Origin of the sequence: Bacillus sp. SW14 (assembly GCF_047608225.1) — a bacterium.
Classification (GTDB): Bacteria; Bacillota; Bacilli; order Bacillales; family Bacillaceae; genus Bacillus; species Bacillus subtilis_G.
This window is the reverse complement of the sequence record NZ_JBLKRW010000001.1, coordinates 4,019,622-4,077,099: the sequence shown is the minus strand read 5'-3', so window position 1 is coordinate 4,077,099 and position 57,478 is coordinate 4,019,622. Positions and strand designations below refer to the sequence as shown.

At 45.2% G+C, this 57,478-nt stretch carries 55 protein-coding genes and 7 pseudogenes (2 of these 62 only partly in view); 45 read left to right on the top strand and 17 right to left on the bottom strand.

The window, feature by feature from the left end; all coding sequences use genetic code 11:
- Positions 1-568 carry the 3' portion of an ABC transporter permease gene (locus tag ACMX2I_RS20575; protein WP_414958192.1) on the top strand. It extends 119 nt beyond the left edge of the window, so the window shows 568 of its 687 coding nt (coding positions 120-687); the start codon falls outside the window, past its left edge; its stop codon occupies positions 566-568.
- Here the strand turns inward: ACMX2I_RS20575 and ACMX2I_RS20570 are convergent.
- Both ACMX2I_RS20570 and ACMX2I_RS20565 read right to left on the bottom strand, forming a co-directional pair.
- Positions 529-664 (bottom strand): annotated as a pseudogene (locus ACMX2I_RS20570) (hypothetical protein). The gene ACMX2I_RS20575 and the pseudogene ACMX2I_RS20570 overlap by 40 nt on opposite strands.
- Positions 624-1,010 carry a YndM family protein gene (locus ACMX2I_RS20565; protein WP_003223823.1) on the bottom strand — a complete coding sequence of 129 codons (387 nt, stop codon included), beginning with the start codon at positions 1,008-1,010 and terminating at the stop codon, positions 624-626. Before ACMX2I_RS20565 ends, ACMX2I_RS20570 begins: the two are co-directional and overlap by 41 nt.
- 110 nt (positions 1,011-1,120) lie before the next feature.
- On the opposite strand from ACMX2I_RS20565, the gene ACMX2I_RS20560 reads away from it, so the two are divergent.
- From ACMX2I_RS20560 to tatC, 7 genes and pseudogenes are all read left to right on the top strand, one after another.
- Entirely contained in the window at positions 1,121-2,356 is a 1,236-nt protein-coding gene (locus tag ACMX2I_RS20560; protein ID WP_414958191.1) for a serpin family protein, read from the top strand.
- 82 nt (positions 2,357-2,438) lie between these two features.
- Positions 2,439-2,867 carry a cell wall hydrolase gene (locus ACMX2I_RS20555; RefSeq protein WP_414958190.1) on the top strand — a complete coding sequence of 143 codons (429 nt, stop codon included), beginning with the start codon at positions 2,439-2,441 and terminating at the stop codon, positions 2,865-2,867.
- Positions 2,868-2,968: 101 nt separating this feature from the next.
- Complete coding sequence (locus ACMX2I_RS20550; protein WP_414958189.1) at positions 2,969-3,700, top strand: vWA domain-containing protein; 732 nt, start codon at positions 2,969-2,971, stop codon at positions 3,698-3,700.
- A 79-nt stretch (positions 3,701-3,779) separates the two neighbouring features.
- A pseudogene (locus ACMX2I_RS20545) lies at positions 3,780-3,956 on the top strand (hypothetical protein).
- Positions 3,957-3,974: 18 nt separating this feature from the next.
- The gene (gene phoD / locus ACMX2I_RS20540) at positions 3,975-5,726 is read left to right on the top strand and encodes an alkaline phosphatase PhoD (protein WP_414958188.1); all 1,752 of its coding nucleotides are present in this window, start codon (positions 3,975-3,977) and stop codon (positions 5,724-5,726) included.
- A gap of 13 nt (positions 5,727-5,739) precedes the next feature.
- Positions 5,740-5,952, top strand: a complete 213-nt coding sequence (gene tatAD / locus ACMX2I_RS20535) for a sec-independent protein translocase protein TatAD (RefSeq protein ID WP_003223835.1) — start codon at positions 5,740-5,742, stop codon at positions 5,950-5,952.
- Between the two features lie 60 nt (positions 5,953-6,012).
- Positions 6,013-6,738 (top strand): twin-arginine translocase subunit TatC, encoded by a 726-nt coding sequence (tatC, locus tag ACMX2I_RS20530; protein ID WP_087993094.1) that lies wholly within the window; start codon positions 6,013-6,015, stop codon positions 6,736-6,738.
- On the opposite strand, the gene pcp is transcribed toward tatC, so the two are convergent.
- Positions 6,735-7,382, bottom strand: a complete 648-nt coding sequence (gene pcp, locus ACMX2I_RS20525; RefSeq protein ID WP_414958187.1) for a pyroglutamyl-peptidase I — start codon at positions 7,380-7,382, stop codon at positions 6,735-6,737. The genes tatC and pcp overlap by 4 nt on opposite strands.
- A 79-nt stretch (positions 7,383-7,461) precedes the next feature.
- On the opposite strand from pcp, the gene ACMX2I_RS20520 reads away from it, so the two are divergent.
- Positions 7,462-8,574 (top strand): aminotransferase class V-fold PLP-dependent enzyme, encoded by a 1,113-nt coding sequence (locus tag ACMX2I_RS20520; RefSeq protein WP_414958186.1) that lies wholly within the window; start codon positions 7,462-7,464, stop codon positions 8,572-8,574.
- A 58-nt stretch (positions 8,575-8,632) separates the two neighbouring features.
- On the opposite strand, the gene lmr(B) is transcribed toward ACMX2I_RS20520, so the two are convergent.
- Entirely contained in the window at positions 8,633-10,072 is a 1,440-nt protein-coding gene (lmr(B), locus tag ACMX2I_RS20515) for a lincomycin efflux MFS transporter Lmr(B) (protein ID WP_087993097.1), read from the bottom strand.
- 55 nt (positions 10,073-10,127) lie between these two features.
- Positions 10,128-10,694, bottom strand: coding sequence for a TetR/AcrR family transcriptional regulator (locus ACMX2I_RS20510; protein ID WP_414958185.1), 567 nt, complete (start codon positions 10,692-10,694; stop codon positions 10,128-10,130).
- Positions 10,695-10,892: 198 nt separating this feature from the next.
- Here ACMX2I_RS20510 and ACMX2I_RS20505 point away from each other — a divergent pair, with 198 nt between their 5' ends.
- Positions 10,893-11,066: a hypothetical protein gene (locus ACMX2I_RS20505; protein WP_414958184.1), complete on the top strand. Its 174-nt coding sequence runs from the start codon at positions 10,893-10,895 to the stop codon at positions 11,064-11,066.
- A 14-nt stretch (positions 11,067-11,080) separates the two neighbouring features.
- On the opposite strand, the gene ACMX2I_RS20500 is transcribed toward ACMX2I_RS20505, so the two are convergent.
- Entirely contained in the window at positions 11,081-11,206 is a 126-nt protein-coding gene (locus tag ACMX2I_RS20500; RefSeq protein ID WP_394716495.1) for a hypothetical protein, read from the bottom strand.
- Between the two features lie 274 nt (positions 11,207-11,480).
- Here ACMX2I_RS20500 and ACMX2I_RS20495 point away from each other — a divergent pair, with 274 nt between their 5' ends.
- Positions 11,481-12,122: an esterase/lipase family protein gene (locus tag ACMX2I_RS20495; RefSeq protein WP_414958183.1), complete on the top strand. Its 642-nt coding sequence runs from the start codon at positions 11,481-11,483 to the stop codon at positions 12,120-12,122.
- A gap of 38 nt (positions 12,123-12,160) precedes the next feature.
- On the opposite strand, the gene ACMX2I_RS20490 is transcribed toward ACMX2I_RS20495, so the two are convergent.
- Positions 12,161-12,544 carry an RDD family protein gene (locus ACMX2I_RS20490; protein ID WP_414958182.1) on the bottom strand — a complete coding sequence of 128 codons (384 nt, stop codon included), beginning with the start codon at positions 12,542-12,544 and terminating at the stop codon, positions 12,161-12,163.
- A 222-nt stretch (positions 12,545-12,766) separates the two neighbouring features.
- Between ACMX2I_RS20490 and ACMX2I_RS20485 the strand changes: the two genes are divergently transcribed.
- Entirely contained in the window at positions 12,767-13,843 is a 1,077-nt protein-coding gene (locus ACMX2I_RS20485) for a helix-turn-helix domain-containing protein (protein ID WP_414958181.1), read from the top strand.
- 39 nt (positions 13,844-13,882) lie between these two features.
- On the opposite strand, the pseudogene ACMX2I_RS20480 reads toward ACMX2I_RS20485, so the two are convergent.
- A pseudogene (locus tag ACMX2I_RS20480) lies at positions 13,883-14,026 on the bottom strand (ATP-binding protein); the annotation flags it as partial.
- Here ACMX2I_RS20480 and ACMX2I_RS20475 point away from each other — a divergent pair.
- Positions 14,019-14,090 (top strand): annotated as a pseudogene (locus ACMX2I_RS20475) (sodium ABC transporter permease); the annotation flags it as partial. The pseudogenes ACMX2I_RS20480 and ACMX2I_RS20475 sit on opposite strands and share 8 nt — an antisense overlap.
- Positions 14,091-14,225: 135 nt before the next feature.
- Positions 14,226-15,158 (top strand): aldo/keto reductase, encoded by a 933-nt coding sequence (locus tag ACMX2I_RS20470; protein WP_414958180.1) that lies wholly within the window; start codon positions 14,226-14,228, stop codon positions 15,156-15,158.
- Between the two features lie 39 nt (positions 15,159-15,197).
- Here the strand turns inward: ACMX2I_RS20470 and ACMX2I_RS20465 are convergent, their stop codons facing one another.
- Positions 15,198-16,262: a DUF4352 domain-containing protein gene (locus ACMX2I_RS20465; RefSeq protein ID WP_087993107.1), complete on the bottom strand. Its 1,065-nt coding sequence runs from the start codon at positions 16,260-16,262 to the stop codon at positions 15,198-15,200.
- Positions 16,263-16,274: 12 nt separating this feature from the next.
- Positions 16,275-16,415, bottom strand: a complete 141-nt coding sequence (locus tag ACMX2I_RS20460) for a hypothetical protein (protein WP_148963115.1) — start codon at positions 16,413-16,415, stop codon at positions 16,275-16,277.
- A 184-nt stretch (positions 16,416-16,599) separates the two neighbouring features.
- Here ACMX2I_RS20460 and ACMX2I_RS20455 point away from each other — a divergent pair, with 184 nt between their 5' ends.
- Together ACMX2I_RS20455 and ACMX2I_RS20450 are read left to right on the top strand one after the other, a co-directional pair.
- Positions 16,600-17,976, top strand: a complete 1,377-nt coding sequence (locus ACMX2I_RS20455; RefSeq protein ID WP_414958371.1) for a YcdB/YcdC domain-containing protein — start codon at positions 16,600-16,602, stop codon at positions 17,974-17,976.
- Positions 17,977-18,162: 186 nt separating this feature from the next.
- Entirely contained in the window at positions 18,163-19,524 is a 1,362-nt protein-coding gene (locus tag ACMX2I_RS20450) for a YcdB/YcdC domain-containing protein (protein ID WP_414958179.1), read from the top strand.
- A 6-nt stretch (positions 19,525-19,530) separates the two neighbouring features.
- Here the strand turns inward: ACMX2I_RS20450 and ACMX2I_RS20445 are convergent, their stop codons facing one another.
- The gene (locus ACMX2I_RS20445) at positions 19,531-20,034 is read right to left on the bottom strand and encodes a M15 family metallopeptidase (RefSeq protein WP_414958178.1); all 504 of its coding nucleotides are present in this window, start codon (positions 20,032-20,034) and stop codon (positions 19,531-19,533) included.
- Between the two features lie 122 nt (positions 20,035-20,156).
- Here ACMX2I_RS20445 and rapJ point away from each other — a divergent pair, with 122 nt between their 5' ends.
- The 6 genes from rapJ (at position 20,157) to znuB (ending at position 26,596) form a co-directional block, all read left to right on the top strand.
- The gene (gene rapJ / locus ACMX2I_RS20440) at positions 20,157-21,278 is read left to right on the top strand and encodes a response regulator aspartate phosphatase RapJ (protein ID WP_414958177.1); all 1,122 of its coding nucleotides are present in this window, start codon (positions 20,157-20,159) and stop codon (positions 21,276-21,278) included.
- A gap of 107 nt (positions 21,279-21,385) precedes the next feature.
- Positions 21,386-22,162 carry an SDR family oxidoreductase gene (locus tag ACMX2I_RS20435; RefSeq protein WP_087993110.1) on the top strand — a complete coding sequence of 259 codons (777 nt, stop codon included), beginning with the start codon at positions 21,386-21,388 and terminating at the stop codon, positions 22,160-22,162.
- Positions 22,163-22,185: 23 nt separating this feature from the next.
- The gene (locus ACMX2I_RS20430) at positions 22,186-23,877 is read left to right on the top strand and encodes a glycoside hydrolase family 13 protein (RefSeq protein ID WP_414958176.1); all 1,692 of its coding nucleotides are present in this window, start codon (positions 22,186-22,188) and stop codon (positions 23,875-23,877) included.
- Between the two features lie 182 nt (positions 23,878-24,059).
- Positions 24,060-25,046 (top strand): metal ABC transporter substrate-binding protein, encoded by a 987-nt coding sequence (locus ACMX2I_RS20425; RefSeq protein WP_414958175.1) that lies wholly within the window; start codon positions 24,060-24,062, stop codon positions 25,044-25,046.
- Positions 25,047-25,100: 54 nt separating this feature from the next.
- Positions 25,101-25,796 (top strand): zinc ABC transporter ATP-binding protein ZnuC, encoded by a 696-nt coding sequence (znuC, locus tag ACMX2I_RS20420; RefSeq protein WP_148962904.1) that lies wholly within the window; start codon positions 25,101-25,103, stop codon positions 25,794-25,796.
- A complete protein-coding gene (gene znuB / locus ACMX2I_RS20415) occupies positions 25,754-26,596 on the top strand; it encodes a zinc ABC transporter permease ZnuB (protein ID WP_414958174.1) in 843 nt (280 codons plus the stop codon). The genes znuC and znuB overlap by 43 nt, the downstream gene beginning before the upstream one ends.
- Positions 26,597-26,634: 38 nt before the next feature.
- On the opposite strand, the gene ACMX2I_RS20410 is transcribed toward znuB, so the two are convergent.
- Positions 26,635-27,630 carry an LLM class flavin-dependent oxidoreductase gene (locus ACMX2I_RS20410; protein ID WP_414958173.1) on the bottom strand — a complete coding sequence of 332 codons (996 nt, stop codon included), beginning with the start codon at positions 27,628-27,630 and terminating at the stop codon, positions 26,635-26,637.
- Between the two features lie 287 nt (positions 27,631-27,917).
- Between ACMX2I_RS20410 and ACMX2I_RS20405 the strand changes: the two genes are divergently transcribed.
- The 11 genes from ACMX2I_RS20405 to niaP all read left to right on the top strand — a co-directional run bounded on the left by ACMX2I_RS20405 (position 27,918) and on the right by niaP (position 39,076).
- Positions 27,918-28,520, top strand: coding sequence for a TerD family protein (locus tag ACMX2I_RS20405; protein ID WP_202328684.1), 603 nt, complete (start codon positions 27,918-27,920; stop codon positions 28,518-28,520).
- A gap of 23 nt (positions 28,521-28,543) precedes the next feature.
- Positions 28,544-29,125: a TerD family protein gene (locus tag ACMX2I_RS20400; protein ID WP_087993117.1), complete on the top strand. Its 582-nt coding sequence runs from the start codon at positions 28,544-28,546 to the stop codon at positions 29,123-29,125.
- Positions 29,126-29,160: 35 nt separating this feature from the next.
- The gene (locus tag ACMX2I_RS20395; RefSeq protein WP_414958172.1) at positions 29,161-29,739 is read left to right on the top strand and encodes a TerD family protein; all 579 of its coding nucleotides are present in this window, start codon (positions 29,161-29,163) and stop codon (positions 29,737-29,739) included.
- Positions 29,740-29,790: 51 nt separating this feature from the next.
- Entirely contained in the window at positions 29,791-30,564 is a 774-nt protein-coding gene (locus ACMX2I_RS20390; protein ID WP_289346403.1) for a TerC family protein, read from the top strand.
- A 61-nt stretch (positions 30,565-30,625) separates the two neighbouring features.
- A complete protein-coding gene (locus tag ACMX2I_RS20385; protein ID WP_414958370.1) occupies positions 30,626-31,786 on the top strand; it encodes an HpcH/HpaI aldolase/citrate lyase family protein in 1,161 nt (386 codons plus the stop codon).
- On the top strand, positions 31,776-33,086 hold the full coding sequence (locus tag ACMX2I_RS20380; protein ID WP_289349008.1) for a phosphoribosyltransferase family protein: 1,311 nt from the start codon (positions 31,776-31,778) through the stop codon (positions 33,084-33,086). Before ACMX2I_RS20385 ends, ACMX2I_RS20380 begins: the two co-directional genes overlap by 11 nt.
- A gap of 6 nt (positions 33,087-33,092) precedes the next feature.
- Positions 33,093-34,202, top strand: a complete 1,110-nt coding sequence (locus tag ACMX2I_RS20375) for a cysteine protease StiP family protein (protein ID WP_414958171.1) — start codon at positions 33,093-33,095, stop codon at positions 34,200-34,202.
- Entirely contained in the window at positions 34,199-34,999 is an 801-nt protein-coding gene (locus tag ACMX2I_RS20370; protein ID WP_394716479.1) for an HAD family hydrolase, read from the top strand. The genes ACMX2I_RS20375 and ACMX2I_RS20370 overlap by 4 nt, the downstream gene beginning before the upstream one ends.
- Before the next feature lie 31 nt (positions 35,000-35,030).
- The gene (locus ACMX2I_RS20365) at positions 35,031-36,644 is read left to right on the top strand and encodes a YceG family protein (RefSeq protein WP_414958170.1); all 1,614 of its coding nucleotides are present in this window, start codon (positions 35,031-35,033) and stop codon (positions 36,642-36,644) included.
- 15 nt (positions 36,645-36,659) lie between these two features.
- The gene (locus tag ACMX2I_RS20360; protein ID WP_148962911.1) at positions 36,660-37,751 is read left to right on the top strand and encodes a toxic anion resistance protein; all 1,092 of its coding nucleotides are present in this window, start codon (positions 36,660-36,662) and stop codon (positions 37,749-37,751) included.
- Between the two features lie 122 nt (positions 37,752-37,873).
- A complete protein-coding gene (gene niaP / locus ACMX2I_RS20355; RefSeq protein WP_253268801.1) occupies positions 37,874-39,076 on the top strand; it encodes a niacin permease NiaP in 1,203 nt (400 codons plus the stop codon).
- A gap of 263 nt (positions 39,077-39,339) precedes the next feature.
- Here niaP and ACMX2I_RS20350 read toward each other — a convergent pair.
- Positions 39,340-39,507 (bottom strand): annotated as a pseudogene (locus ACMX2I_RS20350) (hypothetical protein).
- Positions 39,508-39,839: 332 nt separating this feature from the next.
- On the opposite strand from ACMX2I_RS20350, the gene opuAA reads away from it, so the two are divergent.
- The 3 genes from opuAA to opuAC are packed head-to-tail and all read left to right on the top strand — an operon-like array spanning position 39,840 to position 42,827.
- Positions 39,840-41,096, top strand: a complete 1,257-nt coding sequence (gene opuAA, locus ACMX2I_RS20345) for a glycine/proline betaine ABC transporter ATP-binding protein OpuAA (RefSeq protein WP_202328709.1) — start codon at positions 39,840-39,842, stop codon at positions 41,094-41,096.
- 1 nt (position 41,097) lies between these two features.
- Positions 41,098-41,946 carry a glycine/proline betaine ABC transporter permease subunit OpuAB gene (gene opuAB, locus ACMX2I_RS20340; RefSeq protein ID WP_010331371.1) on the top strand — a complete coding sequence of 283 codons (849 nt, stop codon included), beginning with the start codon at positions 41,098-41,100 and terminating at the stop codon, positions 41,944-41,946.
- A complete protein-coding gene (gene opuAC, locus ACMX2I_RS20335; protein WP_394716475.1) occupies positions 41,946-42,827 on the top strand; it encodes a glycine/proline betaine ABC transporter substrate-binding protein OpuAC in 882 nt (293 codons plus the stop codon). Before opuAB ends, opuAC begins: the two co-directional genes overlap by 1 nt.
- A 130-nt stretch (positions 42,828-42,957) precedes the next feature.
- Here opuAC and ACMX2I_RS20330 read toward each other — a convergent pair whose 3' ends face one another.
- Both ACMX2I_RS20330 and ACMX2I_RS20325 read right to left on the bottom strand, forming a co-directional pair.
- Positions 42,958-43,557, bottom strand: coding sequence for a DUF421 domain-containing protein (locus ACMX2I_RS20330; protein WP_414958169.1), 600 nt, complete (start codon positions 43,555-43,557; stop codon positions 42,958-42,960).
- A 139-nt stretch (positions 43,558-43,696) separates the two neighbouring features.
- The gene (locus ACMX2I_RS20325) at positions 43,697-45,004 is read right to left on the bottom strand and encodes a chloride channel protein (protein WP_087993129.1); all 1,308 of its coding nucleotides are present in this window, start codon (positions 45,002-45,004) and stop codon (positions 43,697-43,699) included.
- A 505-nt stretch (positions 45,005-45,509) separates the two neighbouring features.
- Between ACMX2I_RS20325 and ACMX2I_RS20320 the strand changes: the two are divergent.
- The 4 genes and pseudogenes from ACMX2I_RS20320 to ACMX2I_RS20305 all read left to right on the top strand — a co-directional run bounded on the left by ACMX2I_RS20320 (position 45,510) and on the right by ACMX2I_RS20305 (position 51,024).
- Positions 45,510-46,084, top strand: a pseudogene (locus ACMX2I_RS20320) (DUF6773 family protein).
- 173 nt (positions 46,085-46,257) lie between these two features.
- Positions 46,258-48,237: an alpha-amylase gene (amyE, locus tag ACMX2I_RS20315; protein WP_414958168.1), complete on the top strand. Its 1,980-nt coding sequence runs from the start codon at positions 46,258-46,260 to the stop codon at positions 48,235-48,237.
- A gap of 164 nt (positions 48,238-48,401) precedes the next feature.
- Entirely contained in the window at positions 48,402-49,367 is a 966-nt protein-coding gene (locus tag ACMX2I_RS20310; RefSeq protein WP_414958167.1) for an L-lactate dehydrogenase, read from the top strand.
- Positions 49,368-49,398: 31 nt separating this feature from the next.
- Complete coding sequence (locus ACMX2I_RS20305) at positions 49,399-51,024, top strand: L-lactate permease (protein WP_414958166.1); 1,626 nt, start codon at positions 49,399-49,401, stop codon at positions 51,022-51,024.
- 50 nt (positions 51,025-51,074) lie between these two features.
- Here ACMX2I_RS20305 and bmr3 read toward each other — a convergent pair.
- Positions 51,075-52,607, bottom strand: a pseudogene (bmr3, locus tag ACMX2I_RS20300) (multidrug efflux MFS transporter Bmr3); the annotation flags it as partial.
- Between the two features lie 112 nt (positions 52,608-52,719).
- Between bmr3 and ACMX2I_RS20295 the strand changes: the two are divergent.
- The 3 genes from ACMX2I_RS20295 (at position 52,720) to ACMX2I_RS20285 (ending at position 54,717) form a co-directional block, all read left to right on the top strand.
- Positions 52,720-53,184: a MarR family transcriptional regulator gene (locus ACMX2I_RS20295; RefSeq protein WP_414958165.1), complete on the top strand. Its 465-nt coding sequence runs from the start codon at positions 52,720-52,722 to the stop codon at positions 53,182-53,184.
- Positions 53,185-53,257: 73 nt separating this feature from the next.
- The gene (locus tag ACMX2I_RS20290; RefSeq protein ID WP_010331361.1) at positions 53,258-53,887 is read left to right on the top strand and encodes a LysE family translocator; all 630 of its coding nucleotides are present in this window, start codon (positions 53,258-53,260) and stop codon (positions 53,885-53,887) included.
- Positions 53,888-53,967: 80 nt separating this feature from the next.
- Positions 53,968-54,717, top strand: a complete 750-nt coding sequence (locus ACMX2I_RS20285) for a YqcI/YcgG family protein (RefSeq protein WP_414958369.1) — start codon at positions 53,968-53,970, stop codon at positions 54,715-54,717.
- 1 nt (position 54,718) lies between these two features.
- On the opposite strand, the gene ACMX2I_RS20280 is transcribed toward ACMX2I_RS20285, so the two are convergent.
- Positions 54,719-56,059 (bottom strand): amino acid permease, encoded by a 1,341-nt coding sequence (locus ACMX2I_RS20280; RefSeq protein WP_394716466.1) that lies wholly within the window; start codon positions 56,057-56,059, stop codon positions 54,719-54,721.
- A 127-nt stretch (positions 56,060-56,186) separates the two neighbouring features.
- Here ACMX2I_RS20280 and ACMX2I_RS20275 point away from each other — a divergent pair, with 127 nt between their 5' ends.
- Together ACMX2I_RS20275 and nadE are read left to right on the top strand one after the other, a co-directional pair.
- On the top strand, positions 56,187-56,783 hold the full coding sequence (locus ACMX2I_RS20275) for a DUF1989 domain-containing protein (protein WP_414958164.1): 597 nt from the start codon (positions 56,187-56,189) through the stop codon (positions 56,781-56,783).
- Positions 56,784-56,914: 131 nt separating this feature from the next.
- A protein-coding gene (gene nadE, locus ACMX2I_RS20270; RefSeq protein ID WP_414958163.1) for an ammonia-dependent NAD(+) synthetase crosses the window boundary here: on the top strand, positions 56,915-57,478 show its 5' portion. Its footprint extends 255 nt past the window's final position; 564 of the gene's 819 nt are visible here — the first part of the coding sequence; it begins with the start codon at positions 56,915-56,917; its stop codon lies beyond the right edge, outside the window.

The following is a 57,478-nucleotide window of genomic DNA, read 5'->3' as shown; positions in this document are numbered from 1 at the left end:
CGATACCGGGGTTTCGTTCCAAAGCATGGAGGAAGCGTTTCTCATCATCGGCACCTTCGTCAGAGCGGTATTTATCGTTTTTGGTGCAGTGCTGATTGCAAAATTGGTGATTTCCGAATATAAAAACAAAACCATTCTTGTGATGTTCACATACCCGATCAGCCGTAAAAAACTGCTCGCTGCTAAGCTTATGATCGCGGGCGGACTGACGTTTACCACGATTTTACTTTCAAATATACTCATAGCCGCCGGTTTCTTTTGGCTGAACTCGATCTATCATTTCATACCGGAAGAGCTTACGACAGAAATCATGTCTCAGCAGGCGGTAAAAATGGCGGTTTTCGCTTTTGGCGCCGCTGGAACCAGTTTGGTTCCCATCTTTTTTGGGATGCGTAAACACTCGGTTCCGGCAACCATCATTTCATCTGTAGTGATTGTGATGCTCATCAGTTCAACAAGTCCGGGCTTCTCCATTTCGTCTGTTGTGTATATCCCATTATCCTTGGCAGCTTTCGGTTTGTTTTTTTCCTACATGGCGATCAGGAACGCAGACAAGCAGGATGCGTAGCGTAAACAAAGGCGCCCCTTATAAAAGGCCGATGCTATCAGCACCGGCCTTTCGATTATGAATCTGTTCTTGTTTCAAGATAATGCTTCTTGCCAATCTCTTTGCTCATCATATAGAAATGGAAGCAATATTCACCGATGGCCATGGCGATCGCGCCAAATAGAGCCGCCAGTGCAACTTCACCGCCAGTCATCCCCATAGAAAGCGGCATGCCCATCAGCCAAATGACGAGGAAGGCCAGACCGAAATCAGCTAACGTCGCAATCATATTATTCCATCTTGGCAATACATAAAGATCGCCCAGCAAATAAGAAATAACCCCTAACACAAGTGTCATTAAGAGCGTATCACCAAACGTGAAACCGAAGCCCAGACCAAGCACTAGATACAACACAATGATTGTCATAATACCTTTAATCGCGAGTGCTTTCACATGTGTCATTCCAAAGTACCTCCTTCTATTTTTATTTGTTATGTATGATTCCTCAAATGCAGAAAGTTAAACCTTATATTGTGTTTTTGCATGCTGTGTAAAAGGAGTGGATGGTTTGTATGAAAGGAAAGATGTTCACAGTGGTGCTGGTGTGTATGATGTTCGGAGGCGGGTGCAAACCTGCTGAAGAACCCGCGTCAACTGCTCAATCGTCTTCACTATCTGATTCTGCAAAAAACAAAGCTTATGATATTCATGAGGGTTTTATTAAAGCTGAGCGTACATTCGGAACCGAGTTGTTTCAATACATGTCAGCTCAAGACGGGTTAACGGACAATCTTCTGATTTCCCCGTACAGCTTACAGCAGATGCTGATGATGACGGCAAATGGAGCGGCGGGAGATACTTTAAAAGAAATGAAAGCTGCTCTATATTTGTCGGACATTCATGACAGCGCCATTAATGAGTCATCGTTCGGGCTCATGAAAAGGTTTGAATCTTTGCCTGAAGGTGATCTGATGACGGCCAATGCTGTATGGACAAGGCTTGAGACCGAGCCGGACTTTAAACAAACGATTAAACAATTCTTCTCAGGCAGTGTCTTTAAAATGGATGACAACATTCAGACCGCAAAGATCTTGATCAATCAGTGGACGGCCCACCAAACAAAAGGGCATATTGACGACATCGCGGATCATCTTTCGCCGGAAGCTGTTTCTCTTTTGGTAAACGCCGTTTACTTTCAAGAAAAGTGGGCGCTGCCGTTTGACCAGCATGTGACCGCTGAGGAGCATTTTTTTCTGCCTGACGGATCGGCCAAAAAACTGCTGATGATGAAGCAGACTGCACGCCTCGCTTACTTAGAAAATGATCTGTTCCAAGCAGTCAAGCTGCCATACGAAGATCAACAACTTTCGTTTACTTTATTTCTGCCGAAGAAAACGCCGGGTTCTTTTATGTCTCTTTTCACCAATCAAAACATAAAAGCATGGGACCGCGAATTTCAGCCAAAAACAGTAAAGCTGAGCCTGCCCCGTTTTACGCTGAAAGGAAAGTATAACGTAAAACATGCTCTTCGCGATATGGGGATGAAATCCGTCTTTTCTGATGCTGACTTTTCCAGCATGTTTACTGAAGGCCGCGGTGTTTCGATCGATGATGTGAATCACCATACATTTATCAAGGTGGATGAAGCAGGAACCGAGGCTGCGGCTGCCTCGTCAGCTGAAATTGTTGAGTCCGCACTCACGCCAGATGTTACCTTGACGGCGGACCGGCCATTTTTCTTTGTCATCACAGATGAACAAACAAAATACCTGTTGTTTTTAGGCTTTGTCGCAAATCCGAATGAATAAATATAAAAACTTCTCTTGTCCCTCCGTCATCACTTTTGAAGTAATGAAATATGATGAAAGGAGATCAAGGGGAGGTGACGTGATGGCGGTAGTGAAAGCAACGAGTGCGGATGTCGATTTGCTGGCAAGGCTGCTCAGAGCAGAAGCGGAAGGAGAAGGCAAGCAGGGGATGCTGCTTGTCGGCAACGTGGGAATCAATCGGCTGCGGGCAAATTGCTCAGATTTTAAAGGCCTCCGGACCATCAGGCAGATGATTTTTCAGCCGCACGCGTTTGAGGCTGTAACTCATGGATATTTTTATCAAAGAGCACGGGAAAGCGAGCGGAGCCTGGCACGCCGGTCAATAAACGGTGAAAGGCGCTGGCCTGCAAAATTTAGTTTGTGGTACTTCAGACCGGAGGGGGACTGTCCGCCCCAGTGGTATAACCAGCCGCTAGTAGCCAGATACAAGTCACACTGCTTTTATCAGCCGACTGGGGAAACGTGTGAAAATGTATATAACACATTTTAGAGACAGGGCACCGTTCAAATTGAACGGTGCCTTTTTTTGAAAAGATATACAATGGAAAATATTCCTGTGAGATAATCAAAGAAAAAAACGGAGATGACAGAATGGCAACAATAGACCTGCAAAAGAAAAGCGTAAAAATCGTACTGGAGAAAAAGCAATTAACGAAGGTGACGGCTTGTGTCGGACTTGTGCTTGATATTACGGGTTCAATGAGAACGCTCTATAAAAACGGAACGGTTCAAAACGTGGTGGAACGGATATTGGCTGTGGCCGATCAATTTGATGATAACGGCTTACTGGATGTATGGGTGTATGATAACGAATTCTCCCGATTAAAGCCAGTTTCTGAAAAAGATTTTTCAGGCTATGTCGATCGTGAAATTTTGAATAATGACCGCTTGCATAAATTCGGCAGAAATGATGAGCCGCCGGTCATGAAAGACGTGCTGCGCAAATATGTTGCAGAGGAACCCAGTTCTTATCCCGCTTTCGTCGTTTTTATTAATGATGGAGGCTGTAAAAAGTCGATTAAACCAATTATTGCAGCCTCTTCTGACAAGCCGGTGTTTTGGCAGTTTGTCGGCATCGGAAACGGAAACTTCGATTTTCTCAATAAACTGGATACGTTAGAAGGACGCGCTGTTGATAATACGAATTTCCTGCGTATTGAAGAAATCGACCGCATTTCTGATGATGAGCTTTATGACGCTCTGCTTACTGAATTTCCATTTTGGCTGAAAGAAGCGAAGAAAAAAGGGATTGTAAGAGAACAAGAGCCACCTGCTGAAAAGCCGAAAAAGAAGGGCTTCTTCAGCAGATTATTTTCAAAATAACTGGTGCGGCACTGAGTCATTCTGCGAAATGGCTCGGTGTTTTTGTTTTTTTAAGATCATGTGAAGAAAAATAGTCCGAATGGGCGGCTTGCAAACGACAGGATATGCGGAAAACGCGCCATTTAGCCAGCTTTCGGCAAGTTTCAGCGGCAGGCTTGTGAGTGAAGACCTGTTTCTGTAGTTCAGCGCTTACAATCGGTTCACACTTCTTCACATCCATTTAACAATGATCTCCTATAATGGAGGCGATCAATGAGAAGAGAGGGGATCTTGAATGGCAAACGACAGTCGTTTTGATGAATGGGTACAGAAGTTGAAAGAGGAAAGCTTTCAAAACAATACGTTTGACCGCCGCAAATTTATTCAAGGAGCGGGGAAGATTGCAGGGCTTTCTCTTGGATTAACGATTGCTCAGTCAGTTGGTGCATTTGAAGTCAATGCTGCGCCTAAGTTCTCTAGCTACCCGTTTACGCTAGGGGTCGCGTCTGGAGATCCGCTTTCTGACAGTGTCGTGCTCTGGACGCGTCTTGCGCCAGATCCGCTGAACGGCGGGGGAATGCCGAAGCAGGCGATCCCAGTCAAATGGGAGGTCGCAAAGGATGAGCATTTCCGCAAGATCGTGAGAAAGGGCACCGAGATGGCCAAACCGAGCCTAGCCCACTCTGTTCACATAGAAGCGGACGGGCTTGAGCCAAATAAAGTGTACTATTATCGTTTCAAAACCGGACATGAACTAAGCCCTGTCGGAAAAACAAAAACATTGCCCGCCCCTGGTGCCAATGTGTCGAAAATGACCTTTGCGTTCGCTTCCTGCCAGCAATATGAGCATGGATATTATACGGCCTACAAGCATATGGCGAAGGAAAAGCTTGATCTTGTCTTCCATCTCGGTGATTACATCTATGAATATGGTCCAAATGAATATGTTTCAAAAACAGGCAATGTCCGCACGCACAACAGCGCAGAAATCATAACGCTGCAAGACTATCGGAACCGCCATGCCCAATATCGTTCTGATGCCAATTTAAAAGCTGCACATGCGGCGTTCCCTTGGGTTGTGACATGGGATGACCATGAAGTCGAAAACAACTATGCGAATAAAATCCCGGAAAAAGGACAGTCGGTTGAAGCATTCGTGCTCCGCCGCGCGGCTGCGTATCAGGCGTACTATGAACATATGCCGCTCCGCATCTCCTCTCTGCCGAACGGTCCGGATATGCAGCTGTACCGTCATTTTACGTACGGAAACCTGGCGTCCTTCAATGTTCTTGATACCCGCCAGTATAGAGATGACCAGGCCAATAATGACGGCAATAAGCCGCCTTCCGATGAATCGCGCAATCCGAATCGGACTTTGTTAGGAAAAGAACAGGAGCAGTGGCTCTTCAACAATTTGAGCAGCTCAAACGCTTACTGGAATGTGCTGCCGCAGCAGATTTTCTTTGCGAAATGGAACTTCGGAACAAGCGCTAGCCCGATCTACAGCATGGATTCGTGGGACGGCTATCCGGCTCAGCGCGAGCGGGTCATCAATTTCATTAAAAGTAAAAATCTGAATAATGTTGTTGTTCTGACAGGTGATGTACATGCAAGCTGGGCATCAAATCTGCACGTCGACTTTGAGAAGACAAGTTCAAAGATTTTCGGGGCTGAGTTTGTCGGAACTTCGATCACCTCTGGAGGGAACGGCGCGGATAAACGGGCGGACACAGACAAAATTTTAAAAGAAAATCCGCACATTAAGTTTTTTAACGACTATCGCGGATATGTCCGCTGTACCGTGACGCCTCACCAGTGGAAAGCCGATTATCGGGTAATACCGTTTGTGACAGAGCCTGGCGCAGCCATTTCAACTAGGGCTTCATTCGTTTATCAAAAGGACCAAACTGGATTGAAAAAGGTATCCTCCACGACAGTCCAAGGCGGGGTGAAGCAATCCGATGAAGTCGAAGAGGATCGGTTCTTTGCGCACAACAAAGCCCATGAAAAACAAATGATTAAGAAACGGGCAAAAATCACGAATTAAGGAGTGAAAAAGTATGTTTTCAAACATTGGAATACCGGGCTTGATTCTGATCTTTGTCATCGCCCTCATTATTTTTGGCCCTTCAAAGCTGCCGGAAATCGGACGTGCGGCCGGACGGACACTGCTGGAATTTAAAAGCGCCACAAAATCACTTGTGTCTGGTGATGAAAAAGAAGAAAAATCAGCTGAGCTGACAGCGGTCAAGCAGGACAAAAACGCGGGCTGAGTGCTGATGAGGCAGACACCGGGGCTGCCTCTTTTTTTATGAAAGGGAGGGCTTTTTTGAATGGATAAAAAAGAAACCCATCTGATCGGGCATTTAGAAGAGCTTCGCCGCCGAATTATCGTGACCCTCGCGGTATTTCTTCTATTTCTTATCACGGCTTTTTTGTTTGTGCAGGATATTTATGACTGGCTGATTAGAGATTTGGATGGGAAGCTGGCTGTGCTTGGACCGAGTGAAATCCTCTGGGTGTATATGATGCTTGCCGGCATTTGTGCCATTGCGGCTTCCATCCCTGTTGCCGCGTACCAGCTGTGGCGTTTCGTTGCCCCGGCGCTGACGAAAACGGAGCGCAAGGTGACGGTCATGTACATACCCGGGTTATTTGCGTTATTTTTGGCGGGCATCTCTTTTGGATACTTTGTCTTATTTCCGATCGTACTCAGTTTTTTGACTCATTTGTCTTCCGGGCATTTTGAAACAATGTTTACGGCGGACCGCTATTTCAGGTTTATGGTGAATTTGAGCCTGCCGTTCGGCTTTCTGTTTGAAATGCCTTTAGTGGTGATGTTTTTAACAAGGCTGGGCATCTTAAATCCCTACAGGCTGGCCAAAGCGAGAAAGCTGTCCTATTTTTTGCTGATTGTCGTGTCCGTATTGATTACACCGCCTGATTTCATTTCTGATTTTCTCGTTATGATCCCTCTGTTTGTCTTGTTTGAAGTGAGTGTCACCCTATCGGCGTTTGTCTACAAAAAGAGGCTGACGAGCGAAACGGCGGCCGCTTAGTGCAGCGTCCCGCCGAGTGACTTCAAATCTTGCTCGTATTGTGCGGCCGTAACAGCGGCGATCCTCAATGCCCGGACCATCGTGTCCAAGCTGAGGCTCGGCGCTGTTTTGTCGATGGTCTGCTCCGGAATGAAAGGGATATGAATAAACCCGCCGCGTATGTGCGGGGATGTCCGGCTAATGTGATCCATTAATCCGTAGAACAAATAATTGCATACAAATGTGCCCGCTGTATAAGAGACAGCGGCCGGAATGCCGTTTTCCTTCATTTTCGCAGTCATGCGTTTCACGGGAAGCCCGGTCCAGTAAGCGGCGGGTCCGCCTGGAGAAATCTCTTCATCAATCGGCTGATGTCCTTCATTATCGGGGATGCGCGCGTCTGCAAGATTAATCGCCACCCGTTCGGGCGTGATTTGCATTCGCCCGCCGGCTTGGCCGACACAGATCACGACATCCGGCTGATGCTTCTGAATGGCTTGCCGCAGAGTGTCCAGAGCGGTTTTAAAAACAGTCGGAATTTGTTCTGCTGTGATGCTTGCTTCATCCGTTTCAAAGCCATTCAGCCGTTTCGCCGCTTCCCATGATGGATTGACGGTTTCTTTGTCAAAAGGGTCAAAGCCTGTGATCAGCACTTTTTTTCTCATCTTCCCATCTCCTTTTTCCTTTTATTCTATTGTTTATTTTTGGATTTTTCCTCAAAATAACGAAAAGGAGTGAATCACAATGGAACATTTACCGCAACAGTATCGCCAGCTGTTCCCAACCGTGCAGACACATACGATGCTTGCCAGCTGTTCTCAGAGCGCGTTGGCAGAGCCGGTTTCAAGGGCGATCAACGACTATCATGACAGCCTGCTCCATATGGGGACAAACTGGAATGAAGCGGCCGAAAAAACAGAGAGTGCGAGGAACGAGTTTGCAAAGCTGATAGGGGCTGAACCGGATGAAATTGCGATTGTGCCGTCAGTTTCCGATGCGCTGGTCTCTGTCGCATCCTCTTTATCTGTTTTTGAAAAGAAGCATGTTGTGTATACGGAGATGGATTTTCCGGCGGTGTCCCATGTTTGGCAGTCACAATCCGATTATACCGTATCTGTCATTCCGTCAATAGACGGGGGACTGCCTCTCGAACAATATGAAACACATATTACCGATGAAACAGTGCTGACGTGTGTTCCGCACGTTCATTATCGTGACGGCTTTGTTCAGGATGTAAAAGCGATCGCTGCGATTTCTAAGAGAAAGGGTTCTTTGTTATTTGTGGATGCTTATCAATCAGCGGGGCACATTCCCATTGATGTGAAAGAGTGGGGAGTAGATATGCTGGCAACAGGCACGCGGAAGTATTTGCTTGGTATACCGGGAATGGCGTTTCTATATGTGAGAAAGGAGCTGGCGGATGCGCTTAAGCCGAAAGCATCAGCTTGGTTCGGCAGAGAGAACGGATTTGATGAGGCTTATGCGACAGGCGCGCGGCGTTTTCAAACAGGCACTCCTGCTTTTATCAGTGTATACGCAGCGGCATCAGCTTTATCACTGCTGAATCATATCGGGGTTTCTCATATCGGGGATCATGTGAAAACGATCTGTGCCGATGCCTGTCGATATGCTGTTGATAAAGGCTTGCAGCTGGCGGCGGCACAAGCGGGGCATCATCCCGGAATGGTTGCGATCCGGGATGAGCGGGCATCGGAAACGGCGGCGCTGCTGAAGAAGAAAAAAGTGATTTGCGCGCCGCGGGACACTGTCATCCGTCTGGCTCCCCACTTTTACAACACGAAGGATGAATTGCGTCATGCGATTGATGAAATCGCAGCGGTTTTCTCCGCGCGCTGATTGCGGCACATGTAAACATACAAAAGCCCCTGACCTTGAGATCAGGGGCTTTTTCATATTAATGATCAACCTTAACCCGCTTCAAAAAGAAAGCGCCAATTAAACCGATAATCGCCACAATCATCGCGAACACAAACGCATGCTGTACGCCCGCTGTCAAAGCCTGCGGGATGACTGCCGGATCGGCAGGATTTTTGGCTGTGTTCATATAATCATGCTGGCCTGCAGCCATAATGCTGACCGCAACCGCTGTTCCGATAGCGCCCGCCATTTGCTGGAGCGTGTTCATGATGGCGGTGCCGTCTGGATAAAACTCGCGCGGAAGCTGGTTTAAACCATTTGTCTGCGCAGGCATCATAATCATAGAGATCCCGATCATCAAGCAGGTGTGCAAGATGATAATCATCACAGCCGTTGAAGTTGTAGTGACGTTCGAGAAGAGCCAAAGGACAACAGTGACAATCACAAATCCCGGAATGACAAGCCATTTCGGTCCGTATTTGTCGAACAGACGGCCTGTAACAGGGGACATTAAACCGTTTAAAATGCCGCCCGGCAAGAGAATGAGACCAGCAGCAAATGCCGTCAGGACTAAGCCGCCTTGCAGATACATCGGCAGAAGCAGCATAGACGACAGGATGACCATCATGCAAATGAACACCATGAGCACGCCCAAAATAAACATCGGGTATTTGAATGCACGGAGGTTCATCATCGGCTGCTTCATCGTTAGCTGGCGGATTGAAAATAGGATAAGACCGACAACGCCGACAATCAGTGAGACGATAACAGTCGGGCTGGACCATCCGCCGGAGCCTTCACCCGCGTTGCTGAATCCAAATACAATGCCGCCGAAACCAATCGTCGACAGGATGATAGACAAAACATCAATTTTCGGCTTTGTAATCTCAGATACGTTTTGCATGTATGCCATACCGTAAACAAGTGCAAGCACAAGGAACGGAAGAGAGATCCAGAAAATCCAGTGCCAGTTGAGGTGCTCCAGAACCAATCCGGAAAAAGTCGGGCCGATGGCTGGCGCAAACATAATGACAAGCCCGATCGTCCCCATCGCCGCGCCTCGTTTATGCGGCGGAAAAATCACCAAAATCGTGTTAAACATCAGCGGCAGTAAAAGCCCCGTTCCAATAGCCTGAACGATTCTAGCCGCTAATAAAAACGGAAAGCTCGGCGCAAGCGCCGCGATCAAGGTGCCTGCAATTGAAAAGATAAGTGACACGGTAAATAGCTGTCTTGTTGTGAACCACTGCAATAGCAGGCCTGATACAGGAACGAGGATACCAAGTACAAGCAGGTAGCCTGTCGTCAACCATTGAACAGTTGACGCTGTAATGTTCAATTCCTTCATTAGATCGGTTAACGCGATATTCAGTGCCGTTTCACTGAACATGCCGATAAAACCGGCCAACAGCAAGGAAATCATAATCGGCATCACTTTGTATTGTGGAGATGCTTTAGCTGCTGTTTCCAAAATCATTTCCCCTCTCTGTCAGCTGAATGTATTCATTCAGCTTGTATAAGTATGTCTTTTTTTATCTCTTCAGCAGGGCAGGAATGCGGTTGGAGATATGAAGGAGCGGTGTGCTGTTTTTTGCCGTCAAAGATAGAAGAATACCGCCTTCAATCATCGCGTTAATCACGGTGCTGGCTTCCTTAGCATGGCTTTCGCTGAAGCCTGCCTGCCGCAGTTTTTCCTCATACACAAGGGCCCACTCTTTGTAGGCTTCATGGCAGGCTTCCCTCAATGGTTCGCTTTTCAATGACGTCTCAGCCGCAAGCAAACCGACAGGCAAGCCTTCAATGTCTTCCGTACATGAAAATTGGCACGAAAGCTCCTTCAAAAAGGCTTGAATGCCTTCCGCCGGATCGATGTACGCTTCCATGCAGTCCGCGATTTTCTGGCGGATATAATCCTTCATCTCATTCACCGCTTCGATCGCCAGCTGTTCTTTACCGCCCGGAAAGTGGTAATAAAGAGAGCCTTTAGGCGCGCCGCTTTCCTTTATAATCTGGCTCAGCCCCGTGCCGTAATAACCCTGCAGCTGAAAAAGCCGGGTAGCTGCCGAAAGGATTTTCTCACGGGAATCTCCATAACTCATAACATTCCCACCTCACTGAATTGCAATCAAAAATATAGTGACTGGTCTATTATCATGATTCAACCATCAGTTGTCAAGAGAAATTGACTGTATGAAAAACAAAAATTGAAGGGACTCTGGGTGCTTTTGGCTATCTTTATCTTTGAATTTGCAAATGGTAAAATGATGTAAGAAACCGATAAGGGAGGTCTCCCTCATTTGCGATTCAATAGATACACAATGATCCTTATTCTTCTTGCCGCAGTATCTCACGTCATTTCAATATACGTATTTCACCAAGGCATCTTAGCTTATCTTCTTGCCATTATCTTTTTATTAGCAGCTGGATACTCCACGAAAACGAAACCCAAAGATGAAAATCAAACCAAATAAAAAAGAGAAAAGGATTACGCTCCTTCTCTCTTTTTTTTAAGCTTTTTCCACACACCATCAAAAATGAAAGCAGCTGTCATCACAACCGCTAAAACGATCATTGTCACTGTGAAAGAAAAATGTTCTCTTATATTTGCCATGAATAACGCCCCTAAAGCCCCAAACACAAAACCCTTTAGTATATTTAACGCGGAGTTCAAACCTTTCTTCATTTGATTGGTCGTGAGTGCAAAGATGAATGACCTCAAAAACGGCGAGGAGATTGTCAATATTTATATTTTAAAATGAAAATAGGAAAATATTCTCTCTCCGAACCTTAAAATCTCTTTAAAAATAAGGTGAAATTACCCTTTACCTAATTAATTAGGTAACGTAATATAATTGAAGAATTTGTTACAAAAAAAGGAGGATTTTATGAAATTTGTAAAAAGTAAGTTCATTGCACTTGTAACAATTTTGGTACTACTGTCAGTTACATCGCTGTTTGCGGTGCAGCCGTCAGCAAAGGCCGCTGAACACAATCCGGTTGTTATGGTACACGGTATTGGAGGAGCATCATATAATTTTGCGGGTATTAAGAGTTATCTCGTCTCTCAGGGCTGGTCACGGAGCAAGCTGTATGCAGTTGATTTTTGGGACAAGACAGGCACGAATTATAACAATGGCCCTGTATTATCACGTTTTGTGCAAAAGGTGTTGGACGAAACAGGTGCGCAAAAAGTGGATATTGTCGCTCACAGCATGGGGGGCGCGAACTCACTTTATTACATAAAAAATCTGGACGGCGGAAACAAAATTGAAAACGTCGTAACGCTTGGCGGCGCGAACCGTTTGACGACAGGCAAGGCGCTGCCGGGAACAGATCCTAATCAAAAGATTTTGTACACATCCATTTACAGCAGTGCCGATATGATTGTCATGAATTATTTATCAAGATTAGACGGTGCTAAAAACGTTCAAATTCATGGTGTTGGCCACATCGGCCTTCTATACAGCAGCCAAGTCAACAGCCTGATTAAAGAAGGACTGAACGGCGGAGGCCAAAATACGAACTAATGAGAAACATAACCTTGAAGAATGTCTATTCTTCAAGGTTATTCTGCTTTCAGCACAATCGTTTTCGCCGCCATATCATGAACGGCTTGTTTTTTCTTCGTAAAGGCGGCTGTCAAATAGATCAGGCGGGAGAATACATGCACCCACGCGATCATGTAACGGGCAATGGCCTGTGGGAGGGTGATTTTCTCGCATGTTTCGTCCCTCACAATTTGCAGCCCGATGATTTTTTTTCCGAGCGTACCCTTCCAATTTGTCAGCGGCATCAACAATGGATACACAAGCAACACCAATATGGCGGTAACAATGACGCCGGCGGACCCATCGCCAAACATAAATCCGGATGCCAAAATCACTGCGGCTGCGATGATCACATCAAGTATGAGAGCGCAGGCGCGCAGCATAAAACCAGCTGGTTCCAACATAAACACTTCCTTACATTTTGATAAACGCCTAATGATTGTAAAAAAGAAGAGCCTTAAGCGGGAATAGGTTATAAGTCTTAAATCACAAAATGTCATAGGTAAATTAACATCATCAGCCGGCTTTTCATATTACCAAATTCTTTTTTAGCCCGAAACCAAGCCCTCAGAAGTTATTTTTGTTAAAATAGAAAAGTTACAACAGAATTCGGAGGGTTTATTGTGGGAAAAGTGAAACGAAATGCCCCTTGCCCGTGCGGCAGCGGCAAGAAATATAAAAAATGCTGCGGAAGTAAAGTTGTCGACTTCCCGACAGAACTAGCGGCAAAAGAAGCAAAACAAATTCAGGAAGACTTAGTGGAGTTTGCCTTCACCGTACATAGAGAAAGCATGTCAGGATTTATCAATCAGCATGATTTTCTTTCAGCTATGGACAGACAGACGAAAGACATCAGCGTATTTAACTTAGGGATCTGGGGAATCTTCTTCCACCCTCTTGCTGGTGAAAAGACCATTTTCGAAGATTACCTTCAAAAAAAAGGCGATTCGATCACTCGTCCGAAAACGCGTGAGATCGTTGAATCATGGAAGAGCATGACGCCTGCGTTATTGCTGCTGCAAGACCTGAAAGAAGGTGTCATTCACTTTGAGGATGTGATTACGACAAAACAATTCGAAGTGGAAATGGATAAAAATAACCAAGACCTTCCGCCAGTGGGAAGCCTGATTCTCGGCTATCCGATCCATGAAGCGGAAAAAGCAGAATTCTTCATGCAGTTCACGATCTTCCCGGTGAAGAGAACCGAAGCGCTAATCAGCAAGGTGAAGAAATATGCGGATGCCGCTGTGAAGAACGGCAAAACGCCGGAGGACTTCATGAAGCAAGAATTCAACAACGTTCTGTTCGCGCTGTTAGCGGAGAAAGAGGAAGAGCCGCAAGCAGAGGCAGCGGAAGAGAGCAGCGTTGAGTGGGCAAACGACATGGAGAAAGAAACAGCTGCAGCTATCGAAGAAGGCATGAGCGGAGATGAGTATCCGACTGAATTGATTCCGGCTGTCATTGATATCTGGAAAACATTCTGCGAGAAAAAATCACCTGTCATCAGAAAACCGGAAGCTTTTGCGGCGGCAGTTGAATATTATGTAAATGCGATTTCTCTTAACGGCGCGTCCGTTTCTCAAGCCAAACTGGCGAAAAAATACGGCGTCAGCGCATCTACCATTTCCAGCCGCTACAAAGAAATTGAAAGCACGCTGCAAGACGAAGCGGATCGCTTTGCGCAAACGTTATCCTCATAATGAAAAAAACCTTGAAAAGCCGGGCTTTTCAAGGTTTTTTTATTTCTGGAACGGAATTTTGATTTCTAACCGGAAGACGGGATGGCGGTAGGTGAAATCCAGTCTGCCAGAAGCGCTTTTCACCAGTTTTTGAATGATATATGTGCCCATGCCTTCATGATCGCCGCCGCTTTTCGTTGAACTTGCCATATTCTTTTTACTGGCCAGAGCCTTCTTCTTGAAGGATAAATGGGTTCTGCCAAAATAAACTTGCAAAAGGAGAAATACACTTTCTCCTTTTTGTATATCCTGAAAAAAGAAGGAAAATAGAAAAAGGATATCTAATACAGAAAGTGACCCTGCCCTATTTTTCATCAAAATTGGTTTCGAAGGAGAAGAAACAATGGATCAAACACGTACTCTTGGCAAGACGAAGCTGCAGGTGAAGCGGATCGGATTCGGCGCGAATGCGGTCGGCGGACATAATCTATTTCCGAACCTGAACGATGAAACAGGGAAGGTTTTGGTGAGAACGGCATTGAATGGCGGCGTGAATTTTATTGATACCGCCTTTATATACGGACTGGGGCGTTCTGAAGAATTAATCGGCGAAGTTGTGCAGGAACGCGGCGCACGGAATGAGCTCATGATTGCCACCAAAGGGGCCCATAAAGAAGCGGGTGGCAGCATTGAATTAGACAACAGCCGGGAGTTTCTTCGCGGCGAGGTGGAAAAGAGTCTGAAGCGGCTGGAAACAGATTACATTGATTTATATTATGTTCATTTCCCGGATGGCAAAACGCCTCTCGCTGAAGTGGCGGGCACGCTGAAGGAGCTGAAGGATGAGGGGAAAATCAAAGCGATCGGCGCTTCAAACCTCAATGAACAGCAATTACAGGAATTTAATGCAGACGGCTATTTGGAGGTCTTCCAGGCAGAATACTCTCTCATTCAGCGTGATGCCGAGAAGGAGATTCTTCCATACTGTGAAAAACACGGCATATCCTTTATTCCTTATTTTCCGCTCGCGTCCGGACTGCGGACAGGAAAATTCACGAAAGATACGGTCTTCGATGACTTTAGAAAGGATAAGCCGCAATTTCAGGGAGAAACGTTTATTCACAACCTCAAAAAAGTAGATAAGCTGAAAGCGGTGGCGGAGGAAAAACAAGCGGATACGGCACATGTCGCATTGGCGTGGCTGTTAACGAGACCGGCAATAGACGCCATCATTCCAGGCGCTAAGCGTCCAGAGCAATTGAAAGATAACCTGAAAACCTTGAACATTGAACTGACCGAAGATGAAGTGGAATTTATCAGCGGGATTTTTACATAAAAAAGGAAATAGCCGCGGTGGCTATTTCCTTTTGGTGTTTTATTCTTTGATGAATGCTTCGACTAATTCTGCTGCTCTGTAATCGTCCATATCAAGCTGCCATTGATCGATGTCGTTCTTCTTCATTTTCACTTCAACCGTTTTTTCAGATGAAGCCGGTCCGAGCTTTTTGAATTCCTCAGGATATACTTGAAGCGCGTATTTCACAGCATCCTCATAGCTCGCGCCAGCATTCTTGCTGTAGTAGTCTTTTACTCTGTCTTCTATGCGGTCTGAGAGCGAAGACGCATCTACAGGTTTGATAGTGGCTTCAACAATTGCTTCGTCTTTAGAGAGCGATGTGGTTTTCGCCTGGATGGAAGAGTTTTTGCTTAATCCCGCTTTAATGCCGTTCACGATATTATCAAGCGCTTTGCTGTCCGCGTATGTGCTTGAAAGACCGGAAGCTGAGAGATAGCCGTCTTTGGCTGATTCGTTGAAATCATGTACAATTTCGTTTTTGTTGGCACCGGTGATTTTTTCGAAATCAGCGTTGTCTTTACCGAAAAGAAGGACGTCAACATAAGCCGATAATGCTTTTGCAGAGTCTTGTAGCTGATCGGCTGTTGCAAGGATTTTTTTGTCTTTGCCATTAATTTTGAAAGTAACTGATTTTGGCTTTTTATCACCGTAAGATTCCGGCGTATAGTTAAGCTCGTATTTCTCGCCTTTATCTACAACAAAGAAAAGGCTTCCTTCAACGGATTTATCAGCGTTAATCGTGCTGCTGCGCAGCTTTTCGTTATAGTCTTCAGGGTCTGTGTCAGACATTTTGGTATCATCTTGGTACAAAGTGAAATCCATACTGTCTACATTCAGCGGCTCTTTCCCTGTGTTTTTCACAGCGACATTGACTTTTAACACAAGCTGGCCATCTGTAGTGGACTTATCATATTTAGACGGCAGTGTATAAGAGACATCTTTGAGTTTGACTTGAGCTATATCTGAGCTTTTTTCTGTTTCTGACTCTTTCTTCTCCGCGCTTGTTTTGCTTCCGGAACAAGCGGCTGTAAACATCATCAGCAGAAGAATTAGGAAAACAGCTTGCGTTTTTTTCTGGAACATTCTTTTTCCTCCTCAAGTGGTTTTGGGTAAGGGAGTCTTTTGTCTTTGAGAAATGGATCTTTTTGAATGGATTAGCATCAAATAACCAAAAAAATCAGTTCTTTTCTCACGGTTTTCACCGGGTTTTATGGAAACTCCGCCCTTCTTTGTTATAAATGGACCTATAAAAGTTACAACGGATTTAATTTTAAGATTATTGGCTGTTATATTGAATAGGTTCATCATCCTATTTTTGGTGAAAAATGTTCTGGTAAAACTGGTAAACTCAGAAATTTGTGTATTTTAGACTATTACTTTTTGATTAGTTAGAGGGGGCGTCTTGTTGAACAAAGAGGAAATGAAACAAAAAGCACTGGAAATCGGCCGTGTACCGACACACTTAAAACTGGAAATTGAGGATTATGGCGATGATGAAAAAAGAACCTATTTTTGTTGGATAGATCCTCACAATGAACACATCGGCATTATCGTGGAACTTGATCCTGACGGGCAGCTTACGTCACTTTCCCGTGATATTGAGCCTGAGAGCAAAAAAAGGCTGTCTGAAGAGCAATTAGAGAATATCATGCGCCAATTTGTCGAGACTCATTATCCCGGAGCGCTCACTGACTTTGTCTGTGAAGAAAATGGCCGTACATACGATGATAAAGTGAGATTTTCATATGTTCAAATAGAGGACGGTCTTCCTCTTCCCATGAGCGGATTTATGGCGGATATCACCTTATCAGGCGAGATCATTTACTTCCGCTATTACGGGAAAGCGGGCAGCATCATCAAACCAAAGCGGATCGCTGATGATGAGGAGGCACTTGCCTTTATCAAGAAGGATGTGGAGTTCAACCTATTGTTTGAAGTTCTCAATCGTTCTGTTTACAAAAACGGGGACGATCAGCCGCATTTGGTGTATGAGCCTGAATGCAGAGCCATCACCGTGCCCGCGGATTTGATTCAAGAAGAACGAGTATTTGATGACGATGACAGGGAGCGTGAAAGCTTTCCTCTCCCTTTATTCGAAGACATTTATGAAAAGGCTGATCTAAGCAGCATGATCGGCATCGAAAAAGAGTTTGTCAAAGAGCGGGAAGCGGATTTGGGAGACGGGAGAATCGGGACCGTTTGGCGGAATCCGGATGATCCTGTATATCAGCCGGCGGATAAAAGCATGGACAGCTGGCTTAGAGGACGGGTTCATCAAGTGCTGAAAACCATCCATAACAAAGATACCGGAAAACTCGAAGGTGTCATGTCATTTATGGAGAAAAAAGGGCCGTTGACAGTAGCTGAGGCAGAGTGCGAAAAAATTGCGATTCGCTTCCTGTTTGCTTTATTTCCGGATGCCGATCAATATTTTAAGATCAGGTACGACGAACCGGATGAAGAAGAAAACGCAGTCGCTGGTTTTACATTTGAAGCGCACTGTCATGGAGTTCCGCTCCGGTTTGGACAGACCAGAATCTGCGTCAGCCGCCAGACCGGCCGCATTACCGCTTATATGGGACCGGATATTGACCCGAAGGAGCTGGAAGCCATTCATCCGGTTCCAGCTATTTCAGCAGAACAAGCGAAGTCTATCTTCTGGAAGCATTTTAAAGTTGAGCTTAGCTGGGAGAGGGAATACCGTGATGAAGAAAACAGCTACCGGCTCGTCTACAAGCCGGTGTATCCGTGTTTTATTGAAGCCCATACAGGAGAGCCAGTGATGAGTGTCTGGTAAAACAGTGAAAAGCCACACAAATGCAGCAAATATATAAGATGACGTGTGATGAAAGTAACAGAAAGAATATTAGAGAATAAAGACAATAATATAAAAGGACCTTTCTTCACTTTAAATGAAGAAGGGTCCTTTTATATAATAAACAGGATTCTCTTTGTCGTAGACTCTTTTGAAAGGATGACTTCATTGGTTAATAAACAGCTGAAAAAGAAGGCGCAAGGAATCGGGAATGTACCGCCGCATTATGAGCTTGAGATAGAAGATTACGGCCAAAAGCAAAAGAAAAAGGGGCAGGCGTACTTCATCTGGAAGGACCCTAAAGATCCTGAAAAGCACATTACAGTTGAACTTGGAAATGACGGCGCTTTGCTCACCTTTTCAACAACCGTGCGCTCCGAGGCAGACAAAAAGCTCCCAGATGCCGAGCTGAAGCTGAAGGCTCTTCAATTTGCTGCTGCCAACCATCCCGGCACATTTATGAAATTTCATTTTCAGGGCAAGGAAGAACGGGGGCAACGCATCCGTTTTATGTATGCCAAAATGGAACTGGGGCTTCCGCTTCCCAATTCAGGCTTTTTGATTGATATGACACGCAGCGGACAGATTGTCCATTTTTTATATTACGGAGAAGGGCATAAAGCCGAAGTTCCAAAGGAATTTGTAGCAAAAGAGAAGGTTGTGTCCCATTACGTAAATACAATGTCTTTGCGGCTGATGTACGATGTCATAGATGGCGAACAGGCACCAAGACTTCTGTATGAACCGATTCTGCCGGGATACAGCTATCCCGCCGACGTAGACGAAATCGTTCCCGACCAGCATATCGCTGATGAAAGAATAGAAAACGGGACGCCCCTGCCGACGCTTCAGAACACGGAAAAAATCGATATATATACGATGCTGGGCTTCACCCCTGATATGCAGAAAGTCAGTGAAAAGGACTTTGGAGAAGAAATGGGAAGCACGTGGCGCGAAGGAACTGCGCCGGAGCGGAAGGATTTAAGCATAGGGAGTTATTTTGAAACGAGAAATAAAAACACAATCAAAATAAAAACGGACAAAACAACAGGGAAGTTAAAAGCAGCGCTCTCTTTTATGGAACAGCGGAACACCCGCCAATGCTCAATAGAAGAATGCCAAAGGACAGCGCTTCAATTTTTATATGCGCTCTATCCTAGAGCGGCTGAGTTTTTCAAAGTGAATCCCATCCTAATTGATGAAAGAGGGAGGGTCCGCAATCATTTTTCTGTCTGGTATAAAGAAGTGCCGCTGCGGTTCGGTGCTGCCCGAATCATTGTCAATCCGGAAACCGGAATGATAGATGCTTTTATGGCGCCGGATATTGATCCTGAACAATTAGAATCAATCAATCACAGGCCGGATGTTTCAGCTCAAGAAGCGAGAGAAACGTTTTTAGCCGCTTTTGATGTGAAGCTGGAATGGCAGCCTGATTTTACAGCGGGCAGCGTTCAGCATTACAAGCTGGTGTATAAGCCGGTTTATCCTTCCTACATTGATGCGCACATAAGGAAAAAGAAAAGGCTGTGAGGGTGTCTAGTCAGGAATCATTTGCAAGTGGGGGTAGTCCTTGAATCGTTTCCAGTCCCCGCCCCATTCAAAACCGAGCTTCTTAGCAATCTCGACAACCTCCACCCAATCTGATTGACCGTTTTGATTGCCGTCATATTCTATGTCCCAAATGATGCTGCCATCCTTTTTTTGCAGGGCGAAATCTATGGCTAAACCATAGTTATGATACGATTCTCCTCCTCTTGCATAGGTGACAATATTCCCTTCTTTTGTACGCCCCTGTTTATATAATTCGTCTTGTTCCTTAAAGGACCTGAATCCTTCTGTAATGACAACGTTAATGCCTTTTTTCGCCGCTGCGGCCTTGAGAGCATCGGCGTTCTGTTTCACAATCGGATGAAGATCCGAAGGGACAGGCATATTCTGCAGGGCGTTTTGAGAATGCCATTCGTTTTGTATATAACTAAAACACAGATCAAGAAGAAACAGAATACATAAGATAACGGATATTTTTGCGGATAATTTCATATCGGTCTCACTTTCTCATGATGTGCTGAATGTTTTCGCTTTTAAGTGATTGACTCTCTCTAAAAGAGAACAGCTATGATAAAATATAACATAAATAGTAGCAGGAGGAAGGAGGCAGATAGATGAGAGCAAAGATTCCATCTGAGGAAGTAGCAGTAAAGCTAAACGAATGGTACAAGCTCATTCGCGCATTTGAAGCAGATCAAGCAGAAGCGTTAAAGCAGGAGATCGAATACGATTTAGAAGACATGGAAGAAAATCAGGACTTGCTTTTATATTTTTCTTTGATGGAATTCCGGCATCGAATCATGCTGGATAAGCTGATGCCGGTGAAAGACAGCGACACCAAGCCTCCGTTCTCTGATATGCTGAACGAAATTGAAAGCAATCAGCAAAAACTCACAGGCTTATTGGAATACTACTTTTATTATTTCAGAGGGATGTACGAATTTAAACAGAAAAATTTCATATTAGCGATTGACCATTATAAACATGCCGAGGAAAAGCTTGAGTATGTCGAGGATGAGATCGAAAAAGCTGAGTTTCTTTTTAAGGTTGCAGAAGTGTATTATCACATCAAACAAACGTATTTTTCCATGAATTATGCGAGCCAGGCGCTTGATATCTATACGAAATATGAGCTGTACGGGCGCCGCCGCGTGCAGTGTGAATTTATCATTGCCGGAAATTTGACCGATGTTTATCATTATGAAAAAGCGCTGATACACTTGTGCAGTGCCTTAGATCATGCGAGGCAGCTTGAAGAATCGTATATGATCGCCGCTGCCCATTACAATGTCGGACACTGTAAGTACAGTCTGGGAGATTTCAATGAAGCGGAGGGCTATATCAAAACAGCCGCCGCCATTTTTGAGAGGCACAACTTTCAGCAGGCCGTTCAAGCCGTTTTTTCACTGACCCATATCTACTGTAAACAGGCAAAATACGACAAAGCGGCAGAAGCATATGACCGCGGGATCAAGAGTGCTGCTGAATGGACAGATGACATGTACTTGACGAAATTCCGCCTCATTCATGAGCTTTATCTTGGCAGCGGCGACTGGAAGGTGCTTGAAGAATGCTTCGACTTGCTGGAATCCCGGCAGCTTCTTGCCGATGCTGAAGAACTGCTGCATGATACAGCGGAACATTTCAATCAGCAAGAACGTTACGAGTCCGCCGCTTTCTTTTACCGCAGGCTGATGAATATTAAAAAGAAGCTTGCTGAGCAGCGTTTTCGATAGAAAAGGGCAGAGAACATACAGGTTCTCTGCTTTTTTATGCTGTTTTCAACCCGGAAAAATGGGGTATTTTCCACTGCATAATGGAAAATCAGAGGAGGATATCGTTTATGTATAAAGATTTAACCGGAAAAACAGCGATCGTGACAGGTTCTTCAAAAGGAATCGGGAAAGCCATTGCGGAACGGTTCGGGCAGGAGAAAATGAATGTTGTTGTGAATTATCACAGCGACCCGTCTGGAGCCGATGAAACGGTGGACATCATTAAGCATAACGGAGGGAAAGCCGTCGCAGTTGAGGCGGACGTGTCAAAAGAAGAAGGAATTCAGGCGCTCTTGGACACCGCTTTAGACCATTTCGGCACGCTCGATGTTCTGGTGAACAACTCGGGTTTTAACGGCGCGGAGGCTATGCCGCATGAGATGAGTCTTGAAGATTGGCAGAGAGTCATTGATGTCAACATCACCGGAACCTTTCTGGGAGCAAAAGCAGCCCTTAGCCACATGATGAAAAACAACATCAAAGGCAATGTGCTGAATATTTCGAGCGTTCACCAGCAGATCCCGCGCCCCGTCAATGTTCAGTATTCCACGTCGAAAGGCGGCATCAAGATGATGACAGAAACGCTGGCGCTCAATTATGCGGATAAAGGAATTCGCGTCAACGCAATAGCGCCCGGAACCATTGCCACAGAATCAAATGTGGATACGAAAAAGGAAGAGAGCAGACAAAAACAATTGAAAAAAATCCCAATGAATGCCTTCGGAAAGCCGGAAGAAGTGGCAGCAGCAGCGGCTTGGCTTGTTTCTGAGGAAGCGAGCTATGTAACCGGCACCACACTCTTCGTCGATGGCGGAATGACAATTTATCCGTCTCAGCTTGAATAGAACATAAAACAGGGGGATTCGGGATGAAGACAGACTGGTGGAAGGATGCGGTGGTCTATCAAGTTTATCCGAGAAGCTTTCAGGACAGCAATGGAGATGGAATTGGAGATTTGCGGGGAATTATGTCCCGCCTTGATTACATAAAGGAGCTCGGAGCAGACGTGATTTGGATTTGCCCGATTTATCCTTCTCCGAATGTTGATTACGGCTATGATGTGACAGACCATAAGACGATTATGGATTCATACGGAACGATGGACGATTTTCACGAGCTGCTTGACCAGGTGCATCAGCACGGATTAAAGCTAGTGATGGATTTTGTGTTAAATCACACCTCGGTCGAGCACCCGTGGTTTAAAGAAGCGGAGCTGGACAAAAACAGCAAATACCGGAGCTATTACATTTGGCGCCCCGGCACAAAGAACGGCCTACCGACGGACTGGGTGTCTGACTACGGATGCCCGGTCTGGCAATACGAGGAGCACACGGGAGAATATTATCTCCATATGAATGCCGTCAAACAAGCTGATTTAAATTGGGAACATCCTAAGGTGCGCCAAGCGGTATTTGACATGATGAGATTTTGGCTTGATAAAGGGGTGGACGGGTTACGGATTGATCAGCTCCATCTCATCTCTAAGAAAGAATATCTTCCTCCGTATGAGGACTATATCAACCGGCAGGCAGAGCTGAAGCCTTTCCAACCAAATGGCGAACGAATTCATGACTATTTAAAAGAAATGACAGATAAAGTATTTTCTCAATATGATGTCATGTCCGTCGGAGAGGCAGGAAACGCCACACCGGAGGAAGGCCTGAAGTATACGGGAACAGATAAGCATGAACTGAACATGATTTTTCACTTTCAGCATATGGAGCTTGACCAGCAGCCGGGAAAAGAACATTGGGATGTAAAGCCCCATGAGCTTTCTGATTTAAAGTCTGTTTTGACAACATGGCAAAAGAAGCTTGAATACGAAGGGTGGAATACATTGTTTTGGTGCAACCATGATCAGCCCCGGATTGTGTCGCGATTCGGAGACGATGGGGAATACCGGAAAGAATCCGCGAAAATGCTGGCCGCCGTTCTTTATTTCATGAAGGGCACGCCGTATATTTATCAAGGAGAAGAAATCGGGATGACAAACGCGCCGTTTACCCGAATTGAGGACTACAAAGATATCCAAACGGTCAATATGTATCATAAACGGGTGTTTGAAAAAGGCTATGATCCAGAAGATGTGATGAGATCGATCTTAGCCAAAAGCCGGGATCACGCCCGGACGCCGATGCAGTGGAGCAGCGGCAAGAATGCCGGATTTACTAACGGCACGCCTTGGCTGAGGGTCAACCCGAACTTCTCGACTATCAATGTGGAGGGAGCACAGGCAGACCCTGATTCGATCTTAACCTACTACAAAAAGCTGATCAGCCTGAGAAAGCAGTACGCTGACCTCATGAAAGGAAGCTATAATCTTTTGCTTCCGGATGATCCGCAGCTGTTTGTATACATGAGAGAAAATGGAAAACAGCAGCTTTTGTCGGTCAATAACTTTTCAAAAGAGCAGGCTGTTTTCCGTTGGCCTAAGCATTGCGGAAAGGATCAGGCATCCTTGCTTCTCAGCAATTATAAAAACAACGGTGATCTGGCTGACGAAATGGTGTTTCAGCCTTACGAGAGCAGAGTATATCTTCTGGACAAAACAATCAAATGACTCAGCCCGCCCGGCTTTTTAGCCGGGTTTTTTAAGTACATATATTCACCCCATAGACGGAAGAATAACAAAAACGAAAATTACTCTTGCAAAACGTAATGACTTCGGTTTATTATAATATAGGATTACAAAATCGTTATCATTTTGATTTAAAGTTATGTGAAAAAGAGGGGATATACGATATGTTTAAAAAATGGAGCGGCTTGTTTGTGATTGCAGCGTGCTTTTTAGTAGTCGCAGCATGCGGCAATTCATCAACAAAAGGGTCGGCGGATTCTAAGAGTGATAAACTGCACATTGTCACAACGTTCTACCCGATGTATGAATTTACGAAACAAATTGTAAAAGATAAAGGAGATGTGGATTTGTTAATTCCATCTTCCGTTGAACCGCATGATTGGGAACCGACGCCAAAAGACATTGCCAACATTCAAGATGCTGATTTGTTTGTTTATAATAGTGAATACATGGAAACTTGGGTTCCGTCAGCTGAAAAAAGCATGGGCCAAGGCCATGCCGTTTTCGTCAACGCGAGCAAAGGCATTGATTTAATGGAAGGTTCGGAAGAAGAAGAACACGAAGAGCATGAAGAACACGGAGAGCACGAGGAGCATGAACATGAGCACAGCCATAGCCATGCAATGGACCCTCACGTATGGCTCAGCCCTGTTCTGGCGCAGAAGGAAGTTGAAAATATTACGGCGCAAATCGTAAAGCAGGACCCGGATAACAAAGAATACTATGAGAAAAATAGTAAAGAATATATTGCAAAACTGCAGGATCTTGATAAACTATATCGTACAACCGTAAAAAAAGCGGTGAAGAAAGAATTCATCACACAGCATACAGCTTTTAGCTATTTGGCAAAAGAATACGGTCTGACGCAGGTTCCGATTGCAGGGCTTTCGCCTGACCAAGAACCGAGCGCAGCCGACTTAGCAAAACTGAAAACGTATGCCAAAGAACATAACGTAAAAGTCATTTACTTTGAAGAAATTGCATCCTCAAAGGTCGCAGAAACGCTGGCCAGTGAAATCGGCGCAAAGACTGAAGTGCTCAATACACTGGAGGGCTTAAGCAAAGAAGAACAAGATAAAGGTTTAGGGTATATCGACATTATGAAACAAAACCTCGATGCCCTTAAAGATTCACTATTGGATAAATCATAAGATAGTGTGCGCCGGAGGGTGCACACTATTTCTTTGTGAGAAAGGAAGATTGACATGAATCTCGTCTCATTGAAAGATATCGTTTTCGGCTATTCCCATACGCCTGTTTTGGATAAAGTATCACTTGATATTGAAAGCGGTGAGTTTGTCGGTATCACGGGCCCAAACGGCGCCGCTAAATCGACGCTTATGAAAGTCATGCTCGGCATGCTGAAACCGTGGGAAGGCACGGTGACGATCAGTAAAAGGAATACAGAAGGAAAACGCCTGACGATAGGCTACGTCCCGCAGCAAATTTCTTCATTTAATGCCGGTTTTCCAAGTACGGTGCTGGAGCTTGTGCAGTCAGGCCGATACACAAAAGGGAAATGGTTTAAACGTTTAAATGAAGAAGATCATATCGAAGTGGAAAAAGCGTTGAAAATGGTGGAAATGTGGGAGCTCCGCGATCGGAAAATCGGCGACTTATCAGGCGGACAGAAGCAGAAAATCTGTATCGCCAGAATGCTTGCCAGCAATCCGGATCTCTTAATGCTTGACGAACCGACAACAGCCGTTGACTATGACAGCAGAAAAGGATTTTACGAATTTATGCACCATCTCGTGAAAAATCACAACCGCACAGTTGTGATGGTCACTCATGAACAAAATGAAGTGCAGCAATTTTTAGATAAAGTAATTCGATTAGAGAGAGGAGAAAAAGGCGGATGGAAATGTTTGACTTGGAATTCATGCGACGAGCTTTTCTAGCAGGCGGCATGATCGCCATCATGGCCCCGATTTTAGGGGTTTATCTCGTTCTCAGAAGACAGGCCTTAATGGCTGACACACTATCACATATTTCATTGTCAGGTGTGGCCATCGGCTTTTTTCTCAGCACCAATATTACCGCGGCGAGCATCGTCGTCGTGACCGTAGGCGCAATCGGGATTGAATACATGCGGCGGGCATACCGAACCTATTCAGAAGTGTCCATTGCCATCTTAATGGCGGCTGGTTTGTCCTTCGCGATGTTTTTAATCAGCCTTTCAAAAGGCACAGCCAATATGAGCATTGACCAATACCTATTTGGATCGCTCGTGACCGTAAACCAGCAGCAGGTCTATATTATCGGCATCATTACACTGCTGATCCTGCTTTACTTTATCGTACTGAGAAGACCGCTCTACCTGCTGACGTTTGATGAAGCAACAGCAAAAACGTCCGGAATCAATACAAACGTTCTGTCGATGTCATTCAGTATCGTCACAGGGCTTGCGATCTCAGTCATTATTCCGATCATCGGGGTTCTTCTTGTATCAGCCCTGCTCGTATTGCCGGCAGCATTCGCCATTAGAATTGCGAAAGGCTTTAACATGGTATTTATCGCAGCTATACTCATTTCGTTATTCAGCGTTTTTATGGGACTGACATCATCTTATCAGCTCGGAACGCCGCCAGGGCCGTCTATTACCCTGCTTTTGATCGTTCTGCTTTTGATTGGATTCGCGGTTCAGGGCGTTTGGACGTTTATCAAAAAAGAAACCCTGCGTAAAAAAGGGAGCCGGTAACACGAAAAGCAGTTTTTCCATCGGAAAAACTGCTTTTTTTATAGAAACAACCCGGCAAGACGCTCATATGATTCCTTTTTCGCCTCAAAATCAAACACATTGCAAAGAACCATAATTTCATTTGTTTCATAACGGTCTGTGAGCTCTAAAAGCTGCTGTTTGACAGTGTTTGGAGAACCGATCACCATTCGCTTTCTGTTTTCTTCTATGAGCTTTTTATCGGACTCTGTGTAGGGATGCGTTTTTGCCTCCTCGCTGCTCGGCACGCGGCTGTCCAAGCCTTTTCCGACGCGAAGAAGCCATAAATCCTGGCTTAACGCGAGCTCTTCTGCCTCCTCATCTGTTTTTGCGCAAATGACAAAAATCGTAAACAATGCGGCCGGAGACGAGAAATGAGCTGACGGCCGAAAGTTTTCCCGGTAAACACGAAATGCATTTTCTCCTCGCTCGGGGTTAATGAAATGCCCAAACACATATCCAATCCCCTGATGCGCCGCGCGTCTTGCGCTGTTTTCACCGAGACCGAGCACCCATAGCTCCGGTGCAGTGTCAATAAGCGGCGCCGCTTTGATTCCGGCATACGGATGCCCGGCAGGAAGCGAATCTGTGAGAAAATAAGAGACATCCTGCAGTTGTCTGTTGAAATCGGTTAAGCTTTTTTTCACCCCGTCCGTTAGCGCAAGGCGGGTTTTTGTCGTGCCGCCGGGGGAACGCCCGACACCGAGGTCAATCCGGTTGGGATACAGGGCCTCAAGCTGGCGAAAGGTTTCGGCCACTTTGAACGGGCTGTACTGAGGCAGCAGCACGCCGCCTGACCCGACACGGATCGTGTTTGTCTGTGCCGCGATGCGGGCGATCATAATTTCCGGCGCCGTGCTTGCCAGTCCTTTCGTGCTGTGATGTTCGGCAAACCAATAACGCTTATAGCCCCACTGTTCGCTTAATTGGGCAAGCTCAACCGAATGCTGAAGAGTTGTCACAGGGCTTTCTCCTTTAGAAACAGGTGCCTGGTCAAGTATGCTGAAATGAATCAAAAGGCCGCTTCCTTTCTGTCTGTTTTTAGAATGTGACACAAGAATAGGCAAAATGACTCGCTCACGTCAAATGGTTTGTTTTTAGAATCACAATTCATATGATTTGCAAAAATCACATCAAATATGGAAGTTTTTTTCGAGGATTTTCGTCAATTATTCTTAACTTTTATGAAACTTTGCTATAATAACAAACGTATCTATTAATAATTTACGGCATACTCATCTTCCCTTTGTACGTAAAAATAAATGTGACTATATTCACATCTTGATGATTAGGAGTGAATCGTGTGGCGATTTCTTTAGAAAAAGGACAACGTATTGATTTAACAAAAGGAAAAGCGGGCTTATCAAAATTGATGGTCGGTCTCGGCTGGGACCCGGTTTCATCAGGCGGAGGCGGTTTTTTCGGAAAGCTGCTCGGCGGGGGCGGACCCAATGTCGACTGTGACGCTTCAGTATTGATGCTCGAAAACGGCAAATTCACCGATAAGAAAAATATCATCTATTTCGGCAACCTGAAAAGCCGCTGCGGCGGTGTCAAACACACAGGCGATAACCTGACAGGCGACGGTGCGGGTGATGACGAACAAATTATGATAGATTTGGAAAAAGTGCCTGCAAATATCGACAGGCTTGTATTTGTTGTTAATATTTATGATTGTGTCAGAAGAAAACAAGATTTCGGCATGATTCAAAATGCGTTTATCCGTGTGGTCGATCAATCTAAAAATGAAGAAATGCTCAAATACAATTTAAAAGACAATTATGCCGGCAGAACAAGCTTAATTACGGCTGAAATCTACCGCCAGGACGGCGAGTGGAAATTCGCGGCGATCGGTGAAGGCACAAACGATACGAGATTAGAAGATATTATCAGCCGGTACGTATAAAAGAAAAAAGGAGTGGATGAAACATGGCAATTTCATTGGCAAAAGGACAAAAAGTAGATTTAACAAAAACAAATCCAGGTCTTTCAAAGGTTGTTGTCGGTTTAGGCTGGGATACGAATAAGTATGACGGCGGACATGACTTTGACCTTGACTCAAGTGTATTTCTTTTAGATGCGTCTGGAAAATGCGCATCTCAAAATGATTTTATTTTCTACAACCAGCTTGAAGGCGGCAATGGTTCAGTCGTTCATTCAGGCGATAACCTGACAGGTCTTGGCGAAGGCGATGATGAGAATGTAAAAGTGAATCTCAGCGCCGTACCTGCCAATATCGACAAAATCTCATTTGTCATCACGATTCACGAAGCGGAAGCGCGCAGCCAAAACTTTGGACAAGTGTCAAACGCGTTCGTTCGCATCGTCAATGAAGAAACAAATGAAGAGCTCATCCGTTACGATCTGGCGGAAGATTTCTCTATTGAAACAGCAATTATCGCTGGAGAGCTTTACCGGCATAACGGCGAGTGGAAATTCTCCGCTATCGGCTCAGGCTACCAAGGCGGCCTTGCCCGTATCGCAACAGACTTCGGCTTGCAAGTTGGTTAGGACAGATTACGAAGAGCAGAAAGGAGAGAGGCAGTATGGCTATTCAATTAGCAAAAGGACAGCGTGTTGATCTAACGAAAACAAATCCGGGACTCACAAAAGCGGTGATCGGTTTAGGCTGGGATACAAATAAGTACTCAGGCGGAGACGATTTTGACCTGGATGCTTCAGCTTTTTTAGTTGATGCGCATGACAACTGCGTGAATGATCTCGATTTCGTCTTCTATAATAACCTTGAGCATCCGAGCGGCGGTGTCATCCATACGGGTGACAACCGCACGGGTGAAGGTGACGGAGATGATGAGCAGCTCATCGTTGATTTTTCAAAAATACCTGCTCACATTGAGAAAATAGGTATCACAGTGACCATTCACGACGCGGAAGCACGCAGCCAAAACTTCGGACAAGTTTCCAATGCGTTTGTACGCGTTGTGGACGAAGAGACGCAGAATGAACTTCTTCGCTTCGACTTGGGAGAAGATTTCTCTATTGAGACAGCCGTTGTCGTTTGTGAGCTTTACAGACACGGCGACGAGTGGAAATTCAATGCGATCGGCAGCGGTTTTTCCGGCGGGCTGGCTGCATTGTGCCGGAACTACGGTTTGCAAGTGTAAGCGAGTGACAAATAGAGAAGTCACCGTTTTCAATTAATAGGAGGAAAAAATTTGGACTTTTTACATCATATCATGTCTACGTATGCTTCATTTTTCGATTGGAAAATGTGGGGGGAAGTGTTGTCTGATCCTGTTTCCTGGGGTCTGATCGGTTCTCTTGTTGTTTTGGAAGGCCTTTTATCGGCCGATAACGCGCTTGTTCTTGCGGTGATGGTTAAACACCTGCCGGAAAAACAGCGGAAAAAAGCGTTAACGTATGGTTTATTTGGAGCTTATATTTTCAGGTTTATTTTTATCGGGCTCGGTATGCTCCTCATCAAGTTTTGGTGGATCAAGGTGCTTGGCGCGCTTTATCTGGCTTGGCTCGTCATTAAGCACTTCTGGATCGGCGAAAACGATGAGGAAACGGACGGCATGAAGAAAAACTCTTGGATGGTCCGCACGTTCGGTATTTTCTGGGCGACTGTTATTTCAGTTGAATTGATGGACCTTGCCTTCTCTGTGGACAGCATTCTGGCCGCATTTGCGGTATCTGAAAAAGTATGGGTGCTTCTGGTCGGCGGTATGCTCGGTATATTAATGATGCGTACAGTGGCAAAAGTATTCCTTGTACTGATTGATAAAATTCCTGAGCTGGAAAACACAGCATTCGTGTTAATCGGAATTATCGCGCTGAAAATGGCCGGTAGTGCCTTCCATTACGAAATGCCGCACTCTGTATTCTTCATTATCATTATCGCTGCTTTTGCGATTACATTTATCATTCACTATATCAACAAACAAAAGCAAGTGCGCGAACAGACAGCCGCGTCAAAAGAAGAATAAAACAAAACAAGGAGGGAGGTTTATGTCCTTCCTTTTTTGTTACAGAAAAGAGGTGACGTGTGTGCGGTATTTCCACTATTTATCAACACATCAAGAAGAAAATGTATTTTATCAAGCGCCGAAACAGGTCACGAAAGAGGCGCCTAAGAAGTTGCTTGAGCACGCATTGGGGGCCGTATTATATATGCCGGCAACCCGCCCGGACATAGCGGCGATGATAACAGAACACAAATATGAGGATTTATCATCTATTGTTTTCTGTCTGGAGGATGCGATTGGAGATCATGAGGTCAAGCGGGCTGAACATAATGTGAGCCGCCAATTGGAGTTGATTGAGCAGGCGATCCAGCACCGCAAGATAAAGCCGGACCATCTCCCGTTTATGTTTGTGCGTGTACGGTCTCCGAAACAGCTGCTGCAATTAGCCGATACCCTGAAACCTGCACTCCATTTGTTAACAGGATTTGTCTTCCCAAAATTCTCAGCGGAAAACGCCCGTGACTATGTTGAAGCACTTGAAGGCATATCCGGTGACATGAAGGTGCCGCTTTACGGCATGCCGATATTGGAAACACCCGATTTGTTAATGAAAGAGACAAGGGCTGCTGCTTTGTCTGAACTAAGTATGATTTTGCATCAGCATCAGGACTTGATCTTAAATGTGCGCATCGGTGCGACTGATTTATGCGGACTATACGGCATCAGAAGAAAGCCGAAGCAAACGATATATGATATCCGCATGATTGCGGACTTTATGTCAGATATCATCAATTACTTCGGCCGGGAGTTCATTATTTCAGGCCCTGTATGGGAGTATTTTCAGACATCGCAAAAGCCCTATCTGCTATCGACGCACCCGCCAGTTGAGTTGAATGAGTATGTAAAAGGTTTGGTGAAGGAAACCGAACTTGACATCGCCAACGGCATTCACGGAAAAACGGTCATTCATCCGACCCATATCAAAATTGTAAACAGCCTGTATGTTGTAACAAAGGAAGACTATATGGATGCGTTAAGCATTATTCATCACGGAAACGGTTCAATCGGCGTGATGAAAAGCCATTTTTCTAACAAAATGAATGAAATCAAGCCTCATATGAAATGGGCTGAAAAAATCTTATTAAAATCAGAAATTTATGGGGTGTATCATGAAAACCGATCTTTCACCGATTTGCTCAACGAACAGCAAAACCCTTCAAATATTGGACAATATGGCGGTTGATCTGTCGGTCACAGACAACCCGCTTTTCATACCTGAACAAGCATTATTCGAGATGGCGGCAAGAGTGAATAAAAAAAGGGGCTTTTTATTTGTCAGCAAAGTGCTGGGCAAACATATCCCGGTTCACCCGCTGAAGCCGCTTTTAGCGTCCGGGCTGCTTGCCTTGGAATACGCTGAGCGGAAAACCGGACAGGAGATAAAGGAAAAAAACGAGATTTTGAACGGACTTCTTTCAGAAACGGAAAGCGAGCTTCAAGCTGCTTATCAAACGCTTCAACAGCACCCTGTTACACTGGACGAAGCGCCGCTTGTAATCGGGTTTGCGGAAACGGCGACGGCGCTTGGACACGCGGTTTATGATTGCATTGAACAAGCGTCGTTTGTCCATACAACACGTGAACAGATCCGAAACACAGAGCCTTCGATCACATTTGTGGAAGAGCATTCCCATGCCACTGATCAGCTGTGTTACGCAGAACCAGATATGATGAACAACAGCTGTCCGATTCTTCTTGTAGATGATGAAATCACTACAGGGAAAACCGCATTACATATGATTCGGGATATCCAATCCAAATTTCCGCGCAAAGAATACGCTGTCCTGTCTTTATTGGATTGGCGGACGGAGGAGCATAAGAAGGCATACGCAGAGGCTGAACGGGAATTAGGCGTCACAATTTCAACCGTTGCTTTATTATCAGGGCGGATTTCCTTTAAGGGTGTGCCGTTGTCCGAGTCCTCCTGCAACTACAGCCCGAAGCCCCAAGGAACAGCGATAAACAGAACGGACATTGATATATCGGATTTCTTCACATCCGTTCCTTATCAGCCGGAAACATCCGCAAACGTTCATTCTTACGTGAAAGAAACAGGGCGATTCGGCGTAAAGCCGTCTGAGCGAAAGGCTGTTCACGAAGCTTGCCGCCAAGCAGCGCTTTACATCGAACAATATCGGAAGGGCAAAAGAACACTCGTGCTTGGAACGGGAGAGCTGATGTATCTGCCAATGAAAATCGCCTCAAAGCTTGGCGGTTCGGTTTCCTATCACTCTACCACGCGCAGTCCGATTCACCCGGTTGCAAAACAAGGTTATGCCGTGCAAAACGGTTATTCATTTATGAATCCGGAAGATGAGGCAGTTCGCCATTTTGTCTATAACCTTCCTGCCGGAGCGTATGACGAAGTCTTTTTCTGTCTGGAAAAGAACGTTTCGGATGAGGCGTTACAGCCGATTTTTGATATTTTCAAAGAAAAAGAAGTGCCTCATATCCACATTGTAACTCTCTCAGGAAAGGCGTGATCTGATTTGAAAGACGTTATTGATCGTATTGGGAGCTATCCAGAAGAAGATGTGACCTTTCTATTAAAAGACTTGTCCGCTGTATCCATTGAAAAAAGTACGGAAGAACGGGAGAAGTCAATTCAAAGCGGCATCCATTATTCAGAAATGCTGCCGATCGAATACAAGCCGACAGATGAATACATGAAACTGTTTTATGCCTCGCTGGAAGACAGCAAACAGAAGGTCGCATTAGCGGCGGGAGTTGTTGCGGAGCAGATTTATGAAAAAAGCGGGAAAGATGCGGTTTTGTGCAGTTTGGCAAGAGCAGGCACGCCGATCGGTGTCCTGATCAAACGTTATATCAAAATGAAGTATCATGTCTCGCTGCCGCACTATAGCATCTCTATCATTCGGGACAGGGGAATTGATGAAAATGCCTTGCATTATATGTTGAAGCATCATCCGGATGGCAAGGTTGCGTTTATCGACGGATGGACAGGTAAAGGTGCCATCACGAAAGAACTGATCCGCTCTGTAGAACGCTTTAATCAACGCTTTGGAACAAGGCTGTCTTCTGAAATCGCGGTGCTTGCCGATCCGGGGCATTGCGCGGACATCTATGGAACGAAGGAAGACTTTCTGATTCCGAGCGCCTGCCTCAACTCTACTGTATCAGGACTTGTCAGCCGCACGGTTTTAAATGAAACATGGATCGGGCCGGCTGATTTTCACGGGGCGAAATATTACAAAGAGCTCAGCGAAGAGGATGTATCCAATCTCTATATTGAAACGATAGCGGAGCAATTTCCGTCTATTCATAAAGAAGCAGAACGCCTGGCACTTAGGCTGCAAAACGATCGTGTGAAACCAGATTGGAGCGGTCTAGCTTCCATTGAAACCATCCAAAAGCAATTCGGCATCAGCAACACAAATCTGATTAAGCCGGGTGTTGGGGAAACGACCCGCGTGCTTTTGCGAAGAGTGCCTTGGAAAATACTCATTCAGCCGGGTGCTGAAGAAGCATTGCAGCATATTTTATTGCTTGCGAAGGATCGGGGCGTGCCTGTGGAAGAATACAAGAATATGTCATATCGCTGCTGCGGGCTGATTCGTCCGGCGGAGAAAAGCCTATGAACGCATTCGCCAGTGATTTAGACAGAACATTAATTTACTCGAGGCGCATGATCAGCAATCCTGATAAGGAAGCGGGGGTTGAGCTGATAGAAACACTGAACGGCCGTGACATCTCTTATATCTCGGGAGTGACAAAAGAGAACGTAAGGCAAATTCAGAAGGATCACTATTTTATTCCTGTCACCACACGCACAAATGAGCAGTATAAGAGAATTGTTTGTTTTCAGCAGGACATTGTGCCCGAATATGCTGTGACTACGAATGGCGGCTGTATTTTAAAGGACGGCCAACCTCTGAAAGAGTGGGACGAGTTCATAAAAGAGCAGCTCGCATCGTGTCTGCCGATTGAGGCTATGCTGAGAGAAATCGCTAGTCTGTCTGTAGCACAAGCGGTTGAAAGAACCCGAACGGCACATCATTATTTTGTCTATCTTATCTTGAACGAAGAGAAAATAGCCGGAATCGATCCCGCTGCTGTGAAGGAGTGGGGGGCTGAAAAGGGATGGCAGGTATCCCTGCAGGGGCGAAAGCTTTACTTTATTCCGAAGCCGCTTAATAAATGGAGGGCGGTCGAATATCTGAAATCGAGGCTTTCGCTTGATGAAATCTATACAGCGGGAGATTCGCTGCTGGATCTTGAACTGATTCAGGAAGCTGATTTCGGCATCGCGCCCGCTCATGGCGAGGTGCTGCGCCACTGTCCGGAATTACGCAAAACGAAAGCAAGCGGCATGATGGCAGGTGAAGAAATCACAGCGTCTGTTTTATCCCGAATAACCCGATTAAAACAAGTATAATGCATACAAACAGACCAGAAAGGAGGATATGATGAGACAAGAAGAGTTAATCATTCATAAAACAGTTCCCGCCGACGGTGATTGGAAAAACATGTTGTTTCAGACGCTGCCCGAGCGGGACCGCTATGAGAAGGAACACGGGCTGTCTTTTTCGAGGCTCGCCGGACAAATACTGGGTACGCCCATAGATGAAACGGACTATTATAACGACTTGTATGAGCTGTCGGTTAAGGATCATATTTATATCTTAAGCGAGACGCTTGATAAAACGATCGCGCCGGAAACGTTTCAGGCGCTACAGCATATTCATTCCATCAACCAGAAAGAAAAAGGGCTGTCGGTCAGCCGTTTTGTCGCCTTTCTGGACGGGGAGCAGCTGATTGCGAAGCATACAAACCCCCTCATGCACCGCCACTTGAGAAAAGCATTGATGACGCTTTTACATACCTTTGCAGACCATCATGAGCAGGGGCTGAATCATCCTGATTTTCGCAGAGTATTGCTTGATGTCTCGAAGTTTTCTTTGAATCACCTGAATCCTTGGCTGGAAAAAACCGATATAGAACGGGAGATGCCAAAAGTTGTTTGGTACGGAGACGCAACGAAGAGCCAGCTCTATTTCTTATATTATCTGATGTTGGCCGGCTGTGATGTCCTATTGTTCCATCCGGCGGGAACCGATCAGCTGGCGCTTGTCGATCCGAAGCAGGAGCTCAGTTTTACGGAAAAGCTGCCTGATGTTTCGGAGCTTCAGCCGTTTCCGAAAGAAAAACCGGACCGGAAATCAACCGTAGCCTACCGCTCAACAAAGGAAATTGAACATGTGCTGAATCATGAGGAATCCATGCTGTACAAGCCATGGCAGTTCAGGGATCATACACCGATGTCTGTTACGCTGAAAACGACCTATGATGAACTGTTTTTAATCGCAAAAGAGCGGGCCTTCATTCGGCCGAATTTCAAAGCCGATAAACATTCCATTGAGATTCCGAATGTATTCGCCAAAATCATGGGCGTGTCGAAAGACCATAAAGAATATTGGAACAGGCTTCATACATTAGAGGATTACCAGGAAACAGAAATGATCAGAAGCTTTCCGTTTACAGCAGAAATCAAATCGAACTATCAATTTCATTACAGCCACGCGCTAGACCATGAAGGGAACATTGATCCGGACAAGCTGATGGCAAGCAATGTGTGGCAGTACAAGCAGCTTCCGGCGGGCGTTCAGGCTGCCATTGCCAAAACGATTTCGAGAATGTGCAGGCACCCGCGTCTTAAAGCTTTGCATCAGGAACAAGTCAAGGATGTTCAAATTTACTTGTTTAAACAAACAACGAACCTGTCTGCTAAGCTGCTGAAATTGATTCAAATGTTCGACTATGCGCAAACTGTTCCGAAACTCGTTTTATATCATACGGAAATGAGCGGCAGACTCACGCGTTCAGACGCTGCCGCCCTGCTGTTCCTGAATGAAATCGGAATCGATATCATCATGTATAACCCTCCCGGCCATCAAGACATTGAGCAGTTTATTGAAGAGGATCAGTATGATATCCACTGGCTGGATGACATGGTGTTTCAGCAGGACTATAAGGAGCCTTCACTTGTAAAAAGGCTGTTCAGAACGATTACCCAAAAGTAAGGAGAGAAGAAAAGCATGACAACAGAAAATCAAAACCCGCTTGTTCTTGATAAAAACGAAGAAATTTCCCAGCAAAAAGCTGACGATATCCGTCTGCAGCTCCGCCAGGAACCAGAGGTGAAACGGCTAGTCCAACAAATTGACGTGAAAAACCAAATGGAGCTGCTTGAGTACGGAAAGGAGCCGGCCGTTGAAATCTCTAAGTTCTCTGACCGCATCTTGGGGATGATGAAAACGACAAGCGTGACAGACTCAGGCACGATGCTGACCCAGCTTGGAAAAATCATGGACCGTTTTGACAAAAACGATTTTGACGAGCCAAAGGGACTGATGGCTAAAATTTTCAAACGCGGCGGCAGCATGATTGAGAAAATCTTTAAAAAGTACCAGACGCTCGGCGGAGAAATTGAAAAAATCAACGTTGAGATTTCTAAATATAAAGATGAGATGACCAAAACAAACTATACGCTCGATGAAATGTATGAAAACAATATTAATTACTATATGGAGCTTGAAAAATACGTTGTTGCCGGACAAATGAAGCTGGAAGAGATGCAGTCCATTCTCCCTTCATATGAAGAAAAAGCAGCAAGCGGAAATCAGCTAGCGCAAATGCAGCTTGATACGCTGCGCAACGGCATTCAGGCGCTTGAGGAGCGGGTATACGACCTTGATATGGCGCGAATGGTAGCGCTTCAAACTGCACCGCAAATCCGCCTTCTTCAGCGCGGTAATGCGAAGCTGATCGGAAAAATCAACTCCGCTTTCATCATCACCATTCCGATTTTCAAAAACGGCATTATTCAGGCTGTCACAGTAAAACGGCAAAAGCTTGTGGCTGACTCCATGAGCGAGCTTGATCGCCGGACAAACGAGATGCTGAAACGAAATGCGGAAAACATCTCGAGCCAGAGTGTTGAAATTGCCAGAATGGCCGGCAGACCGAGCATAGATATTGAAACGATTGAATCGTCTTGGAACACGATCGTCAGCGGTATGCAGGAAACAAAACAAATTGAAGAAGAAAACAAACGCCTCCGCGAAGATGGTGCAAGACGAATTGCCGAGCTTCAGGATAATATTAAAAAAGCAGCATTGCAGCAATAAAAAGCCCCCCGCTTGTGAAATATAAGCGGGGGTTTTACATTTACACCATTTAGTTAATGACATTGTGTAAAGACAGTTGTAAACTTAAACGGTAATCATTTTGCATATCAGAGGTGTTGACAATGGGAAAACAACAGCCTATATCCCAGCGTAAGCTGCTGGGTGTCGCCGGTTTGGGGTGGCTGTTTGATGCAATGGATGTCGGAATATTATCGTTTATTATCGCCGCGCTCCACGTGGAGTGGAATCTTGCGCCTGAAGAAATGAAATGGATCGGAAGCGTGAATTCCATCGGCATGGCTGTGGGTGCGTTTTTATTTGGGTTGCTGGCTGATCGAATCGGCCGAAAAAAAGTGTTTATCATTACCCTTTTGTGCTTTTCCATCGGAAGCGGCATTTCAGCTTTTGTGACAAGCTTATCTGCATTCCTTATTCTGCGTTTTGTTATTGGGATGGGGCTTGGCGGCGAGCTGCCAGTCGCTTCAACTCTTGTTTCTGAAGCGGTTGCGCCTGAAAAGCGGGGCAGAGTGATTGTGCTTTTGGAAAGCTTTTGGGCAGTAGGCTGGCTCGTAGCAGCACTGATTTCTTACTTTGTGATACCAAGCTTCGGCTGGCAGGCCGCCCTGCTGTTGACGTCGCTGACTGCTTTTTATGCTCTGTACTTGCGGACGAGTCTGCCTGATTCGCCGAAATATGAGTCGCTTTCTGCTAAAAAGACATCGGTATGGGAGAATGTAAAAAGCGTTTGGGCAAGACAGTACTTACGGTCGACCGTGATGCTGTCGATCGTTTGGTTCTGCGTGGTGTTTTCTTATTACGGCATGTTCCTATGGCTGCCTAGTGTCATGCTGCTCAAAGGCTTCAGCATGATTGAAAGCTTTGAATACGTCCTGCTGATGACGCTTGCTCAGCTTCCGGGCTATTTTTCTGCTGCGTGGCTGATCGAAAAAGCGGGACGGAAGTGGATACTCGTCTTTTACCTGATTGGTACAGCAGGAAGCGCCTATTTCTTCGGAACTGCGGATTCATTAGGCCTTCTGCTTACAGCTGGAATGCTGTTATCGTTTTTCAATCTTGGTGCGTGGGGCGTGCTGTATGCCTATACACCGGAGCAATACCCGACAGCGATTCGCGCCACAGGTTCAGGGACGACAGCGGCGTTTGGAAGAATCGGCGGTATCTTCGGGCCGCTGCTCGTCGGAACGCTCGCCGCTCGCCATATTTCGTTTTCAGTGATTTTTTCAATCTTTTGCATTGCGATCTTACTCGCGGTTGCTTGTATTTTGATTATGGGAAAAGAAACGAAACAAACTGAGCTTGAATAGGAAAAGCACCTCGCGATTGAGGTGCTTTTTTACAGTTGAACCCGGGCTGCGGATCATCGTGTTTGTCTGGCAGAGCGCCATGGCAGTATAAAAACAGAATCGTGTAAAGTACCGAAACGGTGTGTGTTGATATAAAAAACCTGCAAGACATGTGCTGACAGTGGTGCCTCGCCGCAAAATGGATTGAAAGACACCATTACTTCTTATCACGCCTATAAATTTTATAATGTTGAAACTATGAAACAGATATGTATTGAGAAACCCTATTTCGTCCACGAATCTTTTCGGAGTGCGTCTACCCCGCTTCTCACATGAGTAAGATGCAGTGATTTTGACAATGTTGCATGTTGACCTGCATGTCGGTAGGTGAGTTCTTTTCCGCTGTAATCAAGCGTACGAATAATAGCAAGTCCTGATTCATCAGACAGCATTTTAAAAATTTGGCGGATGTTTGATTATTTGGTTTTTTATGTCGCGAAACTGCAAATAAGTCAACTTATTTTTCCAGATCGAGAGCAATAAGTCCTGAAATATAAAGAACAAAAGATTTTTTGTAAGCGCTTAATAGTAGAAAAAGCCTGAATTTTATCTGCAATATGCACTAATTAAGAAGGATTAAAGAGTATTTAGGAGTATTCACAAGGTTAAGGAGCTATAATAAAGAATATAGAGAAATGATACAGAATAAAAGAGTATATGCTGTTTGTATGGAATGTTACATAAGTGTTACGGTAATAAAGATTGCTTCATATGGAGGGAAAATATGAGTGTAGATGAGAAATCAATTAAGATAAAAGTCGAGAAAGTATCTAAAATTTTTGGGAAACAAACAAAGAAAGCAGCTCAAATGCTTGCCAACGGAAAGACAAAAAAAGAGATCCTGAAAGCGACTGGATCAACCGTTGGGGTAAATCAAGCAGATTTTGATGTGTATGATGGTGAGATATTTGTCATCATGGGTCTATCAGGGAGCGGTAAATCAACATTAGTACGGCTGCTAAACCGTTTGATTGAACCGACTGCCGGAAACATTTACATTGATGGTGACATGATAACAAATATGTCTAAAGACCAGCTCCGGGAAGTCCGCCGGAAAAAAATCAGTATGGTCTTCCAAAAGTTCGCTCTGTTCCCGCACAGAACGATACTTGAAAACACGGAATACGGGCTGGAGCTTCAAGGTATAGACAAACAAGAACGGCAGCAAAAAGCGCTTGAGTCCCTTAAGCTTGTCGGACTTGAAGGATTTGAACAGCAATATCCTGACCAGCTTTCCGGCGGAATGCAGCAGCGTGTCGGCCTTGCCCGCGCGTTGACGAATGATCCGGACATCCTTCTGATGGACGAAGCGTTTAGTGCGCTCGATCCATTGATTCGTAAAGATATGCAGGATGAACTTCTTGATCTTCACGAAAATGTCGGGAAAACAATTATCTTTATTACACACGACTTGGACGAAGCGTTGCGGATCGGTGACAGAATTGTTCTAATGAAGGACGGTAATATTGTTCAAATCGGCACGCCTGAAGAAATCCTGATGAATCCATCTAACGAATATGTTGAGAAATTCGTCGAGGATGTTGATTTATCTAAAGTCCTCACAGCAGGCCATATTATGAAACGCGCTGAAACGGTGCGGATTGATAAAGGGCCTCGCGTTGCTTTGACACTGATGAAAAACCTTGGAATTTCTTCGATTTACGCAGTGGATAAACAAAAGAAATTGTTAGGTGTTATCTATGCGTCTGATGCGAAAAAAGCGGCTGAGTCTGATTTGTCACTTCAAGATATCTTGAATACAGAATTTACGACTGTACCAGAAGATACGTATCTGACAGAGATTTTTGATGCTGTTTCTGACGCAAATATTCCAATTGCGGTTGTAGATGAGAAGCAAAGAATGAAAGGGATTGTCGTAAAAGGCGCACTGATTGGCGCGCTTGCCGGCAATAACGAGTATATCAATGCTGAAAGCACTGACGAACAAACACAAGATCCTTCTGTACAGGAGGTGAAGTAAGATGGATAGACTGCCTAGAATACCTTTAGCAGATATCATTGACCGTTTTGTTGACTGGATTACGATGACGTTTGGCGGATTCTTCGACGGAATCTCAAACGGACTTGCCGCTTTTGTAAATGGAATTGTCAGCGGACTTGGATTTATACCATCTATTTTGTTAACGATTATTTTCGCCGCACTTGCGTGGTGGATCAGCACAAGGGGAATTGCGTTATTTACGTTGATTGGTTTCCTCTTGATCGATTATTTAGGATATTGGGACCCAATGCTTCAAACATTGGCGCTTGTTCTGACATCGGTCATTATTTCGATTGTGGTCGGGGTACCGATCGGAGTTTGGGCGTCCCAGAAAGAAACGGTTCGCCGTATTGTAACACCTATTCTTGATTTAATGCAGACAATGCCTGCTTTCGTATATCTATTGCCGGCGATTTTCTTCTTCAACATCGGTGTTGTGCCGGGGGTTGTAGCATCTGTTATCTTCGCGATGCCGCCGACAATCCGCATGACTGTTCTCGGTATTAAGCAAGTGCCGGCAGATCTGATTGAAGCAACTGAAGCGTTCGGTTCTACGACAGCTCAGCGTTTGTTTAAAGTTCAGCTTCCGCTTGCGACAAAAACCATTCTGGCCGGAATCAACCAAAGCATCATGCTTGCTTTATCAATGGTTGTTATCGCCGCAATGGTCGGTGCACCGGGACTTGGTTCTGAAGTATACAGTGCCGTTACACAGCTGAAAACCGGGGTCGGCGTAGAGGCCGGTATCGCCATCGTTATCGTTGCCATTACGCTGGACCGCATTACTCAAAACATTAAAGTGAAGAAGAAAAGCAGGGGGAATGCCTGATGCTTAAAAAAATCATCGGTATCGGCGTTTCCGCCATGCTGGCGCTCTCACTTGCGGCTTGCGGTTCAGAAAGCGATGAAAATGCAACCGCGGCTCAACAGGTGAATAAGACCATCATCGGGATTGATCCCGGTTCAGGGATTATGGCCCTGACCGACAAAGCGATGAAGGATTATGAGCTGAACGACTGGACATTGATTTCGGCGTCAAGCGCCGCGATGACCGCAACACTTAAAAAGTCATACGACCGTAAGAAACCGATTATCATTACAGGGTGGACACCGCACTGGATGTTCTCCAGATATAAGCTGAAATATCTCGATGATCCGAAACAATCTTATGGCAGCGCAGAGGAAATCCATACGATCACACGCAAAGGCTTCAGCAAAGAACAGCCGAATGCCGCTAAGCTTCTGAGCCAGTTTAAATGGACGCAAGACGACATGGGTGAAGTCATGATCAAGGTGGAAGAAGGCGAGAAACCTGCCAAAGCCGCTGCTGAGTATGTGAAGAACCACAAAGATCAAATTGCGGAGTGGACAAAAGGCGTTCAGAAGGTGAAGGGAGACAAAATCAACCTTGCCTATGTGGCGTGGGACAGTGAGATTGCCAGTACAAACGTGATTGGCAAAGTCTTTGAAGACTTGGGCTATGACGTAACGTTTACTCAGGTAGAGGCTGGCCCGATGTGGACCGCGATTGCGACGGGAAGCGCGGATGCATCCCTTTCCGCATGGCTGCCGAATACCCATAAAGCATACGCTGCCAAATATAAGGGCAAATATGACGATGTTGGCACCAGTATGACTGGCGTGAAGATGGGACTTGTTGTGCCTCAATATATGAAAAACGTTAACTCAATTGAAGATTTGAAGAAGTAAAGATAATGAAGGCTGCCGAGTAATTCTCGACAGCCTTCATTTTTTCCTTCAAGAAAAGCGAAGCCAACAAAGAAAACCTTAAGTGAGAATGTAAAAAGGTTATGATGACTGAGTCACTTATCACTTTTTCCTAATCCAAATGGTCTTTAGGTTTTTCTTTATGATTTCTAGCTTTCACTTCCGTAAATATATTATTTGCGGGTTTTGCGGATTCATTGGAGGGCTTAGAGTGATGTGATTCAATCAGTGATTTTATCATTTGAATATCCTCTTTCGTCGCGGATTGTTTTTCGGATTTTAACATATAACCTAACTGGCCGTTCGATTCTATTGTAGCCCATTGTAAATCAGCCAAGTGCTGAATATTTTGTTGTCTCAACCTTACTTCAAGCATATCAACTGTTAAGCGCAGTTTTTTTAAATTTTTTTCATTCACTTCGCCGTTTTCGACTACTGTAAGTGATTTTCCATAAATAAACGTCTCAAGGGTATCCGATTTCAAAACGATATATTCAATGAAAAGAAGTGTGAGTACCATTAAAAACGTAATCACCATTGTAATCCAAATGTTCCTGTTGCCAACAGGTTGAATAATTAATGATCCAACAGCTATCATCATGACAGTCTGAGCTACCGTAAGCTGAGAAACGGATTTTCTCCCAGCTAACCGCAAAATAAGAACTCCTCCTGCGACGACCACTATAGATTTCCATATGAAGTTGAAATCCAAAAAAACATCCCCTCTTTTCAACCAATCAATAAATTCCTGCGCTGTTTTTATTGTGGATTAAATTTTGAATTCTATTCTTCAGCGATAATCACCAAACGGAATCTAAATGTAGCAGACTGCTTTTTTAATTTCATTATGCCTAAGGCTTTTTTTTCTTTTCGACATTTTCAATGGTTTCTCCGTGAGCGATTTGATATAACCTGCTTTTAGGTTCATATATTTTTTGAGAAGGCCATAGTCCATGATGTCCTGAAAATAAATAACTAACGATACAAGCGACAAAAAAGTACTCTAATCCCTTTCCGTCAAACATCTCCATTGCCAATAGGAAGGCTGCTATAGGAGTATTGGCACCGCCGCAAAAAACAGCGATCAATCCTAATGCAGCGAGAAATGACATGGGTAAATCCATGAATGTGTGTAAGGTGTTCCCTAATGTTGCCCCCATAAAAAATAAAGGTATGGCCTCTCCGCCAACAAAGCCGGTTCCAAGCGTAACTGCTGTAAAAACCAGTTTGGCGAGGAAGGCAAAAGGAGGAACATCTTCTTTAAAGGATTGCTGCAGCATCTCTAATCCCCGGCCATTGTAATCTTGTGAACCTGCTATTAGCGTTAATGCCACAATGACTATTCCGCCAACAAAGGCTCTCTTCATATGATTTTTTTTGAAAAGCTTCTCCGAAAATGTTTGTATACCGTGTCTCATTTGACAGTATAAAACACTTAATAGACTGAACATAACAGCTGCGAGAATCACTTTTATAAACGTCATAACAGATAGTTGAGGCACAATTTGTATAATGAATTTTTCGTGTTTATGTCCCAAAGCTGCTGTTGTCATAAAGTGACCGACAAAGCTGGCCGCCAGACAAGGAACAAGTGCTTCGAATTTCAGCTTTCCTAAAGCAGCCATTTCCATCCCAAAAACAGCACCTGTTATGGGGGCTCCAAAGGCGGCGCCAAACCCGGCGCTTATGCCGCTCATGATGAACAATTTACTGTCGAATATGTTTAAACGAAAAAACCTGTTTACTGCTGCAGCGATACTTCCTCCCATTTGAACAGCCGCACCTTCTCTTCCTGTAGAACCGCCAAAAAAGACTGTTATGAAGGTTCCCAAGTAGACGATAGGTCCCATTCTCCGCGGAACGCTTTTTTTTCCATGAACCGCGTCTATCACTAGATTATTTAATTCAGCAGTATCATTTAAGGTATTATTCAAAAATACCTTTCCGTAGCTCATATAGACGTATCCTAAGACCAACCCGCCTAAAGGGAGAAGGAAAATTAACCAATCCCTTTTTTCTCGTATTTCTCCTAGATAATCGTTTGTCTCTAAAAGAAAAGTTGTTGTCGAGCCAACAATGATACCAATAATGCTTCCAAAAATAATCCATCGAACAAGAACTGAAAAAAAGTTTTTATATCTTAGTATGATTTCATTCATCCATTACCCTCATTTCACACTTGTAGCCGCATTACTTATGTAAGATTCTGATACGCTTGTTTGATTTGCTTTTGGAAATTGGTGGAGAAACGAATTTACAACCATCTAAGCTAACCGTTTGAACCTATTGTTGCCCATTGTTCAAAAATTGATGATCGAAATTTTAATGAAAAAGGAAAAGCTTCTACATGATCAGCTCTTACATAGGCAGTGGCGAATGGTGAAAACCTGGCTGAAGGCCGCAGCCAAGTCCGGGTGCAGATATCTTGTATGGCTGTGCATGCCGCAAGCGGAATTTCATAAGTGAAGCGGCTTCGGTATATGCTCCTGCTTGCTCTGATTCGGTCTACATCGGTCTTTGTGTTGAATTGTAACTAGGGAGCGTTTTTCTATAATGCTGCCCGCCGGCTTGTACGACGGGCTTTTGAGTTATTCATTGCAGAAGCACAGGCTGTTATTGTAAGATGTAAGCCAAAGCCATTCGTAAAAGTGCGGGAGGAAGGTCATGAATAATCTGCGTAATAGACTTTCAGGCGTGAATGGGGAAAATAAGAGAGTAAAAGAAAAAGAACAAAAAATCTGGACGGAGATTGGGATGATAGCGGGAGCGTTTGCACTCCTTGATGTGATCATCCGCGGCATTATGTTTGAATTTCCGTTTAAAGAATGGGCTGCAAGCCTTGTGTTTTTGTTTGTTATGATCTTATATTACTGCATCAGGGCAGCGGCGTCTGGAATGCTCCTGCCGAGAATAAACACCGAAGAAGAATTGAAAAAACGGGTGAAGCAGCAGCGATTAGATTCAATTGCGGTTGCTTTTGCGGTAGTGATGCTCACGATGTACGACAGGGGGATTCCCCATACATTCTTCGCTTGGCTGAAAATGATCCTTCTTTTTATCGTCTGCGGCGGCGCACTGTTTCTGCTTCGGTATGTTATTGTGAAGTGGTCTTACAGAAGAGCGGTAAAAGAAGAAATAGAGAAGAAATCATCTTAGGTGAGATGGTTTCTTTTTTTTGTTTGGGAAAACGGCTCATGTTCCGGGCAGCGTTTTCTAGTTGGATAGGCACATGGATTTGAATTCACTCTACTAAGTTGTTTTGATAGAGTGATTGTGATAATTTAAAATGTAAGCGTTAACAAAATTCTCCAGTCTTCACATCAGTTTGAAAGGAGGGAGCGGAAGAATGAAGTAAGAGGGATATGTTTGACTCCGCATTAAGTCTTTAATAATTAAATAAGGAGTGTCAATAATGTTTGAAAAACGATTCAAAACCTCTTTACTGCCGTTATTCGCTGGATTTTTTCTGCTGTTTCATTTGGTTCTGGCAGGACCTGCGGCTGCGAATGCTGAAACAGCGGACAAATCGAATGAGCTTACAGCGCCAACGATCAAAGACGGAACCATACTTCATGCCTGGAATTGGTCATTCAATACGTTAAAACACAATATGAAGGATATTCATGATGCAGGATATACAGCCATTCAGACGTCTCCGATTAACCAAGTAAAGGAAGGGAACCAAGGAAACAAAAGCATGTCGAACTGGTACTGGCTGTATCAGCCGACATCGTACCAAATTGGCAACCGTTACTTAGGTACTGAACAAGAATTTAAAGAAATGTGCGCTGCTGCTGAAGAATATGGCGTAAAGGTCATTGTTGACGCTGTGATCAATCATACCACCAGTGACTATGCTGCGATTTCAAATGAAGTTAAAAGTATTTCAAATTGGACGCATGGAAACACACAAATTAAAAACTGGTCCGATCGATGGGATGTCACGCAGAATTCATTGCTCGGGCTGTATGATTGGAATACACAAAATACACAAGTACAGTCCTATCTGAAACGTTTCTTAGAAAGAGCATTGAATGATGGGGCAGACGGATTTCGCTATGATGCCGCCAAGCATATAGAGCTTCCCGATGATGGGAATTACGGCAGCCAATTTTGGCCGAATATTACGAATACATCTGCCGAGTTCCAATACGGAGAAATCCTGCAAGACAGTGCCTCCAGAGATGCAGCATATGCGAATTATATGAATGTGACAGCATCTAACTATGGACATTCCATAAGGTCCGCTTTAAAGAATCGTAATCTGAGCGTGTCGAATATTTCCCATTATGCATCTGATGTGTCAGCCGACAAGTTAGTCACGTGGGTGGAATCGCATGATACGTATGCAAATGATGATGAGGAGTCAACATGGATGAGCGATGACGATATCCGCTTAGGCTGGGCAGTGATTGCTTCTCGCTCAGGCAGTACGCCTCTCTTCTTTTCAAGACCTGAGGGCGGCGGAAATGGTGTAAGATTCCCGGGGAAAACCCAAATAGGCGATCGCGGGAGTGCTTTATTTGAGGATCAGGCTATCGTTGCGGTCAATACGTTTCACAATGTAATGACTGGACAGCCTGAGGAGCTATCGAATCCGAATGGAAACAATCAAATACTTATGAATCAGCGCGGCTCAAAAGGTGTTGTGTTGGCAAATGCAGGTTCCTCTTCTGTCAGCATAAATGCTTCAACGAAATTACCTGATGGCAGCTATGATAATAAAGCCGGGACCGGTTCATTTCAAGTCAGGGACGGTAAACTGACAGGCACGATCAATGCCAGATCAGTGGTTGTTCTTTATCCTGACGATATTGCAAATGCGCCTCATGTCTTCCTTGAGAATGTCAAAACAGGGGTCACACATTCTTTCAATGATCAGCTGGCGATCACCCTGCGTGCTGATGCGAATACAGCAAAAGCCGTGTATCAAATCAATAATGGGCAAGAGACAGCGTTTAAGGATGGAGACCAATTAACAATCGGAAAAGGAGATCCATTTGGCACAACATACGACATCACGTTAACTGGAACGAACAGTGATGGTGTAACGAGGGCCCAAGAGTACAGCTTTGTAAAAAGAGACCCGTCTGCGGCCAAAACAATTGGCTATCAAAATCCGGATCATTGGGGCCAAGTAAATGCTTATATCTATAAAGATGATGGAGGCCGCGCAATAGAGTTGACCGGATCTTGGCCGGGAAAAGCAATGACCAAGAATGCGGATGGTATTTACACGCTGACGCTTCCTGCGGATACGGATACAACGAACGCTAAAGTGATTTTTAATAACGGCAGCGCCCAAGTGCCCGGCCAAAACCAGCCTGGCTTTGATTATGTGCAAAATGGTTTATATAACAACTCTGGGTTAAGCGGTTCTCTTCCTTATTGAGGGAAGGGGAAAATCTCATAGAAACCATCATAGATGGTTTCTTTTTTGTTCATAAATCAGACAAATCTTTTCTCTTGCAAAAGTTTGTGAAATGTTGCACAATATAAATGTGAAATACTTCACAAACAAACACCGAAGAAATACAAACCTTGGAAGGATGATTAATGATGAACAAACATGTAAATAAAGTAGCTTTAATCGGAGCGGGTTTTGTTGGAAGCAGTTATGCATTTGCGTTAATGAACCAAGCGATCACAGATGAGCTTGTGGTCATTGATTTAAATAAAGAAAAAGCAATGGGTGATGTGATGGATTTAAACCACGGAAAGGCGTTTGCGCCGCAACCGGTCAAAACATCTTACGGAACATATGAAGACTGCAAGGATGCTGATATTGTCTGCATCTGCGCCGGAGCAAACCAAAAACCTGGTGAGACACGCCTTGAATTAGTAGAAAAGAACTTAAAGATTTTCAAAGGAATCGTCAGTGAAGTGATGGCGAGCGGATTTGACGGCATTTTCTTAATCGCGACAAATCCGGTTGATATTCTGACTTATGCGACATGGAAATTCAGCGGCCTGCCAAAAGAGCGAGTGATCGGAAGCGGCACAACACTAGATTCTGCCAGATTCCGTTACATGCTGAGCGAATACTTTGGCGCAGCGCCTCAAAACGTGCACGCGCATATTATCGGCGAGCACGGCGACACAGAGCTTCCTGTCTGGAGCCACGCGAATATCGGCGGTATGCCGGTTAGTGAACTTGTTAAGAAAAATAATGCGTATAAACAAGAGGAGCTTGACCAGATCGTAGATGACGTGAAAAACGCCGCTTACCATATCATTGAGAAAAAAGGCGCGACTTATTACGGTGTTGCGATGAGTCTTGCCCGCATTACAAAAGCCATTCTTCATAATGAAAACAGTATTTTAACTGTCAGCACATATCTGGACGGACAATACGGCACAGATGACGTGTACATCGGCGTTCCGGCTGTCGTCAACCGCGGAGGAATTGCAGGCATCACTGAGCTGAACTTAAATGAGAAAGAAAAAGAACAGTTTCGTCATAGCGCCGGCGTTCTCAAAAACATTTTAAAACCTCATTTTGCAGAACTAAAGGTCAACTAATCGCAACTATAGAGTAAAGGGCTGATTGTCAATGGTTGAGCAGCTGTATGATCCGTTTGGAAACGAGTATGTGAGCGCACTTGTGGCGCTCACTCCAATTCTCTTTTTTCTCTTGGCTTTAACTGTTTTTAAAATGAAAGGCATTCTCGCGGCATTTCTTACCTTAGCCGTCAGTTTCATCGTCTCCGTTTTGGCATTTCATATGCCGGTAGAAAAAGCGATTTCTTCTGTTTTGCTGGGAATCGGAAGCGGGCTGTGGCCGATTGGCTATATCGTCCTGATGGCGGTGTGGCTGTATAAAATCGCAGTGAAAACCGGAAAATTCACTATTATTCGTTCCAGCATTGCCGGCATTTCGCCTGACCAAAGGTTACAGCTATTATTAATTGGTTTTTGTTTTAACGCGTTTTTGGAAGGCGCGGCCGGTTTTGGTGTTCCGATTGCGATTAGTGCGGCGCTGCTTGTCGAACTTGGTTTTAAACCGTTAAAAGCGGCGGCGCTCTGCTTGATTGCGAACGCAGCCTCTGGAGCCTTTGGGGCGATTGGGATTCCTGTGATCACAGGGGCGCAGATTGGTGATTTGTCCGCTCTTGAGCTGTCACGGACATTGATGTGGACACTGCCGATGATCTCATTTTTGATTCCGTTTCTGCTTGTCTTCCTATTAGACCGAATGAAAGGAATCAAACAGACTTGGCCTGCCCTATTGGTTGTGAGCGGGCTGTATACAGCGGTTCAGACACTGACAATGGCGGTGCTCGGGCCGGAATTAGCAAACATCTTGGCGGCCCTATTCAGCATGGGCGGGCTTGCGCTCTTCCTTCGCAAATGGCAGCCGAAAGAGATTTATCGGGAGGAAGGAGCCGGCGAGGCTGGTGAGAATAAGGCATACAGTACCGCTGACATTGCGAAAGCGTGGTCTCCTTTCTACATCTTAACTGCGGCGATCACAATCTGGAGCCTTCCTGCCTTCAAAGCGCTTTTTCAAGAAGGCGGACTGTTGTATCAAACAACGCTTCTTTTTAAAATGCCTTTCCTGCATCAGCAAATGATGAAAATGCCGCCGATTGCGCCATCCGCCACGCCGTTAGATGCAGTCTTTAAAGTCGATCTGCTGTCAGCTACTGGTACAGCGATTTTAGCGGCGGTCATCGTGACAGGCCTGTTCAGCAAAAATTTCTCTTGTCGGGATGCCTTTGCGTCCATGAAGGAGACAGGAAAAGAGCTGTGGGTGCCGATTATGACGATCTGCTTTGTGATGGGGTTTGCCAATCTGGCCAACTTCGCAGGGCTCAGCTCTTCAATTGGGTTAGCACTGGCCAAAACAGGAGACTTGTTCCCGTTTGTCAGTCCTGTTCTCGGCTGGATCGGCGTGTTCATTACTGGTTCTGTTGTCAGCAATAACGCTTTGTTCGGACATTTGCAGGTTGTTACCGGAGCGCAGATCGGTGCTGGTTCTGATTTGCTGTTAGCCGCAAATACGGCGGGCGGGGTGATGGCGAAACTCGTTTCTCCTCAATCCATTGCAATTGCCGCCGCAGCGGTCGGCCAGACAGGCAAGGAATCTAAACTGTTTAAGCGGACAGTGGCGTACAGCCTCATTCTGTTATTGATCATTTGTATATGGACATTTATTCTAGCAAGATTAGGAGTGTAATCAAAAAAAGCAGTACATGCCAGCCATGTACTGCTTTTTGGTGTTAATTTACTTTTCTTCGCCATTTCCGCTGTTGTTTTCACTCTGGTTTTTCCCATAAACAAAATAGTAACAGCCGCGAGGATAATTGGAATCAAAGCGAGCAAAAAGATGTACGTGATACTTGATGACATCGCGTCAATGATGCGATTCAGGATCATATCAGGAATTTGGGAGCGTGTTCCCGCTTGGAAAATCGTCTGCGGATCGCCGATATTTTGCGCGGCGCCTGAGCCTGCTGAGCCTTTCATACCGCTGAAGGCATCACTCAGATTGTTTGTGAACACGTTTGTTTGCACCGTTCCGAAAATGGTGACGCCCAAGGTCATGCCGAATGACCGCAAAAATGAATTTGTAGAGTTGGCCGTCCCCCGAAAGCGAGGTTCAAGATCGTTCATCGATGCCGCCGGCAGCAGGGAAAAATTAAAGCCTACACCAAAGCCGGTAATCATCATAAAGACTGTCAGCCATACCCGTGCCGTCTCCGGTGTCATATTGGATAAAAGCAGCATGCCGATAAAGAAAGCCGTGACAGATATCAGCATCAAATTGCGGAAGCTTGCCTTCGTTTGGAAGATCCCGCCGATCATGCTTCCGATGACTGATCCAATCATCATCGGCGTCAAAATAAAGCCTGCGCTTGTCGCAGAGCTGCCGTAAACCGCCTGAACGAAAATCGGAATAAATACCGCTAAAATAATAAATGTGCCGCCATACAGGAAAGCGAGAATCTGCGCTGTGGCAAACAATCGGTTTTTAAACATCCAGAAAGAAATGATCGGCTCTTCCGCTTTTCTCTCCACAATAAAAAAGGCAATGAAGAAAACGGCGAACACAATAAACAAGCCAATGATCTGAATCGAATTCCAATCGTATGTTTTGCCGCCAAGCTCAAGGGCGAACATCAGGCATACAATGGATACGACCAAAGTAATCGCGCCGCCCCAGTCAATTTTCTGCTTTCTGTGCTCCAGAGATTCTTTGTAATAGCGAATAATGAAAAACAATGACAATGCGCCGATCGGCACATTGATGTAAAACACCCAGTGCCAGCTGATCGCGTCTGTAATGATCGCGCCTAACAGCGGTCCAAGAACACTGGATAATCCAAATACAGCGCCGAACATGCCGGACATCTTACCGCGTTTTTCCGGCGGAAACAAATCAAAGATAATGGTAAAAGCAATTGGCAGGAGCGCGCCGCCTCCAATACCCTGAATGGCCCGGTAGATGATCAGCTGATTCATCGTCTGTGCAATCCCGCATAAAGCCGACCCGATTAAGAAAAAAATAAGTCCAAACAGGAAAAAGCGTTTTCGGCCGTACATATCGGAAAGCTTGCCGTAAATCGGCATTCCGGCCATGACTGCCACCATATAGGACGCCGTTACCCAAGCGAATTTATCGAAGCTTCCAAGATCGGCTACAATGCTGCCCATCGCGGTGGCAACAATCGTATTGTCCATCGCAGACATCAAGATGCCCAGCAGGAGACCGAGGACCACAAATTTGGTGGAAGCCTGCTTTGCTAATGTTGTGTCCATTTGTTCTACCTCCTCTTACTTTTCTATGTAAGTTCTGATATCATGATAATAGTTTGGTCGTCGAATATCTCGATTATCAAGATAAATTTGATTTTATAGGGAGGATTGTCAGTTGTCAACAAGAAATTCCAGAAGTGAGTTGGAAAGGACTGCCGTTCAGCTTTTTCGGAAATTGGGCACAAGAACGGTTCTGTTTCACCAAGCAGCCGCTCAAGCTCTCGGTCTGTTTCCCACCGATTTAAAATCAGCTGACATCTTAAATGAAGCAGGGCCAATGACGGCTGGAGAGCTGGGGAAAAAGACGGGCCTCAGCACGGGTTCGGTCACGGCGCTTGTTGACCGTCTGGAAAAAGCGGGGTATGTGGCTCGTGAAAAGGACCCTAGTGATCGCCGTAGAGTCATAATTGTCCCATTGACCGCTTCAAAAAAACATGTAAAAGATTTGTTTCGTTCACTGTCGGAGTCTACGATGGATTTATGCCGCGACTATACCGAAGAGGAACTGGAACTCATTTTCAGTTTCGTAGGAAAAGCCGCCGATATTATGGAGGAAGAGCTTGAACGTCTGAAACAGTAAGCGAAATTGTGCATAGCTTGGCCCGTTCCCGAATAAATTGTACAAGTTACGTAAGAGAAGGGAGTACGGGCCGGTGAACATTTTTTTGAGCTATATTGTGCTTGGACTGTCCTTGTCTGCGCCTGTGGGACCAGTGAATGCGGCGCAAATAGACAAAGGAATTAAAAACGGTTTTTGGCATGCGTGGGTTTTTGGTTTAGGCGCCATGACAGCGGACGGACTGTACATGCTTTTTATCTATTTCGGGCTGTCACAGTTTTTGACCGCTCCATTTGTGAAAACGTTTTTGTGGCTCTTCGGCTTTTTTGTTCTGACCTATACCGGAATTGAAACGCTGAAAAATGTCAGAGAACCGATGGATGTGCGAAGCTCACGAGGAAAAGCGTCGTACCAGAAAACATTCGCTTCGGGTTTTCTCATTTCACTGTCAAATCCATTGAGCATCCTGTTTTGGCTTGGGATTTACGGCAGCATACTTGCGAAAACAGCAGAGGCCTACGATATGAATCAGCTTCTCATCTATAGCTCCGGTATCATGATCGGCATTTTAATCTGGGATTTTTGCATGGCGATCACAGCCAGTATGTTCAGAAATCTGCTTCATGAAAAGCTATTAAGAGGATTGACCGGAATCGCTGGTGTGTCTCTCCTTGTATTTGGATGTTACTTTGGTTATCAAGGCATCAAACAGTTATTGGGCTGATTCATCAAGGACAGTCACCTGCCGCTTCTGGTTTTAATATAGTATCCAGATGATACTGGAGGTGGATCAATGTGGATGGGATGTACACCAAAAGTTTTCTGGAACGTAATCAAGAAGAGCTTCTTGAATGGCAAAGAATTGCTTTTGAGCTTCTGGCAGAAACTGTGGCCGATGACGCGGATACGTTTCCATGCATTCCCGGACGGCAGGCGTTTCTGACTGACCAGCTCCGCATTGCGTTTGCCGGAGATCCGCGGGAAAACGGTACGGCGGAGGAACTGGCTCCATTGCTTGCGGAGTACGGAAGGATTTCACGGGACACTGGAAAATACGCATCCCTCGTTGTGCTGTTTGACACACCGGAAGATTTGGCTGAGCACTATTCGATTGAAGCGTATGAAGAGCTGTTTTGGAGCTTTTTAAATAGACTGAGCCATCAAGACAAAAAAGAATGGCCGGAAGACATTCCGGCCGATCCCGAGCATTACAAATGGGAGTTTTGTTTTGACGGCGAGCCGTACTTTATTCTGTGCGCTACACCTGGGCATGAGGCGAGAAGGAGCCGGAGCTTTCCCTTTTTCATGATCACGTTTCAGCCAAGGTGGGTGTTTGAAGAGTTAAATGGATCAACCGCATTTGGCCGCAACATGAGCAGGCTGATCCGCTCGCGTTTAGAAGCCTATGATCAAGCTCCGATTCATCCGCATTTAGGCTGGTACGGAGGAAAAGATAATCGCGAATGGAAACAGTATTTCCTCCGTGACGACGAAAAGCAGGTGTCGAAGTGCCCATTTTCTTATTTGAAGAACATGTTCAACAAAATGAAATAAATCACGAGCTGGCAGGGCGGTCTTTATGTCCCTGCTTTTTTTGATAGATCACTGTAACGACCGCAATAATCGCGAGAAAACCTATACTCACAAAAAAACCGGGCCGGCTTGATTTTTCAAACAATGTGCCGGACACAGCCGCAGCAATCAGAATCGTCGCTGAATAAATTTGCGTTTTCCCCATGCCTTCGGGATCGGTGAGCTTTTTGCTGGAGAACAAGATAAACAGCCAAGTGTATAAAAGCATAAGCCCCGCTGCTGTGGTCATGTGCTCATAAATGTTTTTGGGCAGCACTAAAGACAGTATGATGGATAAAATAAGCCCTGCAAACGTCAGCCCCAGCGCCGGCCAGCATATTTTTTTGCCTTCCTTTAAGGTAAAGCATTTCGGCGCGTCGCCGTCATCAGCCATCGTACAAAGCAATGTCGTAACCGCAAACAGTGAAGCGACGAGGGTCGAGAACCCGGCGATAATGAAAATCCCGTTAAAAATATCGAGAATGATCTTAAGGTTATATCCTTTTAACGACGTAATGAACGGGCTATCCTGCTGTGTAAACGTGTCTAATGGAACCAGCAGCAAAGCCAGTCCGATCGAAATAATATAAATAACCGCCAGTGTCGCCAGCATCAGCTTCCCTGATTTTGACGCTTCCTCTGGTTTTTTTAAGTGAACCGCCATCAGCCCCATGACCTCAATTCCTCCAAAGGCGTAAAACGCGTAGATTAAACCTGTCCACAGCCCCATGGCGCCGTATGGGAAAAATTCACTCGTCTTATTTGGAATCTGTACATCGTGCTTTCCGCCGGATAAGATGCCGCATAATGCCAGGATGGCAATCACAATAAACATAAAAATAGCGGCTGTTTTGATGACTGCCAGTACGTTTTCAGTCTTCTCAAAAACAGACAGCCCGGTGAAAATAATCAGAAGCCCAAGTACCGCGTAGATTGAAGCGAACACCCATAGCGGGACTTGTGGAAACCAATGTTTCGTAAATAGCGAAATGGCTGTCAGCTGGCTTCCGGTAATCAGCATTTCTGATGACCAATACACCCAGCCGTTGCTGAACCCGGCCCATCTGCCGAATGCTTTTCTTGCATACGCGCAAAACGAGCCTTTTTCCGGCTGCTTTGCCGACAGCTTGGCAAGCTGTTCGAATACAAAATACGTGCCGATTGCCCCAATCAGAAATGAAAGCAGAACGGAAAAACCGCTTTTCACTATGGCAATGCTGGAACCGAGAAAAAATCCTGTTCCGATTGTGCATCCTATCCCGATTAATGACAGCTGCCACCAAGCCAAATTTCCTTTTTGCTGGTCTTTTTTTGTTTGACTCATCAATTTCAACCCCTTTTATCTAAGGTTAGATTGCGACCCGCCCGAAGCTTATATACATCGGATTTTTGCCTCTTTTTACATGGAGAAGGCGGCGAACGCCCATACTAATGGAAAAAGGAGCAAAGCAATGACACAGCAATATATTATTGAGCCGAAAAAAGGGCTTGGTCTGAAGCTGAAAAAGGGGCAGATTTTGAAGGTGGTTGATGTAGAAGGGCAGCAGGTAGCAGATTTTGTCGCGTACCATGCCAAAGATTTTTATGAGCACCTTGATCAGGGCGCGACCATTGATGCCAATCATTCTATTCATGTGAAGGTCAATGACCATCTCTACTCCAATCTGTACAAACCGATGCTGACGCTGATTGAGGATACGGTCGGCAAACATGATCTCCTGCTTCCCGCCTGCCGACCTGATATGAACAGGCTGTTATACGGCAAGCAAAAGGATGAGTTTCAGGATACGTGCTATGACAATATGAACCGTGCGCTTGAGCAGTTTGGCGTACCGAAGCCTCACATGCATTACCCGTTTGCGATTTTTATGAATACTGTCCTTGATGAGAAAGGGAACCTGTCTGTGGAAACGCCGCTTTCGAATGCCGGCGATTATGTAAGGCTGAGGGCGGAAACGGATTTGATTGTCGCGTTTTCTTCCTGTCCGATCGAAAAAGGAAAGTGTAATGGAGACTGTGTAACGTCAATACGGGTGGAAGTCAGCTGATCTCTCTTGTTCACTGTAAATGAAGACCTGTGCTATATTTAATAGGGATACATAACGATCATGATTCATTTCAATTCATTTGGGGAAATGATCAAATAAGAAACAGCGATTGTACAGGAGGAATGAGTAGGATGAGTGTGCAGGAAACGATTATGCGCGAATTACATGTGAAGCCTTCAATTGATCCAAAACAAGAAATTGAGGGCCGAATCAACTTTTTAAAACAGTATATTAAGAAAACCGGCGCTAAAGGTTTTGTATTGGGAATCAGCGGCGGCCAGGATTCAACTCTAGCGGGGCGCCTTGCCCAGCTTGCTGTGGAAAGCATTCGCGAAGAGGGCGGAGACGCTCAATTTATCGCGGTCCGTCTTCCGCATGGCACACAGCAGGATGAAGACGATGCCCAGCTCGCTCTGAAATTCATCAAGCCGGACAAATCCTGGAAATTTGACATTCAATCAACAGTCAGCGCTTTTGCAGATCAATATCAGCAAGAGACAGGCGATAAGCTGACAGACTTTAATAAAGGGAACGTAAAAGCGAGAACGAGAATGATTGCTCAATACGCGATCGGCGGCCAAGAAGGCCTTCTTGTGATTGGAACAGACCATGCGGCCGAAGCCGTAACTGGTTTCTTTACGAAATACGGTGACGGAGGCGCTGATCTCCTGCCGCTGACAGGCTTAACAAAGCGT

What these genes read in the sequence shown, in the direction of transcription:
- ACMX2I_RS20565 (WP_003223823.1), bottom strand. Translation starts at nt 1,010, where the DNA reads ATGACACATGTGAAAGCACTCGCGATTAAAGGTATTATGACAATCATT.
- ACMX2I_RS20560 (WP_414958191.1), top strand. Translation starts at nt 1,121, where the DNA reads ATGAAAGGAAAGATGTTCACAGTGGTGCTGGTGTGTATGATGTTCGGA.
- ACMX2I_RS20555 (WP_414958190.1), top strand. Translation starts at nt 2,439, where the DNA reads ATGGCGGTAGTGAAAGCAACGAGTGCGGATGTCGATTTGCTGGCAAGG.
- ACMX2I_RS20550 (WP_414958189.1), top strand. Translation starts at nt 2,969, where the DNA reads ATGGCAACAATAGACCTGCAAAAGAAAAGCGTAAAAATCGTACTGGAG.
- phoD (WP_414958188.1), top strand. Translation starts at nt 3,975, where the DNA reads ATGGCAAACGACAGTCGTTTTGATGAATGGGTACAGAAGTTGAAAGAG.
- tatAD (WP_003223835.1), top strand. Translation starts at nt 5,740, where the DNA reads ATGTTTTCAAACATTGGAATACCGGGCTTGATTCTGATCTTTGTCATC.
- tatC (WP_087993094.1), top strand. Translation starts at nt 6,013, where the DNA reads ATGGATAAAAAAGAAACCCATCTGATCGGGCATTTAGAAGAGCTTCGC.
- pcp (WP_414958187.1), bottom strand. Translation starts at nt 7,382, where the DNA reads ATGAGAAAAAAAGTGCTGATCACAGGCTTTGACCCTTTTGACAAAGAA.
- ACMX2I_RS20520 (WP_414958186.1), top strand. Translation starts at nt 7,462, where the DNA reads ATGGAACATTTACCGCAACAGTATCGCCAGCTGTTCCCAACCGTGCAG.
- ACMX2I_RS20510 (WP_414958185.1), bottom strand. Translation starts at nt 10,694, where the DNA reads ATGAGTTATGGAGATTCCCGTGAGAAAATCCTTTCGGCAGCTACCCGG.
- ACMX2I_RS20500 (WP_394716495.1), bottom strand. Translation starts at nt 11,206, where the DNA reads ATGGCAAATATAAGAGAACATTTTTCTTTCACAGTGACAATGATCGTT.
- ACMX2I_RS20495 (WP_414958183.1), top strand. Translation starts at nt 11,481, where the DNA reads ATGAAATTTGTAAAAAGTAAGTTCATTGCACTTGTAACAATTTTGGTA.
- ACMX2I_RS20470 (WP_414958180.1), top strand. Translation starts at nt 14,226, where the DNA reads ATGGATCAAACACGTACTCTTGGCAAGACGAAGCTGCAGGTGAAGCGG.
- ACMX2I_RS20465 (WP_087993107.1), bottom strand. Translation starts at nt 16,262, where the DNA reads ATGTTCCAGAAAAAAACGCAAGCTGTTTTCCTAATTCTTCTGCTGATG.
- ACMX2I_RS20455 (WP_414958371.1), top strand. Translation starts at nt 16,600, where the DNA reads ATGAAACAAAAAGCACTGGAAATCGGCCGTGTACCGACACACTTAAAA.
- ACMX2I_RS20445 (WP_414958178.1), bottom strand. Translation starts at nt 20,034, where the DNA reads ATGAAATTATCCGCAAAAATATCCGTTATCTTATGTATTCTGTTTCTT.
- rapJ (WP_414958177.1), top strand. Translation starts at nt 20,157, where the DNA reads ATGAGAGCAAAGATTCCATCTGAGGAAGTAGCAGTAAAGCTAAACGAA.
- ACMX2I_RS20435 (WP_087993110.1), top strand. Translation starts at nt 21,386, where the DNA reads ATGTATAAAGATTTAACCGGAAAAACAGCGATCGTGACAGGTTCTTCA.
- ACMX2I_RS20430 (WP_414958176.1), top strand. Translation starts at nt 22,186, where the DNA reads ATGAAGACAGACTGGTGGAAGGATGCGGTGGTCTATCAAGTTTATCCG.
- ACMX2I_RS20425 (WP_414958175.1), top strand. Translation starts at nt 24,060, where the DNA reads ATGTTTAAAAAATGGAGCGGCTTGTTTGTGATTGCAGCGTGCTTTTTA.
- znuC (WP_148962904.1), top strand. Translation starts at nt 25,101, where the DNA reads ATGAATCTCGTCTCATTGAAAGATATCGTTTTCGGCTATTCCCATACG.
- znuB (WP_414958174.1), top strand. Translation starts at nt 25,754, where the DNA reads ATGGAAATGTTTGACTTGGAATTCATGCGACGAGCTTTTCTAGCAGGC.
- ACMX2I_RS20400 (WP_087993117.1), top strand. Translation starts at nt 28,544, where the DNA reads ATGGCAATTTCATTGGCAAAAGGACAAAAAGTAGATTTAACAAAAACA.
- ACMX2I_RS20395 (WP_414958172.1), top strand. Translation starts at nt 29,161, where the DNA reads ATGGCTATTCAATTAGCAAAAGGACAGCGTGTTGATCTAACGAAAACA.
- ACMX2I_RS20380 (WP_289349008.1), top strand. Translation starts at nt 31,776, where the DNA reads ATGGCGGTTGATCTGTCGGTCACAGACAACCCGCTTTTCATACCTGAA.
- ACMX2I_RS20370 (WP_394716479.1), top strand. Translation starts at nt 34,199, where the DNA reads ATGAACGCATTCGCCAGTGATTTAGACAGAACATTAATTTACTCGAGG.
- ACMX2I_RS20365 (WP_414958170.1), top strand. Translation starts at nt 35,031, where the DNA reads ATGAGACAAGAAGAGTTAATCATTCATAAAACAGTTCCCGCCGACGGT.
- ACMX2I_RS20360 (WP_148962911.1), top strand. Translation starts at nt 36,660, where the DNA reads ATGACAACAGAAAATCAAAACCCGCTTGTTCTTGATAAAAACGAAGAA.
- niaP (WP_253268801.1), top strand. Translation starts at nt 37,874, where the DNA reads ATGGGAAAACAACAGCCTATATCCCAGCGTAAGCTGCTGGGTGTCGCC.
- opuAA (WP_202328709.1), top strand. Translation starts at nt 39,840, where the DNA reads ATGAGTGTAGATGAGAAATCAATTAAGATAAAAGTCGAGAAAGTATCT.
- opuAB (WP_010331371.1), top strand. Translation starts at nt 41,098, where the DNA reads ATGGATAGACTGCCTAGAATACCTTTAGCAGATATCATTGACCGTTTT.
- opuAC (WP_394716475.1), top strand. Translation starts at nt 41,946, where the DNA reads ATGCTTAAAAAAATCATCGGTATCGGCGTTTCCGCCATGCTGGCGCTC.
- ACMX2I_RS20325 (WP_087993129.1), bottom strand. Translation starts at nt 45,004, where the DNA reads ATGAATGAAATCATACTAAGATATAAAAACTTTTTTTCAGTTCTTGTT.
- amyE (WP_414958168.1), top strand. Translation starts at nt 46,258, where the DNA reads ATGTTTGAAAAACGATTCAAAACCTCTTTACTGCCGTTATTCGCTGGA.
- ACMX2I_RS20310 (WP_414958167.1), top strand. Translation starts at nt 48,402, where the DNA reads ATGATGAACAAACATGTAAATAAAGTAGCTTTAATCGGAGCGGGTTTT.
- ACMX2I_RS20305 (WP_414958166.1), top strand. Translation starts at nt 49,399, where the DNA reads ATGGTTGAGCAGCTGTATGATCCGTTTGGAAACGAGTATGTGAGCGCA.
- ACMX2I_RS20285 (WP_414958369.1), top strand. Translation starts at nt 53,968, where the DNA reads ATGTACACCAAAAGTTTTCTGGAACGTAATCAAGAAGAGCTTCTTGAA.
- ACMX2I_RS20280 (WP_394716466.1), bottom strand. Translation starts at nt 56,059, where the DNA reads ATGAGTCAAACAAAAAAAGACCAGCAAAAAGGAAATTTGGCTTGGTGG.
- ACMX2I_RS20275 (WP_414958164.1), top strand. Translation starts at nt 56,187, where the DNA reads ATGACACAGCAATATATTATTGAGCCGAAAAAAGGGCTTGGTCTGAAG.